The 55,436-nt window shown below is 69.7% G+C and carries 58 protein-coding genes, 3 tRNA genes, 1 rRNA gene, 1 other RNA gene and 1 pseudogene (1 of these 64 running past the window's edge); 21 read left to right on the top strand and 43 right to left on the bottom strand.

Annotated elements, in window-relative coordinates; genetic code table 11:
* Positions 1-128 carry the 3' portion of a hypothetical protein gene (locus L6E10_RS40425; RefSeq protein WP_275676894.1) on the top strand. 7 nt of this gene lie to the left of the window's left edge, so the window shows 128 of its 135 coding nt (coding positions 8-135); its start codon lies off the left edge, out of view; the stop codon is at positions 126-128.
* On the opposite strand, the gene L6E10_RS22875 is transcribed toward L6E10_RS40425, so the two are convergent.
* Positions 110-682 (bottom strand): dihydrofolate reductase family protein, encoded by a 573-nt coding sequence (locus L6E10_RS22875; protein ID WP_236221742.1) that lies wholly within the window; start codon positions 680-682, stop codon positions 110-112. The genes L6E10_RS40425 and L6E10_RS22875 overlap by 19 nt on opposite strands.
* Before the next feature lie 199 nt (positions 683-881).
* Here L6E10_RS22875 and L6E10_RS22870 point away from each other — a divergent pair, with 199 nt between their 5' ends.
* Complete coding sequence (locus tag L6E10_RS22870; RefSeq protein WP_236221577.1) at positions 882-1,094, top strand: hypothetical protein; 213 nt, start codon at positions 882-884, stop codon at positions 1,092-1,094.
* On the opposite strand, the gene L6E10_RS22865 is transcribed toward L6E10_RS22870, so the two are convergent.
* The 3 genes from L6E10_RS22865 to L6E10_RS22855 all read right to left on the bottom strand — a co-directional run bounded on the left by L6E10_RS22865 (position 1,091) and on the right by L6E10_RS22855 (position 3,395).
* The gene (locus tag L6E10_RS22865) at positions 1,091-1,831 is read right to left on the bottom strand and encodes a hypothetical protein (RefSeq protein WP_236221576.1); all 741 of its coding nucleotides are present in this window, start codon (positions 1,829-1,831) and stop codon (positions 1,091-1,093) included. The genes L6E10_RS22870 and L6E10_RS22865 overlap by 4 nt on opposite strands.
* 412 nt (positions 1,832-2,243) lie before the next feature.
* The gene (locus L6E10_RS22860) at positions 2,244-3,086 is read right to left on the bottom strand and encodes an NYN domain-containing protein (protein ID WP_236221575.1); all 843 of its coding nucleotides are present in this window, start codon (positions 3,084-3,086) and stop codon (positions 2,244-2,246) included.
* Positions 3,087-3,098: 12 nt separating this feature from the next.
* The gene (locus L6E10_RS22855; protein ID WP_236221574.1) at positions 3,099-3,395 is read right to left on the bottom strand and encodes a hypothetical protein; all 297 of its coding nucleotides are present in this window, start codon (positions 3,393-3,395) and stop codon (positions 3,099-3,101) included.
* 166 nt (positions 3,396-3,561) lie between these two features.
* Here L6E10_RS22855 and L6E10_RS22850 point away from each other — a divergent pair, with 166 nt between their 5' ends.
* The gene (locus L6E10_RS22850; RefSeq protein WP_236221573.1) at positions 3,562-4,788 is read left to right on the top strand and encodes a CdaR family transcriptional regulator; all 1,227 of its coding nucleotides are present in this window, start codon (positions 3,562-3,564) and stop codon (positions 4,786-4,788) included.
* A 53-nt stretch (positions 4,789-4,841) separates the two neighbouring features.
* Here L6E10_RS22850 and L6E10_RS22845 read toward each other — a convergent pair whose 3' ends face one another.
* Both L6E10_RS22845 and L6E10_RS22840 read right to left on the bottom strand, forming a co-directional pair.
* Positions 4,842-5,705, bottom strand: coding sequence for a peptidase inhibitor family I36 protein (locus L6E10_RS22845; protein WP_236221572.1), 864 nt, complete (start codon positions 5,703-5,705; stop codon positions 4,842-4,844).
* A 316-nt stretch (positions 5,706-6,021) separates the two neighbouring features.
* A complete protein-coding gene (locus L6E10_RS22840) occupies positions 6,022-6,543 on the bottom strand; it encodes a DoxX family membrane protein (protein ID WP_236221571.1) in 522 nt (173 codons plus the stop codon).
* Positions 6,544-7,094: 551 nt separating this feature from the next.
* Between L6E10_RS22840 and L6E10_RS40910 the strand changes: the two genes are divergently transcribed.
* Positions 7,095-8,177 (top strand): lytic polysaccharide monooxygenase, encoded by a 1,083-nt coding sequence (locus L6E10_RS40910; protein ID WP_308102853.1) that lies wholly within the window; start codon positions 7,095-7,097, stop codon positions 8,175-8,177.
* Between the two features lie 121 nt (positions 8,178-8,298).
* On the opposite strand, the gene L6E10_RS22825 is transcribed toward L6E10_RS40910, so the two are convergent.
* The 5 genes from L6E10_RS22825 to L6E10_RS22805 form a co-directional block, all read right to left on the bottom strand.
* Entirely contained in the window at positions 8,299-8,562 is a 264-nt protein-coding gene (locus L6E10_RS22825) for a hypothetical protein (RefSeq protein ID WP_236221570.1), read from the bottom strand.
* 71 nt (positions 8,563-8,633) lie between these two features.
* Positions 8,634-8,706, bottom strand: a tRNA-Ala gene (locus L6E10_RS22820).
* 341 nt (positions 8,707-9,047) lie between these two features.
* A complete protein-coding gene (locus tag L6E10_RS22815; protein WP_236221569.1) occupies positions 9,048-9,836 on the bottom strand; it encodes a thioredoxin domain-containing protein in 789 nt (262 codons plus the stop codon).
* A gap of 46 nt (positions 9,837-9,882) precedes the next feature.
* Positions 9,883-11,169 (bottom strand): MFS transporter, encoded by a 1,287-nt coding sequence (locus L6E10_RS22810; protein WP_236221568.1) that lies wholly within the window; start codon positions 11,167-11,169, stop codon positions 9,883-9,885.
* Positions 11,170-11,219: 50 nt separating this feature from the next.
* Positions 11,220-12,053, bottom strand: a complete 834-nt coding sequence (locus tag L6E10_RS22805) for a GNAT family N-acetyltransferase (RefSeq protein ID WP_236221567.1) — start codon at positions 12,051-12,053, stop codon at positions 11,220-11,222.
* A gap of 177 nt (positions 12,054-12,230) precedes the next feature.
* On the opposite strand from L6E10_RS22805, the gene hrpB reads away from it, so the two are divergent.
* Genes hrpB through L6E10_RS22795 form a run of 3 tightly spaced genes read left to right on the top strand, consistent with a single transcriptional unit; the run spans position 12,231 to position 15,272 of the window.
* Entirely contained in the window at positions 12,231-14,513 is a 2,283-nt protein-coding gene (hrpB, locus tag L6E10_RS22800) for an ATP-dependent helicase HrpB (protein WP_236221566.1), read from the top strand.
* A gap of 31 nt (positions 14,514-14,544) precedes the next feature.
* Positions 14,545-14,673 (top strand): hypothetical protein, encoded by a 129-nt coding sequence (locus L6E10_RS40420; protein ID WP_275676893.1) that lies wholly within the window; start codon positions 14,545-14,547, stop codon positions 14,671-14,673.
* Complete coding sequence (locus tag L6E10_RS22795; protein ID WP_236221565.1) at positions 14,670-15,272, top strand: hypothetical protein; 603 nt, start codon at positions 14,670-14,672, stop codon at positions 15,270-15,272. Before L6E10_RS40420 ends, L6E10_RS22795 begins: the two co-directional genes overlap by 4 nt.
* Here the strand turns inward: L6E10_RS22795 and L6E10_RS22790 are convergent.
* Both L6E10_RS22790 and L6E10_RS22785 read right to left on the bottom strand, forming a co-directional pair.
* Positions 15,257-16,669 (bottom strand): amino acid permease, encoded by a 1,413-nt coding sequence (locus tag L6E10_RS22790; protein WP_236221564.1) that lies wholly within the window; start codon positions 16,667-16,669, stop codon positions 15,257-15,259. The genes L6E10_RS22795 and L6E10_RS22790 overlap by 16 nt on opposite strands.
* Before the next feature lie 28 nt (positions 16,670-16,697).
* Positions 16,698-17,624: a GlxA family transcriptional regulator gene (locus tag L6E10_RS22785; RefSeq protein ID WP_236221563.1), complete on the bottom strand. Its 927-nt coding sequence runs from the start codon at positions 17,622-17,624 to the stop codon at positions 16,698-16,700.
* 71 nt (positions 17,625-17,695) lie between these two features.
* On the opposite strand from L6E10_RS22785, the gene L6E10_RS22780 reads away from it, so the two are divergent.
* Positions 17,696-18,640: a saccharopine dehydrogenase NADP-binding domain-containing protein gene (locus tag L6E10_RS22780; protein WP_236221562.1), complete on the top strand. Its 945-nt coding sequence runs from the start codon at positions 17,696-17,698 to the stop codon at positions 18,638-18,640.
* Between the two features lie 177 nt (positions 18,641-18,817).
* Here L6E10_RS22780 and ssrA read toward each other — a convergent pair.
* Positions 18,818-19,195, bottom strand: a transfer-messenger RNA (tmRNA) gene (gene ssrA / locus L6E10_RS22775).
* 121 nt (positions 19,196-19,316) lie between these two features.
* On the opposite strand from ssrA, the gene L6E10_RS22770 reads away from it, so the two are divergent.
* Together L6E10_RS22770 and L6E10_RS22765 are read left to right on the top strand one after the other, a co-directional pair.
* Entirely contained in the window at positions 19,317-20,555 is a 1,239-nt protein-coding gene (locus L6E10_RS22770) for a sensor histidine kinase (protein ID WP_374237298.1), read from the top strand.
* Entirely contained in the window at positions 20,543-21,184 is a 642-nt protein-coding gene (locus tag L6E10_RS22765; protein ID WP_236221560.1) for a response regulator transcription factor, read from the top strand. Before L6E10_RS22770 ends, L6E10_RS22765 begins: the two co-directional genes overlap by 13 nt.
* On the opposite strand, the pseudogene L6E10_RS22760 reads toward L6E10_RS22765, so the two are convergent.
* From L6E10_RS22760 to L6E10_RS22735, 6 genes and pseudogenes are all read right to left on the bottom strand, one after another.
* Positions 21,169-21,995: pseudogene (locus L6E10_RS22760) on the bottom strand (amidohydrolase family protein). The gene L6E10_RS22765 and the pseudogene L6E10_RS22760 overlap by 16 nt on opposite strands.
* Positions 21,995-22,471, bottom strand: a complete 477-nt coding sequence (gene smpB / locus L6E10_RS22755; protein WP_236221559.1) for an SsrA-binding protein SmpB — start codon at positions 22,469-22,471, stop codon at positions 21,995-21,997. Before smpB ends, L6E10_RS22760 begins: the two are co-directional and overlap by 1 nt.
* 30 nt (positions 22,472-22,501) lie before the next feature.
* The gene (gene ftsX / locus L6E10_RS22750; protein ID WP_236221558.1) at positions 22,502-23,404 is read right to left on the bottom strand and encodes a permease-like cell division protein FtsX; all 903 of its coding nucleotides are present in this window, start codon (positions 23,402-23,404) and stop codon (positions 22,502-22,504) included.
* A 40-nt stretch (positions 23,405-23,444) separates the two neighbouring features.
* Positions 23,445-24,134 (bottom strand): cell division ATP-binding protein FtsE, encoded by a 690-nt coding sequence (gene ftsE / locus L6E10_RS22745; protein ID WP_030470385.1) that lies wholly within the window; start codon positions 24,132-24,134, stop codon positions 23,445-23,447.
* 177 nt (positions 24,135-24,311) lie between these two features.
* Complete coding sequence (prfB, locus tag L6E10_RS22740) at positions 24,312-25,415, bottom strand: peptide chain release factor 2 (protein ID WP_236221557.1); 1,104 nt, start codon at positions 25,413-25,415, stop codon at positions 24,312-24,314.
* Between the two features lie 59 nt (positions 25,416-25,474).
* Complete coding sequence (locus tag L6E10_RS22735) at positions 25,475-25,975, bottom strand: PadR family transcriptional regulator (protein ID WP_089921819.1); 501 nt, start codon at positions 25,973-25,975, stop codon at positions 25,475-25,477.
* 387 nt (positions 25,976-26,362) lie between these two features.
* Here L6E10_RS22735 and L6E10_RS22730 point away from each other — a divergent pair, with 387 nt between their 5' ends.
* Complete coding sequence (locus tag L6E10_RS22730) at positions 26,363-26,572, top strand: hypothetical protein (protein WP_236221556.1); 210 nt, start codon at positions 26,363-26,365, stop codon at positions 26,570-26,572.
* Between the two features lie 117 nt (positions 26,573-26,689).
* On the opposite strand, the gene L6E10_RS22725 is transcribed toward L6E10_RS22730, so the two are convergent.
* The 3 genes from L6E10_RS22725 to L6E10_RS22715 all read right to left on the bottom strand — a co-directional run bounded on the left by L6E10_RS22725 (position 26,690) and on the right by L6E10_RS22715 (position 30,115).
* A tRNA-Met gene (locus L6E10_RS22725) sits at positions 26,690-26,763 on the bottom strand.
* Between the two features lie 221 nt (positions 26,764-26,984).
* A tRNA-Met gene (locus tag L6E10_RS22720) sits at positions 26,985-27,058 on the bottom strand.
* A gap of 51 nt (positions 27,059-27,109) precedes the next feature.
* Positions 27,110-30,115 (bottom strand): UPF0182 family protein, encoded by a 3,006-nt coding sequence (locus tag L6E10_RS22715; protein ID WP_236221555.1) that lies wholly within the window; start codon positions 30,113-30,115, stop codon positions 27,110-27,112.
* A gap of 94 nt (positions 30,116-30,209) precedes the next feature.
* Between L6E10_RS22715 and L6E10_RS22710 the strand changes: the two genes are divergently transcribed.
* On the top strand, positions 30,210-30,749 hold the full coding sequence (locus L6E10_RS22710; RefSeq protein ID WP_236221554.1) for a PPA1309 family protein: 540 nt from the start codon (positions 30,210-30,212) through the stop codon (positions 30,747-30,749).
* A 779-nt stretch (positions 30,750-31,528) separates the two neighbouring features.
* Here L6E10_RS22710 and L6E10_RS22705 read toward each other — a convergent pair.
* Positions 31,529-32,608: a PDZ domain-containing protein gene (locus tag L6E10_RS22705; protein ID WP_236221553.1), complete on the bottom strand. Its 1,080-nt coding sequence runs from the start codon at positions 32,606-32,608 to the stop codon at positions 31,529-31,531.
* Positions 32,609-32,652: 44 nt separating this feature from the next.
* Here L6E10_RS22705 and L6E10_RS22700 point away from each other — a divergent pair, with 44 nt between their 5' ends.
* The gene (locus tag L6E10_RS22700) at positions 32,653-33,993 is read left to right on the top strand and encodes a zinc-dependent metalloprotease (RefSeq protein WP_236221552.1); all 1,341 of its coding nucleotides are present in this window, start codon (positions 32,653-32,655) and stop codon (positions 33,991-33,993) included.
* Positions 33,994-34,064: 71 nt separating this feature from the next.
* On the opposite strand, the gene L6E10_RS22695 is transcribed toward L6E10_RS22700, so the two are convergent.
* Positions 34,065-34,592 (bottom strand): M48 family metallopeptidase, encoded by a 528-nt coding sequence (locus L6E10_RS22695; RefSeq protein WP_236221551.1) that lies wholly within the window; start codon positions 34,590-34,592, stop codon positions 34,065-34,067.
* Between the two features lie 195 nt (positions 34,593-34,787).
* Between L6E10_RS22695 and L6E10_RS22690 the strand changes: the two genes are divergently transcribed.
* From L6E10_RS22690 to L6E10_RS22675, 4 genes are all read left to right on the top strand, one after another.
* Positions 34,788-34,943 (top strand): DUF5679 domain-containing protein, encoded by a 156-nt coding sequence (locus tag L6E10_RS22690; RefSeq protein WP_236221550.1) that lies wholly within the window; start codon positions 34,788-34,790, stop codon positions 34,941-34,943.
* A 138-nt stretch (positions 34,944-35,081) separates the two neighbouring features.
* Positions 35,082-35,789 (top strand): hypothetical protein, encoded by a 708-nt coding sequence (locus tag L6E10_RS22685; RefSeq protein WP_236221549.1) that lies wholly within the window; start codon positions 35,082-35,084, stop codon positions 35,787-35,789.
* Positions 35,786-37,096 (top strand): AarF/ABC1/UbiB kinase family protein, encoded by a 1,311-nt coding sequence (locus L6E10_RS22680; protein ID WP_236221548.1) that lies wholly within the window; start codon positions 35,786-35,788, stop codon positions 37,094-37,096. Before L6E10_RS22685 ends, L6E10_RS22680 begins: the two co-directional genes overlap by 4 nt.
* A gap of 85 nt (positions 37,097-37,181) precedes the next feature.
* A complete protein-coding gene (locus tag L6E10_RS22675) occupies positions 37,182-37,724 on the top strand; it encodes a hypothetical protein (RefSeq protein ID WP_236221547.1) in 543 nt (180 codons plus the stop codon).
* 332 nt (positions 37,725-38,056) lie between these two features.
* Here L6E10_RS22675 and L6E10_RS22670 read toward each other — a convergent pair whose 3' ends face one another.
* The 5 genes from L6E10_RS22670 to L6E10_RS22650 form a co-directional block, all read right to left on the bottom strand.
* Positions 38,057-38,200: a hypothetical protein gene (locus L6E10_RS22670; RefSeq protein ID WP_236221546.1), complete on the bottom strand. Its 144-nt coding sequence runs from the start codon at positions 38,198-38,200 to the stop codon at positions 38,057-38,059.
* A 35-nt stretch (positions 38,201-38,235) separates the two neighbouring features.
* Positions 38,236-39,108 (bottom strand): trans-aconitate 2-methyltransferase, encoded by an 873-nt coding sequence (locus tag L6E10_RS22665; RefSeq protein ID WP_236221545.1) that lies wholly within the window; start codon positions 39,106-39,108, stop codon positions 38,236-38,238.
* Positions 39,109-39,394: 286 nt separating this feature from the next.
* Positions 39,395-39,715, bottom strand: coding sequence for a WhiB family transcriptional regulator (locus tag L6E10_RS22660; RefSeq protein ID WP_236221544.1), 321 nt, complete (start codon positions 39,713-39,715; stop codon positions 39,395-39,397).
* A 98-nt stretch (positions 39,716-39,813) separates the two neighbouring features.
* Positions 39,814-40,089 carry a hypothetical protein gene (locus L6E10_RS22655; protein ID WP_236221543.1) on the bottom strand — a complete coding sequence of 92 codons (276 nt, stop codon included), beginning with the start codon at positions 40,087-40,089 and terminating at the stop codon, positions 39,814-39,816.
* A gap of 152 nt (positions 40,090-40,241) precedes the next feature.
* The gene (locus L6E10_RS22650) at positions 40,242-42,311 is read right to left on the bottom strand and encodes an ATP-dependent DNA helicase UvrD2 (protein WP_236221542.1); all 2,070 of its coding nucleotides are present in this window, start codon (positions 42,309-42,311) and stop codon (positions 40,242-40,244) included.
* Between the two features lie 81 nt (positions 42,312-42,392).
* Between L6E10_RS22650 and L6E10_RS22645 the strand changes: the two genes are divergently transcribed.
* The gene (locus L6E10_RS22645) at positions 42,393-43,121 is read left to right on the top strand and encodes a DUF4191 domain-containing protein (protein ID WP_236221541.1); all 729 of its coding nucleotides are present in this window, start codon (positions 42,393-42,395) and stop codon (positions 43,119-43,121) included.
* 100 nt (positions 43,122-43,221) lie between these two features.
* Here the strand turns inward: L6E10_RS22645 and L6E10_RS22640 are convergent, their stop codons facing one another.
* Positions 43,222-43,695: an RDD family protein gene (locus L6E10_RS22640; protein WP_090098628.1), complete on the bottom strand. Its 474-nt coding sequence runs from the start codon at positions 43,693-43,695 to the stop codon at positions 43,222-43,224.
* Positions 43,696-43,864: 169 nt separating this feature from the next.
* On the opposite strand from L6E10_RS22640, the gene glnA reads away from it, so the two are divergent.
* Positions 43,865-45,289 carry a type I glutamate--ammonia ligase gene (gene glnA, locus L6E10_RS22635; RefSeq protein ID WP_090098630.1) on the top strand — a complete coding sequence of 475 codons (1,425 nt, stop codon included), beginning with the start codon at positions 43,865-43,867 and terminating at the stop codon, positions 45,287-45,289.
* A gap of 61 nt (positions 45,290-45,350) precedes the next feature.
* Here glnA and L6E10_RS22630 read toward each other — a convergent pair whose 3' ends face one another.
* The 4 genes from L6E10_RS22630 to L6E10_RS22615 form a co-directional block, all read right to left on the bottom strand.
* A complete protein-coding gene (locus tag L6E10_RS22630) occupies positions 45,351-45,611 on the bottom strand; it encodes a hypothetical protein (RefSeq protein WP_236221540.1) in 261 nt (86 codons plus the stop codon).
* Positions 45,612-45,692: 81 nt separating this feature from the next.
* Positions 45,693-46,190 (bottom strand): NADAR family protein, encoded by a 498-nt coding sequence (locus tag L6E10_RS22625; protein WP_236221539.1) that lies wholly within the window; start codon positions 46,188-46,190, stop codon positions 45,693-45,695.
* An 18-nt stretch (positions 46,191-46,208) separates the two neighbouring features.
* The gene (locus L6E10_RS22620; protein ID WP_236221538.1) at positions 46,209-46,370 is read right to left on the bottom strand and encodes a hypothetical protein; all 162 of its coding nucleotides are present in this window, start codon (positions 46,368-46,370) and stop codon (positions 46,209-46,211) included.
* Positions 46,371-46,403: 33 nt separating this feature from the next.
* Complete coding sequence (locus L6E10_RS22615) at positions 46,404-46,979, bottom strand: hypothetical protein (protein WP_236221537.1); 576 nt, start codon at positions 46,977-46,979, stop codon at positions 46,404-46,406.
* A gap of 102 nt (positions 46,980-47,081) precedes the next feature.
* Here L6E10_RS22615 and L6E10_RS22610 point away from each other — a divergent pair, with 102 nt between their 5' ends.
* A complete protein-coding gene (locus L6E10_RS22610; protein WP_236221536.1) occupies positions 47,082-47,315 on the top strand; it encodes a hypothetical protein in 234 nt (77 codons plus the stop codon).
* 63 nt (positions 47,316-47,378) lie between these two features.
* On the opposite strand, the gene L6E10_RS22605 is transcribed toward L6E10_RS22610, so the two are convergent.
* The 6 genes from L6E10_RS22605 to L6E10_RS22580 all read right to left on the bottom strand — a co-directional run bounded on the left by L6E10_RS22605 (position 47,379) and on the right by L6E10_RS22580 (position 53,852).
* Entirely contained in the window at positions 47,379-48,311 is a 933-nt protein-coding gene (locus tag L6E10_RS22605; RefSeq protein WP_236221535.1) for an NADP-dependent oxidoreductase, read from the bottom strand.
* On the bottom strand, positions 48,308-51,208 hold the full coding sequence (locus L6E10_RS22600; RefSeq protein WP_236221534.1) for a bifunctional [glutamine synthetase] adenylyltransferase/[glutamine synthetase]-adenylyl-L-tyrosine phosphorylase: 2,901 nt from the start codon (positions 51,206-51,208) through the stop codon (positions 48,308-48,310). Before L6E10_RS22600 ends, L6E10_RS22605 begins: the two co-directional genes overlap by 4 nt.
* 29 nt (positions 51,209-51,237) lie before the next feature.
* A complete protein-coding gene (locus L6E10_RS22595; RefSeq protein WP_236221533.1) occupies positions 51,238-51,423 on the bottom strand; it encodes a hypothetical protein in 186 nt (61 codons plus the stop codon).
* Complete coding sequence (locus L6E10_RS22590; protein ID WP_236221532.1) at positions 51,420-52,553, bottom strand: inorganic phosphate transporter; 1,134 nt, start codon at positions 52,551-52,553, stop codon at positions 51,420-51,422. Before L6E10_RS22590 ends, L6E10_RS22595 begins: the two co-directional genes overlap by 4 nt.
* 86 nt (positions 52,554-52,639) lie before the next feature.
* On the bottom strand, positions 52,640-53,395 hold the full coding sequence (locus L6E10_RS22585) for a gamma-glutamyl-gamma-aminobutyrate hydrolase family protein (protein WP_236221531.1): 756 nt from the start codon (positions 53,393-53,395) through the stop codon (positions 52,640-52,642).
* A gap of 25 nt (positions 53,396-53,420) precedes the next feature.
* Complete coding sequence (locus L6E10_RS22580) at positions 53,421-53,852, bottom strand: rhodanese-like domain-containing protein (protein ID WP_236221530.1); 432 nt, start codon at positions 53,850-53,852, stop codon at positions 53,421-53,423.
* An 80-nt stretch (positions 53,853-53,932) separates the two neighbouring features.
* Between L6E10_RS22580 and L6E10_RS22575 the strand changes: the two genes are divergently transcribed.
* Positions 53,933-54,382 carry an Lrp/AsnC family transcriptional regulator gene (locus tag L6E10_RS22575; protein ID WP_236221529.1) on the top strand — a complete coding sequence of 150 codons (450 nt, stop codon included), beginning with the start codon at positions 53,933-53,935 and terminating at the stop codon, positions 54,380-54,382.
* A gap of 16 nt (positions 54,383-54,398) precedes the next feature.
* On the opposite strand, the gene L6E10_RS22570 is transcribed toward L6E10_RS22575, so the two are convergent.
* Entirely contained in the window at positions 54,399-55,241 is an 843-nt protein-coding gene (locus L6E10_RS22570) for a GNAT family N-acetyltransferase (RefSeq protein WP_236221528.1), read from the bottom strand.
* Between the two features lie 107 nt (positions 55,242-55,348).
* Positions 55,349-55,436: ribosomal RNA gene (gene rrf, locus L6E10_RS22565) — 5S ribosomal RNA — on the bottom strand; the annotation flags it as partial.

The raw sequence follows: 55,436 nt of genomic DNA, 5'->3' as shown, positions 1-55,436 counted from the left end.
AACATCCCCTGGTGTGCAGCGAGGAAGTGGCCGAGGCGATCACGGCCGGCCTGGAGTGCTTCTCCCCGGCCGGGATCGCCGCCCACGCGGAGGAAACCGCTGCGCGACTTCAGCGCACGACGTCGTAGACGAGCTTCTGGATGCCGTTGGAGTAGGTCTCGCTCTCGACGACCTTCAACATCTGCTTGTCCTTGTCGGTCTGGCTGAACAGCCGCTTGCCCGCGCCGAGCAGCACGGGGAACACCAGCAGGTGGTAACGGTCGATCAGGCCCGCGTCGGACAGGTTGCGGTTCAGCGTCGCGCTGCCGTGGACGGAGATCGGGCCGCCCTCGGTCTCCTTCAGCGCGGCCACGTCGTCGAGCGACCGCAGGATCGTGATGTCGCCCCAGTTGTCGACCAGCTGGTCCTCCTCCAAGGTGCTGGACACGACGAACTTCGGCATGGCGTTGTACCGCGGGAAGTAGTCGAGCGTCGGCCACACCGGGGCGAACGCCTCGTAGCTGACCCGGCCCATCATCATCGCCGCGGCTTCCTCCTGCTCACGGCCCTTGATCTCGTAGGCGGCCTCGTCGAACTCGATGTCCTTGAAGGTCCAGCCGGCGCTGCGGTGGCCGGGCTCGCCACCGGGCGCCTCGACGACGCCGTCGAGGGAGACGAAAGCGGTGGCGATGAGGGTGCGCATCTGGATCTCCTTGATGTTCGCGCTTGCTGTCATCAGTGCGTCGAACGGTAGATGACCGGAATCGACAACTCGCGCGGAGGAACTTCCGGGCACCTCGCTCCCGGTACCCCCACGACCGGTCAGGAATCGAGAAGCACCGCCACCCCGTCCGCTCCTAGCGTTGCCGGCATCGGGTTCGACGACAGGGAGGACGAGGAAGATGGCAGGCAAGGGGATCCGCCGGTTCCACCGCGTGGTCAGCATGGTGTTCATGGCCACCGTCGTGTTCACGGCGGTCGCGCTGACGGTCGACAGCTCGATGGCGTGGGTGTCGTACGTGCCGCTGTTGCCGCTGTTCGTGCTCATGGGTACCGGCGTCTACATGTGGTTCCTGCCGCAGATGGCGCGGCGCCGCGCGGTCCGCGGCGTCTAGCCGTCGAGGCGTTGTTCGAGGTGCGTCAGGGTGGCGTCGAGCGCCACCCCGTACACCGCGATCCGGCACGCCAGCCGCCACAGCGTCCCGTCGGACGGCGCCACGGCGAGGCTGATCACCAGTTCGCGCACCAGCCGCCGGGTCTGCGCGACCAGCACCCCGACGCTCTCGGTGATCTCTCCGAACGCCGCCGACACCGCGCTCAGGCCCCGGATCGCCTCGATGTTGTGGCCCATCAGCCGCAGGTGCTCCTCGCACCCGGTCCACCCCGGCACGTCGTGCGCCAGGAACGCCTCCAGCTCGGCGGCCATGTCCCGCTGGGCGAGCGCGATGTTGTACCAGGTCGCCGCGTGCGCGGCGATGACCTCCGGAAGACCGGTGAGATCGTCCAGCACGTCCTTGAGCGGCCCGATCTGCTCCATCGCGGACCCGGCCGCGGGTTCGACCGGCGCGACCAGCGAGGGCACGGCGGCCTCGCGCACGGGGTCCGCGGCCGGTTGCCGCACGCCGTAGAGGTCGTAGAGGCCCGCCACGATGAGCCGCAGGTTCTCCTCGACGTACGAGACCAGCTCGTCCTGCCGTGCGTGCTTCTCCAGCACCGCGTCGATCACCCACCGGCACAGCCGCCCGTACACGGTCTCGTCGCCGACGACGACGGCGCTGGCCTTGGTGACGGCGGCGAACCGCACGCGCACGGACTCGATCTGGCCGGCGTGGCGCACGATCTGGCCGGACACCCGTCCCCCTCGGCTCAACGAACCCTCGCGGCTCCACGTTAGTGGGCAGGAGGGGGTGCGCATGACCGAACCACACCGCGGGATCGCCGGGTGTCGATCGCCGTCGCCGTCCTGGTGCTGCTGTTCCAGGCGGAAACGACGATCCTCGCTGCCAGGATCGTGCCGGGCCTGGGCACACCGGGCACCTGCGTGATCGAGGAGCAGCCGTCGTGCAGCTCCCTCCGCCCGGGCCGGTGCAGCATCCGTGGGGGCACGTTCACCAGCTATGACGGCCAGGTGAGCAGGACCGGCACCGCCCTGGGCGGCCTCGTGCGGGCCGGGTTCGACCGCGACCAGCACGTTGCCGTTCGCACCGATCTGGATCAACGAGATGGTGAGCCGCAAGTCCTGGCGGACCGTTCCGCGAGGCCGCCTACTCGGGTCGGACCGCCTGAGCGCGCGGGTACTTGCGGCCGGGCAGCGGCGCGGACGACCCGGTGAACGACACCGGCGTGCCCGCGAGCAGCAACGTCAGCCCGGCCGGCAGTTCGTCGCGCGAGACGAACCACGAGCCGCCGCGCGTGTCGGTGATGAACCCGTGCGCCTGCCCGGTCTTCCAGCTCGCCACGATGCCCTTCCTGCGCCCGCGCGGTGCTCCGACCGGGGACGCCACGGCCTGTGACGACCGCACGAACGCACGCCGCAGCGGGTAGTCGGCCTGGTCACCGGGGGCGAACAGCGCGTCGAAACCGGGGGTGAACGGTGTCGCGGCCCGCAGCGGCGCGGCGGTGCGCGGCGTCCAGGCGGGCGGTGCCTGCACGGTCCTGATGTCCACGACCGGCACGACCACGTGCACGCCCCGGGCCGTCAGCCTCGCGGCGAGCGGGGAGAAGTCCGAGTCGCCGGTCAGCAGCACGACCCACTGCAACGGCACCGTCGTCGCCCGGTCCCACGCCTCCAGGGCGAGCTGGACGTCGACGCCCTTCTCCTTGCCGTTGTGCAGCGGCAGGTCGTGGCGCGTGATGCCGGCGGCCGCCAGTGCCCGGTCGAACGACTCGGCGGGTGTCTCGATGCGACCGCGGACGTAGTGGGCCTCGGCGACCACGCACTCGTCGAGCGGGCGACCCGTCTCGGTGTGGACGAACCAGCGCAGCGCGTCGTGCAGGCCGTCGAGCGCGATCCGCGCGCCTCTCGGGTGTGCCGTGGCGTAGAAATCGCTGAGGTAGGCGAACCACGTGCCGTCGTAGAACACTCCGATCCGGACGGTCTCACCCACCGGATGAGGTTACTACTTCCCCTCGAACGCCGAATGGCCCGGCGCCGCGGGTAACTCCAGCAGCCGGCCCGCGACGTCCAGGAACTCGCCACCGCACTGCCACAGGGCCCGGTCGGGATCGACGAGGAACGGGTCGGAGAGGTCCGAATCGCTCTCGCGGACGCGGTAGGCCAGAGCCTCGGTCTCCGACAACGCGAGCACCGTCTCGTTGGTGCCGCGCCACACCCGCCGGAACATCACAGCGTCGACGCACGTGAAGCGGTCCTGCACGACACTCCTCCGGAACCCGCGCCGCAGCAACAACTTCATGCATTCCTCGACGCTGTCCACAACGCCCGATTCTGGCCGGGCGCAGTGGCCGTCCTCACCGTCCATCACTCGATAGGGTCAAACGTTTCAGGCACGTGCACAACACGGGACTCCCCCTTTCGTGCACACAACCACACCGGAACGGGCTATCGCCCCGGGCCGCCGCATGCGGAAGCCTCTGGCGGTGGTCGACATCCCCGCCCCGAACCCCGCAGCCCCGTTGTACGACCGTGCCGCGACGCAGATCCCGCGAATCGCCGAGAAGGTCCTCGACGCGTTCTTCGCCAGATCCGCCACCTACCGGCAGCTGCCGCACCAGCTGGTGGACCGCGAGATCACCGAGGCGGTGACCCGGCACCTGCACGTCTTCCTGCGGGCGTTGCGCGAACAGCGCCCGCCCGCGCCGGAAGAGCTGGACATGCAGATCGCCACGGCGGTGCGCCGCGCCCAGCAGGGCGTTCCGCTCGACGTCGTGCTGAGCACGTACCACGTCGCCGCGACCGTCGGCTGGGAGGCGATGGCCGCCGTCGCCGAACCGGACGAGATCCCGGACCTGCTCGCGACCGTGCCCGCGCTGCTGCGGTACCTGAGCTTCGCCGTGCCGTCGGTGGCCGGCTCCTACCTGGCCGAACAGCAGGCGTTGCACGCGGAACGGCGCGAGGCGGGACGTGCGCTGGTCGCCGCGCTGCTGACCGGCAGGGAGGCCGAGCCGCTCGCGGAACGGATCGGCCTGGAGCTGTCCGGTCACCACGTCGTGGTCGCCGTGCGCGTCGAAGCACCGCCGTTGGCCGAGGGTGCCGACGCGAGGCTCGCCGTCCATGGGCTCGTACGACGCTTACGCGCCGAGTTGCCGAAGCACGCCCTCTCGGCGTTGGACCACGACGGCGGAACGGTCCTGCTGCCCACCACCCCCGACGCCATTGACGCGGACGTGGAGGAGGCCCTGGCCCTCGTCCGCACCCTGCACACCGCCGCCGGCACCGGCCTGACCGGCGGGGTCGCCGTAGCGGAACGCCGCGAGGACGTCCCCGCGGCCGCCCGGCAGGCCGCCGACATCGCCGAACTGGCCGAACGCCTCGGACGCCCGCCCGGCGCGTACGTCCTCGACGACGTGCTGCTCGAGTACCAGCTCTGCCGTCCCGGCCCCGGCCGCAAACGCTTGGCACGGGTGATGGACAGGCTGGCGGAACACCCCGACCTGCTGCACACGCTCCGGACGTTCATCAACAGCGACCACAACCGCCACCGCACGGCCGAGGAGCTGCACCTGCACCGCAACACGCTCAACTACCGCCTGCGCCGCGTCGCCGAGCTCACCGGCTACAACCCCGCCGACCCCACCGACGTCCGGCTGCTCTCGGCGTCGTTGATCGTCCACGACCTGGGTTCCTGAACGCCGGGGAGGCGAGCGCCCGGCAGCGCTCGCCTCCGGCGTTCACGTCCGGGTCAGTCGCCGTGCGGGTTCTGCACCGAGACGTGGACGTGGTCGTAGTGACCGGCGGTGACACCGGTGCCCGCGGTGTAGTTGCGCCAGCCCTCGGACGCGCGGGCGACGCTCCAGATCTTGCCCTGCCAGATCACGTACCGGACGTCGAGCTTGCCCGCGTGCTTCTGCAGCCAGTAGGCGAGCTTCCAGCCCTGCGCCTTCTGCGCGGCCGTCGGGTAGGTGCCGATCGCGTTCGAAATGGTGCAGTCGAGCGCGTTGCCCGTGTTGTGGTTGCTCGTCGACGACTCGTAGCTGCGGTAGTCGCCCACCCAGCACTGCTTCTCGCCGGTCTTCGAGGCGATCTGGTCGTCGATGAACTGCGTGCGCTTGGTCGCCTGCGGCGCCCGCGCCGTCGCCTCCGGGTGCGGGTTCGTCTCCGGAGCGGGGTAGGTGCCCGGAGCCGGGTCCGGGTCGCCACCGGCGTCACCGAAGCGGTGCGAGGCGTTCTCGTTCTTGAGCTCCGCCTTCAGGTTCCCCTTGGCGCCCGCCGCGAACGTCTGCTTCGCGCCACCGTAGTTGCTGTTGTAGAAGACGGTGACGGCCTTGTTGGTCTTGTTCCAGACCGACGCGGCGTTGTTCTTGACGCAGACGCCCTTGCCGTTGCCCGCGCCCTTGAACTCGTAGCAGCTGGGCTGCGAGTCCCCGTAGTCGGCGACCGAACCGGTGAAGTCGGACACCGAGCCGGCCTGGTCGCTGTTGTAGTACAGGCAGAACTCGCCCGAGTCGCAGGACCCGTCGCGGTCCGCCGCGTTGGCGACACCCGCCCCGAAGGACGTGCTGACCAGCGCCCCCATCAACGTCACGAACGTGAGTTTCTTCAGCACTGTTGACCTGTTTCCGGTTCACGGTCCCGGCGCGACGGGCGCTGGTCCGCGCCCGGCCGCCCCCGATCGACATCGCCGGGACCCCGTCTGTGCAGGGGAAGCTTCGTTGCGGTCGAAGAGTCCCGAGCAGCGCTGACATTCCACTGACACGCGCGGCCACCGATCTGTCAGTGCGCCGAGGTCATTCGCAGGCCATGCCGTCGCCGTCCAACCGTCCACAGCAGACCGAAAGCGGCCTCCGCGCTGTCCTCGGTCAGCAGCGCTCCTGACTCGGTGGTGGTGCCGCGGGACCGGTCGGGCCCCGCGGCACCCGGATTCACCGCTGGTTGGCGTCGGCCGGCGACACCCGCTGTCGCACGGGTACCTCGGCTGACATGACCACCAGGGCTGCGGTGATCAGGACCAGGTTCTTGACCACGAACTCACCGGTCATGGTCAACAGCAGTGGATTCCCCGTCTGGAACGCGACGGCCGGTTGCACGAGCAGCGTCAAGAACGTGCCGAGCAGGTGAAGTGCCACCAGCAGCGCCACCCAGCGCAACCGACGACCCACCACCAGGGCTGTCCCCAGCACCACCTCGACTGCCCCCAGGCCGAGCACGACCACACCTCCGTCGAGCCAGGGGACGGTCCGGGCGACCAACTCGGCCACCGGCGTCGTGCCGGTCACCTTGAGGGCGCCGAACCACATGAACACCAAGCCGAGCGACCCTCTGAGGAGGGCAATGCTCAACGGCCGCAACGCATTCGCACGCGCATCCAGACGGGACGAAATCTCGGTCATCCACATCACATCCTTCGCGAGCGGGTCCTCGCTGACCCACGTCGGGAGTTCCATCCCCTCGCGGTCCACATCGACCGAAGGAGACTGGGAGCGCTCCCAGAAACTTTAACGTTAAGGACACGCGGTGTGAAGAGTCCATTCCGCTCTGCTACACCAGCAGCCGTTCGAGGCAGCCGATCGCGAGCACACCGGGTGAACAGCGCAAACGCACGCTCCTGGAGCGGGCGTTGCCCACGCCGGTCGACAGGAATCCTCGGCGCGACCGGGACTATCACGCAGTATCCGCAGGTTGAGCGGCACCTCGTTCCACAACTTCGGTGTCATCGCGATCGCAGCGCGACCAGTTCAGCACGGGCCGTCGTCGGACGTAGAGCACGAGAACACCGGCCTCGCGAGGCCCGAAGGGCCTCACCCGCAGCACCCGATCCGCTTCACGCCCCCGGTCCACATGGCCGCTTTACCGCCACTTTCCCGCCACGTGACCCGAATGGCGGATGCAGACCGGGTAGCCCGACCCGACACTGACTTCGCTCTGGGAGCGCTCCCAGAATTGGGCGGAGGCCCCGCGAGAGTTCACGTCGATCAACGAAGATTTGGCGGTACACATGCTTCGCTTCTTTGAAGACGTCCCCGACCGGCACCGCCGGGCACCAGGAACCGCGGCGAAGGCCGGCCCGGCCCGCAGCAAGGTCGCCGCCTGGCGGGCGTTCGCCGTCCTCGGCGCCTGCCTGACCCTGCTGACGACGATGCTCGTCACCTTCGGCGCGGGCGATGCCTCCGCGCACGGCGCGGTCAGCGACCCACCATCGCGCCACTACGGCTGCTACAACCGCTGGCCCAACGGCCCATCACAGCAGATGGCCACCGAAGACCCCATGTGCTACCAGGCGTGGCAGGCCGACCCGTCCGCGATGTACAACTGGAACGGCCTGTTCCGCGAAGGCGTCGCCGGCAACCACCAGGGAGCCATCCCCGACGGGCAGCTGTGCAGCGGCGGACTGACCTTCAACGGCCGCTACGCCGCGATGGACAAGCCCGGCGCGTGGGTCGCCCCGAACCGGCCCAGCCGGTTCACCCTCAACCTCAACGACACCTCCTCGCATGGCGCCGACTACATCCGCGTCTACGCCACCAAGCAGGGCTTCAACCCCAAGACCCAGGCCCTCAAGTGGAGCGACCTGGAGCTCGTCGGCCAGACCGGCAGGATCCCCACCGGCACCCGGACGCCCGTCGAGATCAACGCGCCCGGCCGCACCGGCCACCACGTCCTGTACACGGTGTGGCAGGCCAGCCACCTCGACCAGAGCTACTACGCGTGCAGCGACGTCAACTTCACCGACGGTGGCACCACGACCAGCACGACCACGACCACCACCACGACCGGCAACCCCTCCGCGGGCTGCTCGGCCACCTTCCAGGTGATCTCGCAGTGGTCCGGCGGCTTCCAGGCCGAGGCACGCGTGACCGCCGGCGCGACGGCGATCTCCGGCTGGCAGGTGGACTGGACGTTCGCCAACGGCGAGCGCATCAACTCCTCGTGGAACGCGGCCTTGACCACGAGCGGGTCCACGGTCACCGCCCGCAACGCCGCTCACAACGGCATCGTGGGCGCGGGCGCCTCCACCACCTTCGGTTTCGTCGCCTCCGGAACCGCGGGTACCCCGACCCCCACCTGCACCGCGTCCTGACTCAGTGCCGGTCCGCCCGCTGCCTCGGCGGCGGGCGGACCGGCACGCCTCAGCCAGCCTCGCGGCTGGAGTGCCGAGACTTTTGACCATCCCGTCTGCGCCGGCAGCTCAGTCCGCACGATCACTCTGCCATCGACCTCATCACCATCCTGCGCAGCATCTTGTGCAGGAGGACAACGAGTTCGTGTTCACCGCCGAAAGCGGAACCTGGTTGTGGCGCACCACCTTCGTCCGCCGAACACTCGGACCCGCGGTCGAACTCCGACTCCTCAACGACTTCCATGGCCGCTGGCACGAAGCCGGCCTGAACGTCCGAGCGCACCGCCGCACCAGAGCCCACGTCTCCGGACCGCTTGTGGCGCAACCAAACCCGCTGCTCGATCATGAGCCACCCTGAACAGCAAGAAACCCGCCTGACCAGCGAATTCGCCAGATCAGACGGGTTCTACCCACAAGTGGAGCTGAGGGGACTCGAACCCCTGACCCTCACACTGCCAGTGTGATGCGCTACCAGCTGCGCCACAGCCCCTTGAAGGTCCACGTTCCCGCCGGGTTTCCCCGTCGTTCTCGTGTGGCAATACCGTACATCACCCGCGCCACAGGATAAAAATCGGGGGTCCCCCAACCGCATACGGCCTGGTAGGACCGGGTGCCACCCACCACGGCCCCGCCGCCCCCAAGATCAGCCCAAGACCGCCAAACGCACCGAGAGCTGCGCGAACAGGCCACGCAGCCGCCACCCGAGCCCGAACGAACCGGGAACACCCGATCCAGGAAAAACGGAGTGACGCGCAGCACAACGACCAAGTCCACAGAGGACGAAAGACCGGCCCGAGGCGAACCTCGGGCCGGTCGTTGCGACAGCTGGACTCACTTGGTCAGGTCGGCGAGCCAGTTCTTGTTGTCCAGGTCGACGAGCTTGCCGCCGGAAGCCACGCTCGGCGTGCCGCGGAACCTGCCGGTCTCGGCGTCGCGCAGGGCGGGGTCGTTGCTGGTCTTGGACATCAGCTCGTCGAGCTGCGCCTTGTAGGTCTGGTTCTGCACGCAGGACTCGAAGGAGGGGGAGGTGACGCCGACCTCTTTGCCCAGCTTGATGAGCTGGTCCTTGGTGTAGCCGGCCTCGCCCTCCTCGGGCTGGGTGTGGAACAGCGCCGCGTGGAAGGCGTTGAACTTGCCGTCGTCGGCCACGCACAGGGCGGCGTTGGCGGAGTCGGTCGAGTAGCCCTCGGGGGACGAGAGGCGGTTCAGCATCGGCAGGACGTGGTAGCGGATCTTGACCTTGCCGTCCTCGACTGCCTTCTTGATGTCGGTGCCGTAGGTCTTCTCGAACGTGCCGCAGATCGGGCACAGGAAGTCCTCGTACACGTCGACCGTCACGGTGGCCGTGTCCTTGCCCACGAGCACGGTGCCGCCCTCGCGGACCGCCGGGGCCGAGATCGTGTGGTCCGCCGGGGCGAGGGGGACGGCGTCGGTGGCCGACTTGGACGGCCTCGACTGCTGGAACACGACGTAGCCGATGACCGCGAGGGCCAGGACCGCCACGACGGCGACGCCGGCGATCACCTTCGTCCGGTCGGAACCGCCGCTCTTGCCTCGCGCCTGGGCGACCGCGAGCGCGGCCTGCTTCTTCTTCCGCGCACTGCGCTCTGCTCCACCCACGGCGACGAGGGTAGCGACACAAACTAAAAGAAAGCTGAGCGGACGCTCACGCTTCCGGGTGACGTGGTTTGCCGCCGACCCGTTCTCCCGTGGGGATCTCGGCGCTTTCGTCGAGGCAGCCGCATTCGGGTGCGACGGCGGTGGCCGTGTGCTCTTCCTCGTGCGTGGGCAGGGTCTCGGGGGCCACGAGCCAGAAGACGACGGACAGCAGCAGTGCGGCGCCGGTGATGGCGAACGACGCCCCGAAGCCGAACGAGTCGGCTAGCAGGCCCGCGCACATCGGGCCGATGATCGCGCCCAGGTCGGTCACCATCTGGAAGCCCGCGAGGACGGGGCCTCCCTTGCCTCGCGGGCCGATGACGTCGGCCACGACGGCGTTCTGCGGCGGGTTCAGCAGGCCGGCGCCCATGCCCGCGACGAGCGAGGCGGCCATGAACGTCCACAGGTCGCCGGTGAAGCCCATCCAGACCGTGGCGGCACCGCTGACCAGCAGGCCGATGACGGCGACGGGCTTGCGGCCGCGGGTGTCGGCGATCCGGCCGGACAGGAACAGCATCGCCGCGTTGCCGCCGGCGAACACCGACATGGAGATGCCGGCGACGGCCGGGCTGTGCTTCAGGGCCTCGATGACGAACACCGGCACCAGCGAGATGCGGACGCCGAACACCGCCCAGCCGTTCGCGAACCCGGACGCCAGGGCGGCGCGGTAGGCGCCGTGCCGGACGGCCTCGCGCACGGTCATGGGGATGTCGGTGTTGGTCCTGTCGATCTCCACCAGCGTCGAGCGGCGGAGGAAGAACCACACCACGAACGCCGCGAGGCACAGCAACAGGCCGTACGACACGAACGGCACCCACAGGCCGAACGGCACCAGTCCGGCGCCGACGATCGGGCCCGCGACGTTGCCGACCAGGAAGCCCGCCGCCCACATGCCGGAGGCCCGGCCACGCATCGGCGCCGGGGTGATCCGGATCAGCAGGCCCAGCGCGGCCACGGTGAACATGGTCGACCCGACCCCGGCCAGCGCGCGCCACGACAGCATCTCGGCGTAGCTCGACGAGAACCCGCACATCGCGGTGCCCAGAGCCACGATCAGGATGCCGGCGATGTAGATCTTCGGTTCGCCGAACCGGTTGACCAGCTTGCCGCTCATCGGCGCGAACGCCAGCCGGACGAACGCAAAAGCACTGATCAGGGCCGCCACCGCCGTGTGACCCACACCGAACGATGACGCATACACCGGCAGAACGGGTGCCACGATCCCGAACCCCACGGCGATGATGAAACTCGCCGCGACCAGAACCCACACCTCGACCGGCAACCGCTCGCGCACACAGCCTCCCTTAGCCCTGCTAAGGATATGTCACGCGGCAACTAACAAATTCAATCGAGCAGCTCATCCACCCTGCGTACATAAGCAGTCACGGGATACGCCGCAACGAACCCGCACGCCTCGGCGAACTTCTCCCCCGGCCCCTCGTCCACCTGCGACGCGACGAGCGCCGCCCCGGCCGAGCGCAGGGTCGCGACGGCGGACACCACGAGCGAGCGCCCCACACCCCGGCGACGCCGCGCCGGGCGCACCACGCACTGCTCGACCAGGCCCACACCGCGTTCGGCGAACCCCCACACGAACCCGCCGATCCGGTCGCCGTCGTCCACGACCAGCACCGGGCACCGCGGGTCGTCCAGCCGGTGCCCGAGCCACCGCGACAGGCGGTCGCGGTGGCCGACGAGCTCGTCGGACAGCAGCTCGACGATGCCGGGCACGTCGGCGTCGACGGCCCTCCTGACCTCGGCGGACACCGAGGCGGACCCGCGGTGGACCACGGTCTGCAGCTCCTCGACGGCGTACCAGCCGGAGTCGTCCGCGATCCCCTCGATCTCGTCGACGGTCGTCGGCGACGCGTAGACCACGGCCTCGGCGCGGCCCACGTCGGCGAAGGTCTGCTCCAGCTGCAGCAGGGTGGACGCGACCTCGACCGACGACCCGTCGAGGGCGCAGCCGAAGTTGCCGGACGGCAGCGGGTTCTCGCGGTTGATCACCACGGCCGCGCAGCCGACCCGTCCGACCTTGCCGTAGCGGACGGCTCCGGACGCGAGCCGCGCCCCTTCGACCAGGATCGCGAGCGACCGCGACTGGTACGGGTCGAGCAGCTCCGGGTCGTCCGGATCGCGCAACGGGTCAACCAACTCGACGGCCCTTCCGTGAGGCATCCGGACGCACCGCGCGGTCCGAGGGGAACACCCCAATCGTCGCCCACGGCAGCGGAGCTGGCACACCGGAGCCCCGCCTCCTGTGAGATCGGGCGCGCACGTCACGCCCGCCGGCACCGACGACAGGACCCCGGACACCGGTCATCCCCATGAGCCCACCCTGACACACTCGACGACGTGCACCTGCCCGATCTCCCGGTGAAGTCCGTCCTGCCCGACCTGCTCCAGGCCCTCTCCGACCACGGCGCCGCGGTGCTCGTCGCACCCCCGGGCACCGGCAAGACGACGCTCATCCCGCTGGCCCTCGGGGGAAGGGTCGTCGTCGCCGAACCGCGCCGGATCGCCGCTCGCGCCGCCGCCGCGCGCATGGCGAGCCTGCTCGGCGAACAGGTCGGCCAGACCGTCGGCTACTCGGTCAGGGGCGACCGCAAGGTCGGGAAGAACACCCGCATCGAGGTCGTGACCAGCGGTCTTCTCGTCCGCAGGCTCCAGCACGACCAGGAACTCGCGGGCGTCGGCACGGTGCTGCTCGACGAGTGCCACGAGCGCCACCTCGACGCCGACCTGCTGCTCACGCTCCTGCTGGACGCCAAGGCGGCCCTGCGTCCCGACCTGAGGATTCTCGCGACGAGTGCGACCGTTGCGGCGCAGCGGCTCTCAGACCTGCTCGGCGGTCCCGTGCTGCACAGCGAGTCGCGCATGTACCCGACGGAGATCACGTACGTCCCGCCGGCGCGGGGCGAGCACATCGAGAACACCGTCGCGAGGGCGATCGGCAAAGCTCTGTCCGAAGTGGACGGAGATGTGCTCGCGTTCCTGCCCGGTGTCCGGGAGATCAACCGGACCAGGAGCCTCCTGAGCGCCGAGACGGTCGTCCTGCACGGCCAGCTCAACGCCCAGACGCAGGACGCCGCCCTGCGGCCAGGCGGGCACCAGCGGGTCGTGCTCGCCACGAGCATCGCCGAGTCGAGCCTCACCGTCCCCGGTGTCCGCGCGGTCGTGGACGCGGGCCTGGCCAGGGTCCCGCGCGTGGACCACCGCAGGGGCCTGGCGGGCCTCAGCACGATCCGCGTCTCCCAGGCCGTCGCCGAGCAGCGCGCCGGCCGTGCGGGACGGGAGGCTCCCGGCCGGGTCTACCGCTGCTGGCCGGAGCACGAGCACTCCACGCTCCCGCGCTACCCCGAGCCCGAGATCCGCACCGCGGACCTGACGCGGCTCGCCCTCGAGCTCGCGGTGTGGGGCTCCCCGGACGGCACCGGCCTGAACTGGTGGGACGCCCCGCCGGAGGGTGCGCTCAAGGCCGCGCAGGAGACCCTCGACGCCATCGGAGCGCTCGACCCGGGCCGCCGCGACCGCATCGCGGGCGTCGGCCTGCACCCCCGCCTCGGCCGGGCCCTGATCGACGGCAGCGCGCTCGTGGGCAACCGGACCGCCGCCGAGGTCGTGGCACTGCTCGACGACAGCACGCACCCCAGCACGACCGACCTCGCGACCGCGCTGAAGTCGCCCGGCAGGTGGCGCCAGGAGGCGAAGAAGCTGGAGAAGCTCGGCACCAACCCCGCGGGCAACGGCGACGCCGCGCTCGTCGTGGCCCTCGCCTACCCGGAACGGCTGGCGAAGCGCAGGTCGAAGAACAGCAACGTCTACCTGATGGCCAACGGCACGGCCGTGGAGCACAGCGACTCGCACAACAAGTGGCTGGCGATCGCGATCGCCGACCGCGAGCCGGGCAGCAAGCACGGCCGCGTGCGCCTCGCCGCCCCGGCCGACGAGGAGCTCGCCGTCACCGCCGCCCAGGCCCTCGTGCACACGGTCGACGACATCCGGTGGACCGGTGACGTCGTCGCGAACGAGGTGCGCAAGCTCGGCGCGATCACCCTCGACGAACGCCCGTTGAACGACCTCGCCAAGTCCCAGCAGGCGCTGCGCCTCGGCCTCGAGACCGAGGGCCTGGGTTTGCTCAAGTGGACCGACGCGGCCCACCGCCTGCGCGAGCGCATGGCGTTCCTGCACCGCACGCGCGACTGGCCGAGCGTCGACGACGAGCACCTGATCCGCGCGATCGACCTCGGCAAGGCCAGGAAGCGGTCGGACCTGGCCAAGATCGACCCGGTCGCGCTGCTGCGGAGCCTGCTGCCGTGGCCGGAGGCGGCGGAGTTCGACAAGCTCGCCCCGGAGCGCATCGGCCAGGGCAAGGTCGACTACACGCAGGACCAGCCCGTCCTCTCCGTCCGCATCCAGGACGCCATGAAGTGGGCGGACACGCCGCTCATCGCCGGGGTCCCCGTCGTGGTGCACCTGCTGTCCCCCGCGGGCCGCCCCACGGCCGTGACCAGCGACCTCCGGTCGTTCTGGCGCAACGGCTACCTGCGGGTGCGCAGCGAGCTCAAGGGCCGCTACCCCAAGCACCACTGGCCGGAGAAGCCCTACGACCGGAGCAAACGAACCGATTCCTCCTGATGGGCGTCAACCGCCTGTGGCGCGCATCGCGATGTCCCTGGTAGAGCTGTCCCCTGGTTCCGCGATCGCCGCGCGGGCGGAGAACGTGCGGCGGATGATTCACCGGGCGGGCGGCAGCAGGTCCGCAGCGGACGTCGTCGAGGAGGAGCTGGCGCGGTGAGAAGGATTTGGGACGACGCGGTCCGCACGCTCGGCGGTGCGCCGGACGCGGGCGATCTGATGGAGCGCTACGCCGAACCGCACCGGACCTACCACAACACCTTCCACGTGGTGTCGGTCGTCCGCGACTCGTCGGCGCTGGCCGACGCGTTCGCGTTCTCGGTGGAGGAACGCGCGGTCCTCGCCCTGGCCGCGTGCGCCCACGACGTGATCTACGACGGCGAACCGGGTGAGGACGAGCGCGCGTCGGCCGCCTGGGCCCGCGAACGCCTGGCAGACCTGGAAGAGGCGCACGTGCGGCGCGTGGAGTCGTTGGTGCTGGCGACGATCACGCACTCGTCGGACGACCCGCTGGCGCACGTGCTGCTCGACGCCGACCTGGCGATCCTGGGCTCGGAGCCGGAGCACTACGAGCGCTACAGCCTCGCCGTGCGCCAGGAGTACTCGCGCTACGACGACGAGACGTGGCGCGCGGGCCGGTCGAAGGTCCTCAGGACCCTGCTCGACCGCGAGCACCTCTTCGTGACCGAGCCCGCGCGGCAGCTGTGGGGCGCCGCCGCGCGGACCAACCTGGCGCGGGAGCTTCAGTCCCTGGCCTGAACCTCCAGGCGCGCCTTGCGCACGCTGTAGCCGAAGTAGATGACGAACCCGAGGACCATCCAGCCGAGGAACGCGACCCACGTGTCCAGCCCGAGGCTGAGCATCATGTAGACGCAGAACCCGAGACCCAGCAACGGGGTCACGGGCGAGAGCGGCACCCGGAAGCTGCGCTCGCGGTGCGGCTCGGTGCGGCGCAAGATGATCACCGCGATGTTGACCAGCGCGAACGCGAACAGCGTGCCGATGCTCGTCGCGTCGGCCAGTGCTCCCAGGGGCACCAGGGCGGCGAGCACCGCGATGAACAGGCCGACGACGACGGTGTTCGCGAACGGCACGCCGGTGCGGGGGCTGAGCTTCGAGAAGAGCGACGGCACCAGGCCGTCGCGAGACATCGCGTAGAGGATGCGCGTCTGTCCGTAGAGGACGGTCAGCACCACCGAGGTGATCGCGATGACCGCTCCGACCGACAGCAGGACCGGGAAGATCGTGCTGCCGGTGTTGTCCGTCAGCACCCGGCTCAGCGCGGCCTCGGTGCCCTCGAAGCTCTGCCAGGGCATCGCGCCGACCGCGGCCAGCGCGACGGCGCAGTACAACGCCGTGACCACGACCAGGGAGATGATGATCGCGCGCGGCAGGTCGCGCTGCGGGTTCGTCGCCTCCTCACCCGCGGTGGAGGCGGCGTCGAAACCGATGTAGGAGAAGAACAACGTGGCCGCTCCGGCGCTCATGCCCGCGAGCCCCAGCGGGAACAGCGGCGCGAAGTTGCCCGCCTTGAACGCGGTGAACGCGACCGCGCAGAACATGAGCAGCGCGCCGACCTTCACCCACACCAGGATCGTGTTCGTGCGCGCACTCCCCCTGGCACCACCGAGGAGCACGAGCATCGAGATGACCACGACCAGCACGGCGGGGATGTTGACGACGCCGCCCGCACCCGGCGGCTGGCTCAGCACGTCGGGGATCCGCAGCCCCGTCAGCAGGTGCAGCAGCTCGTTGACGTACTGCCCCCACCCGACCGCGACCGCCGCGACCGAGACGCCGTACTCGAGCACGAGGCACCAGCCGCAGACCCACGCGACGATCTCGCCGAGAGTCGCGTAGGTGTAGGAGTACGACGAGCCGGACGCCGGGATCATGCCCGCCAGCTCGGCGTACGACAGCGCGGAGAACAACGCCGTGATGCCCGCCAGCACGAACGACACGACGATGGCGGGACCGGCCAGCGGCACCGCCTCCCCCAGCACGACGAAGATGCCGGTGCCGAGCGTGGCACCGATGCTGATCATGGTGAGGTGCCCGACCCCCATGGTGCGCTTGAGTTCGCCGCCGGGATGGGTCAACTGGTCGATCGGCTTGCGCCGCAACACCCGCGCCCCGATGCGCTGTCCGTTGCTCATCCGGTCAACATAACGTCCGTTCCGCGGCCTACCGGCCACCGATGGGCCGGAACGTGCGGCGGTACGTGTCCGGCGGCACACCGACGGACCGGTGGAAGTGCCGGCGCAGCGTCGTGGCCGTGCCCATCCCGGACGCCTCGGCGATCTGGTCCACGCTGTCGTCGGTCATCTCCAGCAGCTCCTGCGCGCGCCGGATCCGCTGGGTGTGCAGCCACTGCAACGGGGTGGTGCCCGTCACCGCGCGGAAGAGCCGCGCGAGGTGCCGCGAGCTCATGTTCGCCTGCCGGGCCATGTCCTCGACGGTGATCATCCGGTCGAACCGCGCCGAGACCCAGTCGAACAGCTCCGTGAGCGGGTGCCCCTCGCCGGACGGCACGGGCGCCAGGACGAACTGCGCCTGGCCGCCGTCGCGGTGCGGGGGCACCACGAGCCTGCGCGCCGCCGTGTTCGCCGTCGCGGTGCCGTGGTCGTTGCGGATCACGTGCAGGCTCAGGTCGATGGCCGCCGCCTTGCCCGCGCTCGTCAGCACCCGGCCGTTGTCGACGTAGAGCACGTCCGGGTCGACCTCCACCCGCGGGTACCGCCTGGCGAGTTCGTCGGTGTGGCCCCAATGCGTCGTCGCCCTCAGCCCGTCGAGCAGCCCCGCCTCCGCCAGCACGAACGCGCCCGTGCACAGCGAGACGATCCGCGCGCCCTCGTCGTGGGCCGCTCGGACGGCTCGGACGAGCTCGGGGTCGAGGGGCTCGTCGACGTCCTCGACGGCGGGGACGACGACGGTGTGCGCCCCGCGGAGGCTGTCGAGCGGCAGGTCCGGTTCCAGCGAGAACCTGCCGAGCCGAACCGGCTGGTCACCGCAGATCCTGACGTCGTAGTCGAGCTGCGGCGCGGTGAAGATCTCGTACGTGGCGGTCAGCTCGAAGTGCAGCATCCCGCTGGTGACGGCGAACGCGAGCATGTCCGAAAGTGTACGCATCGTGTCGTTCCAGACACTCGCCCGATGCCGTCCGCCGGGCTTGACTGGTCCACATGGGACACAAGATCGCGGTCTACGGCGCTTCGGGAACCACGGGACGGTTCGTGGTGGCGGAACTGGAGAAGCGCGGCCACGGCGCTCTGCCGTTCGGCCGCGCGCAAGCCACCGCCGACGACCCCGCGGCACTCGACCGCGCGCTGGCGGGCGCCGACGCGGTGATCAACACGGCCGGCCCGTTCGCCGTCACCGCCGCCCCGCTCATCGCCGCCGCCGAACGCGCCGGCATCCCGTACGTGGACGTGGCGGCCGAGATCGAGGCGAACGCGGACACCCTCGCCCGCGGCGCCGCGGTCCCGGTGGTGCCCGCGATGGCGTTCTTCGGCGGCCTCGCGGACCTGCTGGTCACCGCCGCGATGGGCGACTGGACGCAGGCCGACGAGGCGCATGTCGCGTACGGCCTGAGCGGCTGGCAGCCGACGCCGGGCACGCTCACCGCCGGCGCGGTGTCCCGCGAGCGCCGCGGCGGCCAGCGAGTCCGGTTCCGCGACGGTGCGCTGCAGTACCACTCCGACGCCCCTCCGACGCTGCGCTGGGAGTTCCCCGGCGGGCCGCGCGAGGTCGTCGGCGAGTTCTCGATGGCGGACGTCGTGACGGTCCCCAGCCACCTGGCGATCCCGTCGGTGACCTCGTACATGTCGGCCACCGCCGCCCAGGGGCTGAGCGAGGGCGCCGACCGCCGCGAGCCCGAGACGTTCGAGGTCGACGTCGTCGTGCGCCGGGCCGGTGAGGAACGCCGGATGACCGCCACCGGCAAGGACATCTACGCCGTGAGCGCCCCTCTGGCCGTGGAGGCGACCGAACGCCTGCTGACAGGCCGTTCCCACATCACCGGAGCAGCGTCAGCGGGAGCGATGTTCGACGCCGCCGACTTCCTGTCCGCACTGGCGGACGTCATCCAGACCACCGCACCAGACGACAAACCGCAGTCAGTCGAGTAGTCGATGTCGCAACGCGACGAGCCGCCGCGTCAGGTGGGGCCCCGATGTCGCGAAGCGACGAGGCGGCCCGGGGGTCCGGGGGCGGAGCCCGCCGGCTGGGGGTCTGGGGGCTCGGCCCCCAGAAGACACCCGGAACGAGAACGGGTGAGTGCTGTCCACGAACAGCACTCACCCATCGAGTGGAGGTGCCGGGAATCGAACCCGGGTCCTGTGGCGGTTCATCAGGGCTTCTCCGTGCGCAGTCCGCTCTGCCTCTACTCGGCCCCACCTGTCACGCGAACGAGCAGGTGTGACGGGCCCAGCCGCTGTGAGTGTCCCGAACAGCCCCCGCGACCGGGACTGCTGGTAAGCCCTCTAGCTGATGCCGGACACTAGGCCGAAGGCACTCCTAGGCCGACAACCGCTAGCTCCGCTGTCAGGCAGCGAGAGCGTACGCGGTGCGCTTGTCGTTAGACGTGGCGCTTATTGGTTTGCGATGACGCTTAACGGTGGTCTCTCGCCTGCACCGGCACGCTTCCCCTGAATCAACGTCCACAGTCGAAACCGTTCACCCCCTTGTAGTGGTACGCATAGCATAACGAGTCGGGCCACCGAGTTCTTCCCGAGGCGGGTAGGGCTGTCCCCACCACCGACCGGATAGCCAGCCGGATGGTCTCTGACCAGCGGTAACGACAGCATGGACGTCATGAGGAAACCGAACGCGCTCGCAGCCGGGTTCTACCTGCTGACCAACCTGGTAACCGGCATCTTCTGGTTCACCCTCGCCGTCGTGCTGACCGCCGTCGGGTTCGCGACCTCGGTCCTGTGGGTCGGTCTGCCGATCCTGTGGCTCGCGATGAACGCCGTGCGGGTCGGCGCGACGGTGGAGCGGGCGTGGGTCGGGGCGGCGTTGCGCACGGAGATCCCCGCGCCGTACCGGGCGAAGCCGGAGGGCTCGCTGTGGGTGCGCTGGAAGGCCCAGTTCACCGATCCGGCGACGTGGCGCGACTACGGCTACCTGCTGCTGCTCCTGCCGGTGGGCGTTCTCGAGTTCGCGGCGGTCCTCGCGATGTGGACGGTGGCGGCGGCGTTCATCGCCGTGCCGTTCTGGATCGGCCACGCGCCGTTCGCGGTGGTCGTCGGTGAGTTCTGGACCATCGACTCGTTCGTGTCGGCGCTGCCCGTCACGCTGATCGGGCTGGCGCTGATCCCGTTCGCGGTCATCGGCACCCGGTCGCTGGGGGTGCTGCACAGCAGGTTCGCCCGCGCCATGCTCGGGCCGACGCGGGCCGACGAGCTCGCGGTCGAGGCGGAACGGCTGCAGTCCAGCCGGGCGCGCGGGGTCGAGGCGGCCGAGGCGGAGCGCCGGCGCATCGAACGCGACCTGCACGACGGCGCGCAGCAGCGGCTGGTGGCCGTGGCGATGGGCCTGGGCCGGGCCAAGTCCAAGATGGACTCCGACCCCGAGGGCGCGGCCGTGCTGGTCGCCGAGGCGCACGCGGACGCCAAGGAGGCCATCCGGGAGCTGCGCGACCTCGCGCGGGGCATCTACCCGTCCGTGCTCGGCGACCGGGGGCTCGACGCCGCGCTGTCCGCGCTCGCCGCTCGCGTGCCGATCGAGGTCGACCTGCAGGTCAACGTGGACCCGCGACCGCCGACGGCGGTGGAGAGCGCCGCGTACTTCACCGTCGGCGAGGCGCTCACGAACATCACCAAGCACTCCAACGGCACCAAGGCGACCGTTCGGGTCAACAGGGTGGACACCGGGGTGCTGGTCGAGGTCACCGACAACGGTCAGGGCGGCGCGGAGCTCAAGCCGGGCGGCGGGCTCGCCGGGCTCGCGGACCGGGCTGCCACGATCGACGGTGTGGTTGTCGTCGTCAGCCCCGTGGGTGGGCCGACCGTGATTCGAGCGGAGTTGCCGTGCGTGTGGTGATCGCCGAGGACTCGGTGCTGCTGAGGGAGGGCGTGCAGAGGTTGCTCGCCGACGAGGGCATCGAGACGGTCGCGGCGGTGGAGAACGGCGACGACCTGCTCGACGCCGTGACCGAGCACCGGCCCGACCTGTGCGTGGTGGACGTGCGGATGCCTCCGTCGTTCACCGACGAGGGCCTGCGGGCGTCCATCGAGGCTCGCCGCCGCTTCCCCGGGCTGCCGGTGCTCGTGCTGTCGCAGTACGTCGAGGAGCGCTACGCCGTGGAACTGCTCGCGGGCGGTGCCAGCGGCGTCGGCTACCTGCTCAAGGAGCGGGTCGCGGACGTGAAGGAGTTCGTCGACGCGGTGCGCCGGGTCGCGGACGGCGGCACGAGCATCGACCACGAGGTGATCACGCAGCTCATGGTGCGCAGCAAGAAGAGCCCTGTCGACTCGTTGACGCCCCGCGAACGCGAGGTGCTCGGGCTGATGGCGCAGGGCTTGTCCAACACGGCGATCGCCGGCTCGCTCGTCGTGTCCGACGGCGCCGTCGAGAAGCACGTCGGCAACATCTTCGCCAAGCTCGGCCTGGAGCCGTCGAACTCCGAGCACCGCCGCGTGCGCGCCGTTCTGGCCTACCTCGACAGCTGAAGCAGACGGGCGCCGTTGTCGTGCAGGACCGACTGCTCGGCGGCGGCGTCCAGGCCCCACGACCTGATGGCGTCGATCTGCACCTCGTAGGGGTACGGGATGTTCGGGAAGTCGCTGCCCAGCACCACCCTGTCGGCCAGGCCCGCGATCCGCGAACGCCAGTCGGCCGGCAACGGCGTCATCTGCTCCGTGAACGGGACGCCGACCATCGTCGTGTCGACGTGCACGTTCCGATAGCGCTCCACGAGGTCCAACGCACCTGAGTAGTCCGGCATCCCGGCGTGCGCGAGGACGGCCGTCAGCCGCGGGTGCTTCTTCAGCACCTCTTCGAAGACGCCGAGCCCGGTGAACTCCCCCGGTACCGGCCCGTCACCGCAGTGCACGACCACCGGGACGCCCGCCTCGGCGAGCTGGCCCCAGACCCGTCGAGCAGCGCGTCACGCGGGTCGTAGCCACCGACCTGGACGTGCGACTTGAAGCACCGCGCACCGGTCTCCAGCGCCTTGCGCACGTACGCCCCGGCGTCCGGCTCCGCGTAGAACGTGCCCGTCGGCACGGCCTCGGGGACCCGTGCGGCGAAGTCGGCGGCCCAGTCGTTCAGCCACCTCGCCATGTCCGGCCGGTGCGGGTAGACCAGGGGTGCGAACGCGGAAACGCCCAGCTCCCGCAGTGCGGTGAGCCGGGCGTTCTCGTCAGTGCGGTACCGGATGGTCCAGTCGACACCGGCTTCGCGCACGCGGTCGAAGTACGCCCAGACCTTGTCCAGGACGTTCTGCGGCATGAAGTGGACGTGGACGTCCACCAATGCCATCAGTAGCGACCCTTCAAGGCCCGTCCGTGCGCCCTGGCGATCTCGCGGTTCGCGTCGCGCTTCGCGAGGTCCTGGCGCTTGTCGTAGGCCTTCTTGCCCTTCGCGAGGGCGATCTCCACCTTGACGTAGCCGTCCTTGAAGTACATCTGCAGCGGGATCAGCGACAGACCGGACTCCTTGGTCTTGCCGATCAGCCGCTCGATCTCGCTCTTGTGCAGCAGCAGCTTGCGCTTGCGCCGGACGTCGTGGTTCGTCCAGGTGCCCGCGACGTACTCCGGGATGTGCAGCGCGTGCAGCCAGATCTCGCCGTCGTCGACCTGGGCGAAGGCGTCCACCAGGGACGCCCGTCCCATGCGCAGGCTCTTCACCTCGGTGCCGACGAGCTGAATGCCCGCCTCGTAGGTGTCCAGAATGGACCAGTCGTGCCGAGCCTTGCGGTTCGACGCGATGACCTTCTGCCCGCGTTCCTTGACCATGGCGACAACTTTACGTGGTCGGCAAAGCGCTTAAAGCCGCACGTAGAGGCGGAGTGTCACGTAGCCGGTGGTCGCCGAGATGACTATCGCGACGAGGAACAGCCACGGCGACACGATCAGGATGTCCAGGTACCCGATCGGCGGGATGATCCCCGACTCGGTGAGGTTCCTGGTGATCCGGTCGAGGAAGAACGCCTTGAACAGCACCAGGCCGGCGACCGCGGTGACCGAGCCGATGATGCCCGCGACGACCGCCTCGATGAGGAACGGCAGCTGCGTGTACCACCGGGTCGCGCCGACCAGGCGCATGATGCCGACCTCGACGCGGCGGGTGAACGCCGACACCTGGATGGTGTTCGAGATCAGCAGCAGCGCGGCGAACGCCTGGACGAGCGCGAGGATCAGGGCGACGTCGCGCAGGCCGTTGAGGCCCTCGAAGAACCGCTCGAGGAACTTGCCCTGGTCGTCGACGCCCTTCACACCGGGCTTGCCCTCGAAGGCCTGCTTGATGACGTCGGTGCGCTCCGGGTCCTCGAGCTTGACGCGGAACGTCGCCGGGATGGCCTCCGGCCGTGCGAGCTTGAGCAGTTCGGGCTGGGCCTCGAAGATGCGCTTGAAGCGCTCGAAGCCCTCGTCGCGGTTCTGGAACACCACGGTCTCGACGCCGGAGGTCTGCTCCAGCTGCGAGCGCAGACCCGCGCACGGCTGCTGCGTGCAGTCCTTGTCGTTCGCGCTGACGTCGTTGGTCAGCAGCACGGAGACCTCGAGCTTGCCCGCGTAGTTGGCCTGCATCTTGTCGACCATGCGGACGACGAGCAGGCCACCGCCGAGCAGCCCGAGCGAGATGGCGGTCGTGAGGATCATCGCGATCGTCATCGTGACGTTCCGGCGAAGTCCGGTGACGACCTCGCTGAACACGAAGCTGGTACGCATCGGGGGCGGGGTTCCTTGGGGGTCGGGGATCTAGGAGCGCTTAGCGGCCGACGCCGTAAACGCCGCGCGCGTCATCACGGACGACCTTGCCGTACGACAGCTCCACGACGCGGCGGCGCATCGAGTCGACGATGCCGTGGTCGTGGGTGGCCATGATGACGGTCGTGCCGGTGCGGTTGATCCGCTCCAGCAGCAACATGATGTCCTGGCTCGTGTCGGGGTCCAGGTTTCCGGTCGGCTCGTCGGCGATCAGCACCAGCGGCCGGTTCACGAACGCACGGGCGATCGCGACGCGCTGCTGCTCACCGCCGGACAGCTCGGTCGGGAACCGGTCCTCCTTGCCGTCGAGGCCCACCAGCTGCAGCACCTCCGGCACCACCTTGACGATGGTGTTGCGGGGCTTGCCGATGACCTCCAGCGCGAAGGCGACGTTCTCGGCGACCGTCTTCGTCGGCAGCAGGCGGAAGTCCTGGAACACGCAGCCGATGGACTGGCGCAGGCGGGGGACCCTGCGCCGCGACATCTTGGCGACGTCGAAGTTGGAGACGTAGACGCGTCCCCTGGTCGGCACCTCTTCGCGCAGCAGCAGGCGCAGGAACGTCGACTTGCCCGACCCCGAGGGGCCGATGAGGAAGACGAACTCGCCCTTTTCCATCTCGACGGACACGTCGTCGAGCGCGGGACGCGTGGAGGTCTTGTAGACCTTGGAAACGTGTTCGAGACGAATCACGAGGCGCGAGTCTACTCATGGCCGGGGTAAAGCCCCCGTTCCGGTTAACTTCGAGTACCGAAAGGGCGCTTCGAGGATCGACGCGGCGTGTCCGACCAGGCACGACCCGTCCACGAAAAGAGCACGTTCCGCCCCCGTCCGGGCTGAACGTGCTCTTCGACTCGGATCAGGCGCGCGCTACGCCTGCTGGGACTGCTTGCGCCACCGGATGCCGGCCTCGAGGAAGTCGTCGATCTCGCCGTCGAGCACCGCGGACGGGTTGCCGACCTCGTGCTCGGTCCGCAGGTCCTTGACCATCTGGTACGGGTGCAGCACGTAGGAGCGCATCTGGTTGCCCCAGCTCGAACCGGAGTCCTTGAGCGCGTCCATCTTCGCCTGCTCCTCCTGCCGGCGCCGCTCGAGCAGCTTCGCCTGCAGGACGTTCATGGCCGTGGCCTTGTTCTGCAGCTGCGAGCGCTCGTTCTGGCAGGAGACCACGATGCCGGTCGGGATGTGCGTGAGGCGCACCGCCGAGTCGGTCGTGTTGACGCCCTGGCCGCCGGGGCCGGAGGAGCGGTAGACGTCGACGCGCAGGTCCTTCTCGTCGATCTCGACGTGGTCGGTCTGCTCGACGACGGGCACGACCTCGACGCCGGCGAACGACGTCTGGCGGCGGCCCTGGTTGTCGAACGGCGAGATGCGCACGAGGCGGTGGGTGCCCTGCTCGACGCTCAGCGTGCCGTAGGCGTACGGGGCGCTGACGCGGAAGGTGGCGGACTTGATGCCGGCCTCTTCGGCGTAGGACGTGTCGAACACGTCGACGCCGTAGTTGTGGCGCTCGGCCCAGCGCGAGTACATGCGCAGCAGCATCTCGGCGAAGTCCGCGGCGTCGACGCCACCGGCCTCGGCGCGGATGGTGACCAGGGCGTTGCGCTCGTCGTACTCGCCGGACAGGAGCGTGCGCACCTCGAGGCTCGCGATCTCGTCGCGCAGCTTGACGCGGTCGTTGTCCGCGTCGGCCAGGGCGTCCGCGTCCTCGGCCTCCTCCGCGAGCTCGTAGAGCAGGGGGAGGTCGTCGAGGCGCTGGCGCAGGCCGGTGACGCGGCGCAGCTCGCCCTGCTTGTGGGAGAGCTGGCTGGTGACCTTCTGCGCCTTCTCCTGGTCGTCCCAGAGGTCCGGGCGGGTCGCCTGCGCCTCCAGGTCCGCGACAGCGGCACGCAGCGCATCGAGGTCCAGCACCGCCTCGATGCTCGAAAGGGTGGCGGAGAGGTCCTTGATGTCTGCTTCGACGTCCGGGTTCACGCAAAAAGATTACGCCAGCACCGGCCGTCGTACGCGACCGGTGCTTCGCTGGCGCCCCTTTACGCGGTGGGGATGGCGTCGAGCAGCTTGAGGACGGCCTTCGCGTGGGCGAGACCGAACTCGGCCACCGCCTTGGCGTAGGGGTCCTCCGCCGTCTTGGCCGCGCTCTTCGCGCTCTCCTGCTCCTGACCGTACGTCGTGCGCGCGGTCGTGATCAGGGACTCGCGCTGCTTCGCGGTCAGCGAGCCGGCGTGCACGAGGCGCAGGATGAGCGGGCTGCGCAGGTGGTCCGGGCCGGGCTCGGACAGCAGCCAGTTCTTGAAGGCCTTCTTGCCCGCCGCCGTCAGCACGTACTGCTGGCTCGACCGCGGTCCCTGCTTGCCGAGGCGCAGCAGGCCCTGGTCAGCCAACGCGGGCAGCTCGCGGTACACCTGGCTGCGGGTCACGCTGAAGAACGCGCCGAAGCGGTCTCCTGCCTCCGCCACCAACTGGCCACCGGTCTTGGGTCCGTCGTGCAGCAGCCCGAGCAGGGCGGCTGCGGTCGCATTGAGGTCTGACACGTCAACAACGTTCCCACGTCCGGGGGAAGCTGTCCACAATGGTCAGCCGTTCTGTCCACAGTGGCTGATCACCGGGCTAGTCTGATGGGCCATGCGGAGCAACGAAAAGTCTCGCTGAGTAAGCGGCAGTTTTCGAGCCTCACGCGTTTGGCCGCTTGACCGTCCGTGTCCATCCCGGATGGAAAAAGCCTTTCGCAGAACCGAAACCCATCCCGGCTCACTCGATCGGCGGTACGACTCTCACCGGCCGGAGCCACCCGAATGGACGGTCGTGGCACCTCGTCGCACGACCTGGTGATGTCCGCGCGCACCTCTTTCCCACGCCTGCGAAGCCGGGAAAATGATCACTGCCAGACAGGCGGAGCGGACGACGGAGGTCGGGGACCGGTGAAGAACCTGAGCTTGAAGTGGCTGGACCACAAGAAGGTGGCGGCGCACACCAGGGCGTGGATGACGGGCGGCATCCCGGAGCAGGCCGGCAAGGACGAGTGCATGGTGTGCGGCAAGCAGATCCGCAAGCACCGCACGGTCAACGGCGAGGGCCGCATCTGCTCCAGCATGCTGTGCGCGCAGTACTGGGCGGAGAACATGACCTGAAAGGCCCCGCCGGAGCGCCCGCGGCCGGGAGCCTCGCCCCCGGAGTGGGATCGGGGCTCGATCCTCAACGCGACAAAGCAGAAGGCCGGAGTCTGATGACTCCGGCCTTCTGATCAGTAGCGGGGACAGGATTTGAACCTGCGACCTCTGGGTTATGAGCCCAGCGAGCTACCGAGCTGCTCCACCCCGCGCCGCTTCTTGCTTGTCTTGCTGTTGTGAGTAGAACTCTACACCCCTCGAAAACCGCTTTTCCACCACCCCCCACTAACGCCTGTTTTCGCTGGTCAGCGGCCGCGCTGGCGTCACATCGAGCGACAACCGCGGCAACGAAAGCCACGTGCCGCCGAGACGGTGGATTCAGTTGTCGAAAAGCAAGAAGCCCGGAACCTGATGGCTCCGGGCTTCTGCCTTGTAGCGGGGACAGGATTTGAACCTGCGACCTCTGGGTTATGAGCCCAGCGAGCTACCGAGCTGCTCCACCCCGCGTCGGTAATTGGAACTCTACGCGGGGTGGAGCGACTAATGCAAATCGTCAGGTCAGCCCGACGGTGTGGGGCTCGGCACAACCGAGGACTGGCCCGTCGCCGGCGCCGCGGGAGCACCGGTGTTGTACTGCTTGAACCTCTTCGTCGCGTCGTCCAGCTTGGCGTAGGCCTGGCCGAGCTCGGTGAAGTTGCTGTTCTGCTGGGCCCTCTTGATGTCGGCCAGCGCGGCGTCGATGTCGTTGACCGCCCTCTGCAGCTCGGGGCTGAGCGCCCCGTTGGACGGCGGCGTGGCCGACGGCGGCGTGGAGGTCTGGCCGTTGCCGTTGTTGTTGTCGCTCGGCGGCGGCACGACGGCACCGGCACCGCTGAGCACCTGGTCCAGCGCCTCGTTCAACGTCGACGCGTAGCCGACCCGGTCGCCGTACCAGACGAGCACCTTGGACAGCTGCGGGTACGACGTGTTGTTCGACGCGCGCTCGATGTAGACGGGTTCGACGTAGAGCAGCGCTCCGCCCACGGGCAGCGTGAGCAGGTTGCCGTAGACGACGGTCGTCTTCTGCTGCGTCAGCAGGTTGAGCTCGCGGCTGACGTTGTCCGAGGTGAGGAACTGCGTCTGGATCTGCTGCGGGCCCTTCGCGTCCTGGCTGAGCTGCAGGACGCTGATCTTCCCGTAGTTGTCCGGGTCGGACCCGACCGAGACGTGGGCCGCCATGAACTCGCGGTTCTCGCGCACCAAGGGGCTGGTCAGCTGGAAGCGGACCTTGCTCGGGTCGTTCGGGTCGCCGGCGAGGACGTAGAACGGCGGCTGGGCGTCACGGCGCTTGCTCGCCGCGTCCCGCTGGGCGTCGGCCGTCGTCACGTTGTCGATCGTCGGGTCCTGCGGCGGCGCCCAGTAGGCGACACCGGAGTAGAAGTCCGACGGCGACGAGACGTGGTACTTCGACAGGATCTGCCGCTGCACCTTGAACAGGTCCTCGGGGTAGCGGAAGTGCTGGCGCAGCTCGTTCGAGATCTCGCTGCCCGGCTTCACCGTGCCCGGGAAGACGCCCATCCACGCCTTGAGGACCGGGTCCTTGTCGTCGATCTGGTACAGGCTCACGGTGCCGTCGTAGGCGTCCACAGTGGCCTTGACCGAGTTGCGGATGTAGTTGACGGGCTTGTTGACCTGCGAGATGACGACGCCGTCCGCGGTGAGCGAGTCGTTCGTCGCGTCACCGAGCTGCGTGCGCTGCGCGTACGGGTAGTTCTCGAGCGTGGTGTAGCCGTCGACGATCCACGTGATGCGGCCGTTCACGACGGCCGGGTACGGGTCGCTGTCCACCGTGAGCCACGGGGCGACGGCCTGCACGCGGTCGCGCGGGGTGCGCTTGAACAGGATCTTCGACTCGTCGGCGATCGACTGGTTGAACAGGATGTTCCGTTCGCCGTAGTACGCCGCGAACGCCAGCTTGTTGAACAGGCTCCCGATCGGGACGCCGCCGCTGCCGGTGTAGGTGTAGGACTTCGCGTCGGTGTCGTACTCCGCCGCGGAGCCGGCCGGGCGGCCGCCGACGATGGAGTAGTCGTTCACGCCGAACAGCTCGCCGTAGTACGTGCGCGGCTGGTCGACCTTGATGCCCTTCGGGTCGTTGCCGATCTCACCGTTGGACTTGACCTCACCGGTCTTGAAGTCCGGGTAGCCGCCGTTGGACTCGTCGGCGACCGCGTTCACCTTGTTCGCCTCGGCGTAGACGAAGCCGTTGCCGTGGGTGTAGATGAGGTGCTGGTTGATCCAGTCGCGCTGGCCCTGCGGCAGGCTGTCGAGCTTGAGCTCGCGCACCGCGACGATGTAGTCGCGGAGCTTGCCGTCCACTGTGTACCGGTCGACGTCGAGCTTGTTCGGGAACCCGTAGAACGGCCGCAGCTGCTGGAACTGCGTGAAGGTCCGCGAGAGCACGGCCGGGTCGAGCAGGCGGATGTTGCCGAGCGTGCCCGCGTCGTTGGTCTTGACCTGGTCGTTCGTGACGTTCTGCTTGCCGTCGTACGGCTTCGTCTCGACCTTGTCGTCGGTCAGCCCGAACGACTGCCGCGTCGCCGCGATGTTGCGGGTGATCGACTCGGCTTCCTTCTGGATGGCGTTCGGCTTGACCGAGAACTGCTCCAGCACGGCGGGCCACGCGGCACCGACGAGCACGCTCGACAGCACCAGCAGGACGGTCGCGATGGCGGGCAGCTGCACGTTGCGCATGAACGCGCCCGCGAAGAACGCCACGGCGCAGAACACCGCGATGCACAGCAGGATCAGCTTGGCGGGCAGCACCGCGTTGAGGTCGGTGTAGCTCGCGCCGACGAACTTCTCGTTCTCGTGCAGCAGCAGCGAGTACCGGTCGAAGAAGTACGCGACGGCCTTCAGCAGCACGAACGCGCCGGCGATGAGCGCCAGGTGCAGGCGCGCCGGCCCGGAGAGCTGACCGCCGCGACCGGCCAGCCGGATGCCGCCGAACAGGTAGTGGGCGATCACCGCGCCGATGAACGACACGGCCGTCGTGATGAACAGCCACGACAGCAGCCACTCGTAGAACGGCAGCTGGAACGCGTAGAAGCCGATGTCGAGCTTGAACTGCGGGTCCGTCACCCCGAACGGCTGGGAGTTCAGGAACAGCTGGATCTGCTGCCAGTCGGCCTGCGCCGACGCACCCGCGATCAGTCCCACGAACACCGGGATGCCGATCGAGAACAGCCGCATCCGCCGCATCACGACGGTGCGGTAGCGCGCCACCGGGTCGTCCGGCCCGGACACCGGCACGAACACCGGGCGCGACCGGTACGCGAGGTAGAGGTTCAGCCCGACGATGCCGCCGACCACGACGCCGACGGCCACGAACAGCCCCAGACGGGTGAGCAGCACGGTGCTGTAGACGTCGCGGAATTTCACCTCACCGAACCACAGCCAGTTCACGTAGGTGTCCAGCAGCCGCGATCCCGTGATGAGACCGAACAGGAGCACAACACCCACGATGAGCAGTATTCGGCTGCGTCGGGACAGTTTCGGCAGTCCGACCGGAGGCCGTGTGGCCACGAGGCACGCTCCTGGATCGCGGTAAATCGATACGTACGTTTAGTCCAACTCTACGGACGACGCCCTGGGTTCCCGTGAAGCCCGCAGTCTTACGATGACACGCGTGTCAGCGAGTGAAACGCCAGCGGTCATCCTCCCGACGGTCGCCCGCGAGGTCGAGGAGTTCGTAGCGGCAGGCGGCTGGGAGCAGCCACCGCAACTCTTCGCCCTCGTGGCCACCTCAGACCTGCTCGAGCAGCAGCCCGAGCTGCGCGACCAGCTCGACCCGCAGTCGAGCCCGCTGACCCCGATCGCCCAGGACTCCCTGGAAGGCGACCTGGGCGACGCGCTCGCGGGCATCGAGTGGCCCCCGGCCGTCACCGGCTGCGCCCTGGCCCAGGAGATCGTGGTGCTGCCCCCGGAGGCGGAGACGGAGCTGAGCCACGGCGACCTGGACGACGAGGCGGCCCGCAGGTTCGCCGCGGAGCACCCGTCACGCCGCGAGGCACGCCTGGTGGCGGCCGTGCTGCGCGACGGTTCGGTCTCCTGCGTGCTGAGGCTGCGCGGCACGGTCGAGGTGCCGGAGGAGGTCGTCGAGCACCCCGAGCTGGCGCCCAACCTCACCGACGCGCTGCTCGCCACGCTGCGGCCCTAGTCGTCACACCCCCAGGCTGGCACAACCCCGGCGCACGACCGCGCCGGGGTTGTCAACTCGTTGTGCGCTGTTCGCGGCAAGCGGACAGGCCGCGCACCCGCGCGGACGCCCAGGGCACCATCCCGATCTTGTCGGACCCCCTGAGTATGTTGAGATGCAGGGGTTCCCAGCTCGGGGGTACCCCTGCGAAAGCGCGCCGCGTCGCGCAACGGCGCTTCGCGCACGGCTGGTTTAGCGTCGTTTCACCGCGGGCCGTTCGCCGTATACGGCCGGTCTCGCGTCATCGCACCATGGGCGGTTCGCTGCACGGCAGGTCGGGCAACATCGCACCGCCGGCCGGTCGCCGCACACGCCCAGTCGAGCACCATCACACCGCGGGCCGTTTGCCGCATACAGCCGGTCTCGTGCCATCACACCGTGGGCCGTTCGCCACACACGGCTGGTCGAGCGCCATCTCGCCGTGAGCCGGTTCGCTGCACGGGCGGACTCGCGTCATCGCACCGCGGCGTTCGCCGTACGGCAGGTCGAGCAACCATCGCACCGCGGGCCGTTCACCGCACACGGCCGGTCGAGCGCCATCTCGCCGTGGACCGGTTCGCCCCCGCCGACCCACCCCTGGCTCCACCTCGTCACCCCGACCGGTGACAGCGCCGTCGCCTCCCCCGTCGAGCCCACCCGACCCGCACCGGGCGAGCCGACAAGGCGGCCCGCGGCACGACGCCGGCCCGCGGTGCGAGCGGTACCCGCGCCAGTGCGCCGGCGGTCGGAAGCCGAGCGGGTCAGCAGCTCGGCGTGTCCTTGCCGGAGCTGAGCGCCTCCAGCGACGACACGGCGTCCTTCAGGTTCTCGACCTTGATCAGCTTGAGGTCCGCGGGCGCCTGCTGCTTCGCGTCCTGGCAGTTCGCCGAGGGCACGAGGAACGCCGTCGCGCCCGCTTCCTTGGCGGCCACCATCTTGAAGGCGATGCCGCCGATGGGCTTGACGGTGCCGTCGGCCGCGATCTCACCGGTGCCCGCGATGGACTTGCCGCCGTTGAGCTCGCCCGGCGTCAGCTTGTCGACGATCGCCAGGGCGAAGATCAGGCCGGCCGAGGGGCCACCGACGTCGGACAGGCTGATCTTGATCTTGAACGGCACGTCGGCGCGGTCGACCGGCGAGATGCCGATGAAACCGGCGGGGCGGCCGTCGTCGCGGGTGCCGAGGGTGAGCTGGGTCGACTGGGAGTTGCCGTCCTTCTCGAACGCCACCTCGATGCGGTCGCCCGGCTTGGTGTTCTCCAGCGAGGCGCTCACGTCGGCGGAGCTCTGCACCTGCTTGCCGTTCACCGAGATGATGCGGGCGCCGAGCGGGATGACGTTGTCGGCGGGGCTGCCCTTGGTGACCTGGTTCGCGATGACCTTGCCCGGATAGCCGAGGTAGTCGAGCGCGGCGACCTCGGCGGAGGTCTGCGACTCGCTGAACGCGCGCTCGTTGTTCTCCTGGACCTGCTGCTCGGACTCGCCGGGCTTGAAGAACTCCTCGCGCGGCGCGAGGGCGTAGCGGCCGGACAGCCACAGGCCCAGAGCGCCGAACAACGACACGTCGTCGGTGAGCGAGACCGTCGTCATGCGCAGCGTTCCGTTGGTGGGGAACGTGTTCTGGCCGTCGACCACGACCACGTCGGTGTCCTTGACCTTGCCGAGGACGTCGTAGGTCGGCCCGGGGCCCAGCGCGACGTACGGGACCCTGGCGAAACCGCCGAGCAGTCCGAGTGCCGCCACCACGAGGAAGCTGACGATCAGCGTCCACGTCCGGCGGGTCAGTCCGCGCTCCCTCGGCGGGGGCGCGGGCGGGGGTGCGGTCGTGACGGTTTCACTCACGGCTGAACAGCGTACGACCATGTCGATCCGCGTACGGTAGAGGCATGAGTGACGTGCCGTTCGGGTTCAGCCCGCACAACCCCGACGACAAGGGCGGGAAGCCGGGAGACAACCCGTTCGACTTCAGTCAGCTGGGCAACATGCTGAGCCAGCTGGGCGCCATGCTGAGCAGCGCCGGGACGTCGAGCGGGCCGGTCAACTACGACCTAGCCAAGCAGATCGCGTTCCAGCAGCTGTCGTCCACCGCGACGACGATCGGCTTCGCCGCCGACCAGTCGAGCGCGGTCACCGACGCCGTGCACCTCGCCGAGATGTGGCTCGACCCCGTGACGTCGCTGCCCGCCGGCACGCGCACGACGCAGGCGTGGACCGCCCGCGACTGGATCGAGCGCACGATCCCGACCTGGCAGCGCCTGTGCGACCCGGTCGCGCAGCGCATGTCCGGCGCCTGGGTCGAGGCCATGCCCGCCGAGGCGAAGCAGGCGGCCGGTCCCCTGCTGTCGATGCTCGGGCAGATGGGCGGCATGGCGTTCGGCTCGCAGCTGGGCAACGCGCTGGCGCAGCTCGGCTCCGAGGTCCTCACCTCGACCGACGTCGGCCTGCCGCTCGGTCCCGAGGGCACGGCGGCGCTGCTGCCCGCGAACATCGAGAAGTTCACCGAGGGCCTGGAGCGGCCCGCGTCCGAGGTCATGGTGTTCCTCGCCGCCCGCGAGGCCGCCCACCAGCGCCTGTTCACGCACGTGCCGTGGCTGCGGCAGCGCCTGCTCGACACCGTCGAGGAGTTCGCCAAGGGCATCAAGGTCGACACCTCCGCCCTGGAGCAGCTCGCGGGCCAGATCGACCCGTCCAACCCCGCCTCCATCGAGGAGGCCATGGGCTCGGGCCTGCTCGAACCGCAGACCACCCCGGAGCAGAAGGCGGCGCTGAACCGCCTCGAGACGCTCCTCGCGCTGGTCGAGGGCTGGGTGGACGTCGTGGTCGACGCGGCCGTCGCCGACCGCCTGCCCGGAGCACCGGCCCTGCGCGAGACGCTGCGCCGCCGCCGCGCCTCCGGTGGGCCCGCCGAGCAGACGTTCGCCACGCTCGTCGGCCTGGAGCTGCGGCCGCGCAAGCTGCGGGCGGCCTCGGCCCTGTGGAAGCTCATCGGCGACCAGCACGGCGTCGAGGTGCGCGACAGCGTGTGGGAGCACGCCGAGCTCGTCCCGACCGCCGAGGACCTCGACGACCCGCTGGAGTTCGCCGAGCGCCTCACGAACACCCGCAACGCCCTCGAGGACCCGATCGCCGAGCTCGAGCGCACGATGCGCGAGAGCGGCGAGAAGCCCGCCGAGGGTGGCAAGCCCGAGGGCGAGCCCGAAGACGGCGGCAAGCCCGACGCGGGCTGACACCTCCTTTCGGAGAACATGCGAAGCGCCCGGCGAGCACACCCTCGCCGGGCGCTTCGCATAGCAGCTCGTCAGTCCTCGGAGATGCCCCAGCCTGCGGCGGCCGAGAGACCCTCGAGGAAACCCATGGCGCGCTCGGTCTTCGGGTAGCGGTGCACCCACTCCCAGAAGTCCTTGCCGTGCCCTGGGACCAGCAGGTGCGCCAGCTCGTGCACCAGCACGTAATCCAGCACCCACGGCGGCACGTCGCGCAGCCTCTCGGACACGCGGATCGTGCCCTCGGTCGGCGTGCACGACGCCCAGCGCGTGCGCATGGGCGGCACCCAGCGCACGCTCACCGGCTCGGCGAGCGAGTCCAGGTAGCGCTCGGACAGCTCGGTGCACCGGGCCATGAGCGCCTCGTCCGACGTCCGCGCAGGGGACTTCCTGCGCGTCTCGCTGCGCTGGAGGCGGCTCAACATCTCCGCCACCCAGTGCTTCTCTTCCCCCTTGGTCATCCGTGCCGGCAGAAGGACGACGACGGTGTCGCCCTCCCGGTACGCGCTGACCATGCGGCGGCGTCGGGAGCTCCGCCGCACCTCCACCCGCGGTTCGGCCATGCAGTCACCGTAAACGGCGTCACCGACAATTTTCCGCCCCCAACCGGCGGCAGGCGCGCACCCGGCGGGTGAAGTTCCACCGAACGGCGGCTGGACACGCGCGGGTACGACATGCGCGGGATCGCACGCCTGCGGAGGTACCGTCGCGCCAAGGTCCCCGAGTGTGTCCGCACTCACAACTGCAAGGGAGGGGCTGTGGCCGAGACCTACAACGGCTACTGCGTCAAGTGCCGCGAGAAGCGCGACTTCGACGGCAAGGTCGAGGAGACCAACGGTCGCCGCATGGCCAAGGGCACCTGCCCTGTGTGTGGAACGAAGATGACGCGGATCCTCGGCAAGTCCAAGGTCTGACGTTTCCGCTGGCAGGGGGCGTCGTCCCCTGCCAGTCTCTCCTCTGTGGACCCGAGACCCCGAGTACGTGCAGGACTGGCCGTGGTGCGCAGGGCGCCCGGCGTGGTCCAGGTCGGCACCGACCCCAAGCACGCCGTGGTGATCGACTCGCTGCCCGAGGCGCTGGTCGACGAACTGCTCACGCTTGACGGCCGCCACACCGTCGCTGAACTGGGTGAAAGGCTACGTGCGCGGGGCGAGGACCCCGCCCAGTTGGGTGAAGTTCTCGCATCGCTCGACGAGGCCGGTCTGCTCGACACCGGCTCCCCCGCCAAGGGCGCGACGGCCGCCGTCATCGGAGCCGGGCACCTCGCGCTTTCCATCACTTCGCTCCTGGCGGAATCGGGCGTCCGCCTGGCCCACCACGCCGATCTGACGGTCCTGGCGGCCACGCTCGTGCCGGATCCCGCGGTTGTGAGCGCGCTCATGGCGTCCCGCACCCCGCACTTGGCGGTGCGCGTTCGCGAGGGCATTGGCATCGTCGGGCCGCTGGTCCTGCCCGGTCGCACGTCCTGCCTGAACTGCGCGGACCTGCACCGCACCGACCAGGACCCCGCCTGGCCGGTGATCGCGGCGCAGCTCGTCGGCAAACCGGCGTCGTCCGACGTGCTGTTCGCGACGGGGACGGCGGCGCTGGCCGTGGCGCAGGTCCTGGAGTCGCTGACCTACGTCCGCGGTCGCGACCTGCCCCCGCCCGCAGTGCTCAACGCCACTGTCGAACTCGACCTGGTGGCGGGACTTGCTGAGAGAAGAAGCTGGTATCCGCACCCTGACTGTCAGTGCTCCGCACATAACATGGCTGAGTGACCGAGATTCCGCGCAAGGCCGTGCAACGCACCGCCAAGCTGGCGAGCCTCCCGCTCGGGGTGGCGGGCCGGGTGGTGGGCGGCTGGGGGAAGCGACTGACCGGACGCGCGGCCGACGAGGTCAACGCCGAGGTGACGGCCAAGACGGCGGAGCAGGTCTTCGCGGTGCTCGGCCAGCTCAAGGGCGGCGCCATGAAGTTCGGCCAGGCGCTCAGCGTGTTCGAGGCGGCGGTCCCGGACGAGCTCGCGGCCCCGTACCGCGAGGCGCTGACGAAGCTGCAGACCGCGGCACCGCCGATGCCGGCCCGCACCACCCACCGCGTCCTCGCCGAGCAGCTGGGCACGTCGTGGGCGAAGCGCTTCCAGTCGTTCGACGACGAGCCCGCCGCGTCGGCGTCCATCGGCCAGGTGCACCGCGCCGTGTGGCACGACGGCCGCGACGTGGCGGTGAAGGTCCAGTACCCCGGCGCCGACGAGGCCCTGCGCGCCGACCTGAAGCAGCTGCTGCGGTTCTCGCGGCTGCTGCAGGCGATCATGCCCGGCACCGACGTGCGCCCCCTGCTGGAGGAGCTGCGCGACAGGTACCTGGAGGAGCTCGACTACCGCGACGAGGCCGCGAACCAGCGGACGTTCGCCAAGGCCTTCGAGGACGACCCGCACGTCGTGGTCCCCCGCGTCGTCGCCTCGGCGCCCAAGGTCATGGTGACCGAGTGGACCTCGGGCGTCGGCCTGTCGAAGATCATCCGCGAAGGGTCGGTGGAAGAACGCGACCTGGCAGGACAGCTCCTGGCCGAGTTCCACTTCTCGGCCCCGTCGCGCTCGGGCCTGCTGCACGCCGACCCGCACCCCGGCAACTTCATGCTGGGCGAGGACGGCCGCCTGCGCGTGATCGACTTCGGCGCTGTCGCCCGGCTGCCCGACGGCCTGCCGAAGACGCTGGGCCTGATGACCCGCCTGGCCCTGGACGGCCGCCCCGACGACCTGGTCGAGCTGCTGCGGAACGAGAACTTCATCCGCGAGGGCATGGAACTGCACGGCGAGGACGTGCTCGGCTACCTGGCCCCGTTCGTGGAGCCACTGCGCACCGAGTCGTTCCACTTCACGCGCCGCTGGCTGCAGTCGCAGGCCGAACGGGTGGGTGATCTGCGCAGCCCGGATTCGCAGACCGGCCGCTCGTTGAACCTGCCGCCCCAGTACCTGCTGATCCACCGGGTGACAATGGGAGCGACGGGCATTCTCTGCCAGCTCGACGCCCATGTGACCGCACGGGAAATCGTCGCTCGCTGGCAGCCGGGATTCGACGACTGACTCGTCCGAGTGAACCTCCGCGAAGTTGTCCACAGGTTGGCGGCCAGCCCCCTTCCAGGGTGTCCCGGTGGGCCACGATGAGTGCATGTCACCCATCACCACCACCACTGACCTGCTCGGATCCGGCCTCTCCCCGCGAGAGATCCGGCGTCACTGCGCACCCGCCGGGCCGTGGCAGCAGTTGCTGCCCGGCGTGGTTCTGACCAGGCCTTCGCCCGCCACCCGGCTCGACCGGCTCCGGGCCGTGCTTTCTTTCGCCGGGCCTTCATCGGCGATCACGGGTGCGGACGCATTGACTCGCCGAGGCGCGGTGCTCCCCATTCCCCGGCACATTCACGTGCTCGCGGGAGAGAACTCGCGAAGAGCTCATCCAGGAATTCTGCTCGAACGCACGACCCGGCCACCGGGTGTGGTGGAGCGCGATGGGCTCCGGCTGGCCGAGGCAGCTCGGGCCGCTGTGGACATGGCTCGGCGGGAGACGAACCCGCGAGCCGTCGTGCGGATCCTCGATGCGGTGCTGATGGCTCGGTTGTGCTCGCCGGGTGAGCTGCGGGAGGAGTTGCGGGTGAGCAGCCGACGAGGGACGGCGCTGGTCAGGCAGGCCTTGCACCACCTCTACCCGACTTGATCCGGTGGTTGTGGTGGGGGCGCTGAACCGCCGCCCCGGCAACTGAGCGCCACCCGGATCGCTCAGTTGCCGGGGCGGCGCGGACGGACTTCCGGCTCAGCTTCCGGTCTGCCGCCCGAGGCGACGCCGTCGGCACGCCGGGTCAACGGCACCGCACGACCCGCGACCGCTCGCTGTGACCAGTGAACCGCCACTCATCACTTCACACCCGCAACGCCGTTGTCCTCACGAACCGTCGAACGCACCCGCCGCTCGCGCACCCGGCAACGGCCCACAACAACGGCAACCGCACGACCCCGACGGCGCGCAGCCGGCCCATCAGCGCCAAGCCGTCAGCGCCAGTACTCGTCCGGCAACTTCCCCTCGATGTCCCGCACGTGGGTCTTCGAGCAGACGTGGCACAACCAGCGGACCGCCCCACCGGTCCGCTCCGACGACCAGGCCAGGAACTCCAGGTCGGAAACGGAGGAACGCATCCGCCCACATCTGTGGCACACCGCGGCCGGGGCCGTCACCGGCGGCGTCCCACGTGGACGGTGTCGGTCTCCAGCAGGAACACGTCTTCGCGGGCGCCCACGTACTCCGAGTCCGCGGGGTTGAGCAGGCGGCGCAGCGCGTCGCGGTCGGCCGGGTGCAGCGACGGGCCGGTGATGTCGGCGAGCCAGGTCAGGCGGTCGACGGCCCAATCGCGGACGAGTTGTTTCGCCGGGGCCGGGTGGTCGACGACGAAGCTGAAGGCGCTGATCTCGCCGAGGCCCGCGTCGGCCAGGGCCACGTTCCAGCCGACCGGCAGGCGGACGGTGCCCGTCATGTTCTCGCGCATCGACACGAACCACGACGCGCGGGCCGCGGCCATGCGGTCCTGCAGGCCGGGTTCGCCGACGCCCAGGTCCCACGGGAGGAAGCGGGTCTCGAGGCCGCCTTCCGCCAGGGCCAGCCAGCCGCCGGGGGCCAGGGCGGAGACCAGGCGCTTCAGGCCGCGCAGCTGATCAGGGAGGTGGTGCACGACCCGGGAACCCCAGATGAGCTCGACCGGGCCGGTGAACGACAGCGGGTCCTCGGTGGCGAGGTCGGCGAGCACCGGCTTCACCGACACGGCGCCGTCGGCTTCGGCGCGGGCCGCGGCACAGGCCGCGTCGAGGAGTTCGGGGGTGGCGTCGACCAGGACCAGGACGCCGCCGCCGTGCTCGCGCAGCGCCGCTGCCAGCGGCACGCTCATGGAGCCGGCTCCGCAGCCGACGTCCATCACGACCGGGGAGTCGGGCAGCGGTGCGACCAGTCTGCGCGCGACCGAGGACAGCGCCTCCGACTGCAGCGAGCCGTAGCGCCTCATCGCGTGGAGGCGTGCGGACCAGTCGATTCCGTCGTGGGTGTGGTGCGGCACAAGGGGAACGGTACGGAGGAACGGCCGAGGCCGCCATCCACCTTCTCGTGGATGACGGCCTCAGCTCGAGACTGTCAGAGGTCGAAGCGAGCCGCTCTGCGTCCCGCCCATCGCGACAACCTGCGCCAACGTTGCGCTGACGCGAGGCGGTTCGCCAGGCGTTGCTCTTCCGCGAACCTCTGGGCTTCTTGTATTCGTATTCGCACGAGTTCTTCATTCAGAGACATGGGTGTGAGGCCCTCGTTCAGGTAGGCGGGCATTGCGCTGTGGTTGAGCTGCACGGTGTTCACGCTGCCGCCTCCGTCTTGCTGGCGGTGACGACGGACGCGTCCTTGCGCGGACGGCCACGCGGCCGCTTCCGAGCAATGACGACACCGCGCTCGAAGATCTCTCCACCCCAGACGCCCCACGGCTCGTGACGGGCGACCGCGCCGGCGAGGCACTCGGCCAGCACCGGGCAGGTCCTGCAGAAGGCCTTCGCCTTCTCGAGGTCGGCCGGCGCGTCAGCGAACCAGAGGTCGGGGTTGTGCGTGCGGCAGGGGATGTCGAGCCCCTCCGCGAGGTCCGGAAGTGTCTCGCCCGTGAGCGGGACAGTCGCGGTCAACATCAGGGTTTTCTCCTTGTGTGGGGTACTGCAAAAACACGAAGGCCGCGGACTCTGTGCGAGTCCGCGGCCTTCGTGAGCCTGGTGGTCCTTCGACCCTCTTATGGGGTCGGCAGGAGCCTTCTCACTTGATGCGCGGACAGCGCATTCGTGTAGTTGTGGACGGCATCGATCACCGGCAGCGCGACGATCGGCTGCTCGCTGCGCAGTTCGCCGCCGCGCAGGGCGGTGGCGCGCAGGACGGTCGCCCGCTCGCGGGTCGGCAATGCCACTGGCTTCAGGGCAGACTGCTGCCACATGGCCTGGGCGTTCGCAGACGCGCAGAAGCCCTCGGACACGGGGAGGCCGAGCGCGCGCGAAGTCATGAAGAGCTTCACAACGGCCACCTCCTCCATAGAGAGCTCTGCTGCAGAGAGCTAGAGCGTGTAGTAGTAGTTCTTCTTCCCCAGACGGGTCCTCCGGACCCGGCATGAGCAGGTTATGACCCCGTACCTGAGGCTCGCAACCTATTTAAGAAAACTTGTCCCGATCAGGTGGCGGAGTACCCGACACCGGCCCGGACCAGCCCCAACACGTCGTCGCCGAACTTGTCGAGCTTCGACGCGCCGATGCCGGAGATCGCCACCAGCCCGGCCGTGTCCGTGGGTCGCTGCTCCGCGATCGCCATCAGCGTGGCGTCCGTGAAGACGACGTACGCGGGCACCTTGAGCTCCCGCGCCCGCCCCGCACGCCAGCGGCGCAACGACTCGAGCAGCTCCTCGTCCACATCGGACGGGCAGGACCTGCACCGGCCGAGCTTGACGGCCTGCGCCTCGACCAGGGTCGACGCGCACACCCGGCAGGTCGGTTTTTCCTTCTTCATCAGAGGAGGGCGCTGGGCGCCGCCGGATACCCGCGCGGCCGGGTGGTTTTCGGGGACGAGGCTGTAGAGGAAGCGCGAGCGGCGGCGGTACTTGCGTCCACCGGCCGCGCGAGCGAGCGCCCACGACAGCCAGATGTGCTCACGCGCGCGCGTGACACCTACGTACAGAAGGCGGCGTTCTTCTTCGATTTTCGCCTCGTCGCCGTCGGCGTACTGGATCGGCATCGTGCCCTCGACCAGTCCGACGAGGAACACGGCGTCCCACTCGAGGCCCTTCGACGCGTGCAGCGACGCGAGCGTCACGCCTTCGACCGTCGGCGGGTGCTGCGCCTCGGCACGCATGTCCAGCTCGACGCAGAACCGCGGCAGGTCGGCCTCGGGAGAGGACACGGCGAACTCCTCGGCGAGCTCGACCAGTGCGAGCAGCGACTCCCAGCGTTCGCGCGCGGAACCACCCGTCGGCGGTTCGTCGGTCAGGCCGACGCGGCTCAGCACGGACCGGACGACCTCGGGCAGGCTGCCGGACACCTCGCCCGCCGAGCGGAGCGCGATCATCGCCTGGCGCACCTCGGCGCGCTCGAAGAAGCGCTCGCCGCCGCGCACCAGGTACGGGATGCCGAGCGAGGCGAGCGCCTGCTCGTACACCTCGGACTGCGCGTTGACGCGGTAGAGGATCGCGATCTCGGAGGCCGCGACGCCCTCGTCGAGCAACGTCTTGACGCGGGCCGCGACGGCGTCGGCCTCGGCCGGCTCGTCGTCGAACTCGTGGAACCGCGGCTTGGGACCGTCCGGCCGCTGCCCGACCAGCTGCAGCCGCGAGCCCGCGGGACGTCCGCGCGCCCACTTGATGACGTCGTTGGCCAGTTCGACGACCTGGGGCGTCGACCGGTAGTCGCGCTCCAGCCGCACGACGACCGCCTCGGGGAACCGCCGCCCGAAGTTGAGCAGCGGCTGCGGCGAGGCGCCCGCGAACGAGTAGATGGTCTGGTTCGCGTCGCCGACCACGGTCAGGTCGTCGCGGTTGCCGAGCCACGAGTCGAGCACGCGCTGCTGCAGCGGCGTCACGTCCTGGTACTCGTCGACGACGAAGCAGCGGTAGCGGTCGCGGAACTCCTGCGCGACCTCGGCGTTGTCCTCCAGCGCGCCCGCCGTGTAGAGCAGCAGGTCGTCGAAGTCGAGCAGCTGCGCCTCGTTCTTGAGCTGCTCGTAGGTCGCGTAGAGCTTCATGATCTGCTCGGCGGGCGCCGGGATGTCCCTGGCGGCCCGCTCGGCGGCGACCGGGTAGTCCTCGGGCGTCAGCAGCGACGCCTTCGCCCACTCGATCTCGCTGGTCAGGTCGCGCAGCGCGTCCGCCTCGGTCGGCAGGCCCAGCCGGGTCGCGGCACGGGCGACGACGCGGATCTTCTGGTCGACGAGCTCCCAGCGCGGGCCGCCGATGACGCGCGGCCAGAAGTAGCGCAGCTGGCGCGACGCGGCGGCGTGGAACGTCACGGCCTGTGCGCCGTGCACGTCGAGGGAACGCAGACGGGTGCGCATCTCCCCCGCCGCGCGCTTGGTGAACGTGACGGCGAGGACCTGCGAAGGGGCGACATGACCGCGTTGGCACAGGTAGGCGATGCGGTGCGTGATGGTGCGCGTCTTGCCCGTGCCGGCGCCCGCGAGCACGCAGACCGGGCCGCGGGGCGCCTCGACCGCTGCGCGCTGTTCCGGATCGAGACCCTCGAGCAACGCGTCCATGCCGGCAGTCTCGCAGATGGCCGGGCCGTGTTCTTGCGGGAGCCCGCTGTGTTCGTCCAACCCGGCCAGTATCCTGTAGGTATGGCTGGTAAGCAGGACAAGGCGGCTGCCAAGGAAGCGGCGAAAGTTCGTCGCGCGGCATCACGCGAGCGGCGCAAGCAGATCTTCGAGGCGTTCAAGATGCAGCGCCGCGAGGACAAGGCGCTCGTGCCGCTGATGCTGGGCGCCCTGCTCGGCGTCACCGCGATCGCCGTGGTCCTCGGCCTCGTCTTCAACGCGGTCTGGATGTTCGTGCCGCTGGGCGTCGCGATCGGCGCGCTGCTGGCCGTGATCATCTTCGGCCGCCGCGTCCAGAGCAACGTCTTCCGCAAGGCGGACGGCCAGCCGGGCGCGGGCGCGTGGGCGCTCGAGAACCTGCGCGGCCGCTGGCGCGTGACGCCCGCCGTCGCGGGCACCACCCAGCTCGACGCCGTGCACCGCGTGCTGGGCAGGCCGGGCGTCGTCCTGGTCGCCGAGGGCGCCCCGCAGCGCGTCAAGCCGCTCCTCGCGCAGGAGAAGAAGCGCATCGCGCGCGTCGTTGGCGAGACCCCGATCTACGACTTCATCATCGGCTCCGAAGAGGGCCAGGTCCCGCTGAAGAAGCTGCAGTCGACGCTGATGAAGCTGCCGCGCAACATCACGGCCGCCCAGGTCGACGCGCTCGAGACCCGTCTCGCCGCGCTGGCCAGCCGCGGCGCCGCCCTGCCGAAGGGCCCGATGCCGGCGGGCGCCAAGATGCGCAACGTCCAGCGCACCCTGCGTCGCCGCTGACCTCGAAGTTCTCACCGGAACGGCGCCCGTCCCCCGACCAGCGGGGACGGGCGCCGTTCCGCGTCAGGCCCCGACGACCCGCTTCCGGTTCCGGCGCGGGTCAGCGCACCTTGATGACGACGGTGCCGGCGGCCTTGTCGTGCAGGCAGCGCCCGTCCGAGTCCCAGACCAGCGCCGGGATCAGCGGGAAGATGAGCACGGTCCGCAGCAGCGCGCGGGGCAGGTGCACGAACGTCTTGCCGTCGATGCGCGCCACCCGCAGGCCGAGCAGCGCGTGCCCCGGCGTGAAGCCGAAGAACGCGACCGCGACCACGGTGATGACGAACCAGGCCAGCAAGCTCCAGTTCTTCGGCAGGTCGGGCTGCGTGAACACGGCCGCGACACCCGCGGAGAGGAGGAAGTCGACCAGGATGGCGAACGTGCGCCGCCCGATCGAGGCGATCGAGCCCGGCCCCTTCTCCGGGAAGCCGTGACGCTCGCCACGCCAGCGCTGCTGCGTGCCGTCGTTCGAGTCGTCACCCGGGGACAACACCGAGTTGGGTCCTGACAGCCACGAACCGGTCCACCTGCTCACTCCTCCAGAGTAAGCCCGTGAACGTGGGGTGAGGACCGGCAGGTCGTCTTGCCGCTTCGGACCGCCCCGTTAACACTGGCGAAACATCCGAGTGACGGACGGGCAACACCGCCGACATACGGTCGCTCGTGATGACAAGCCGTTGTCCATAGTCAAGGAGTCGACGAGGGTGTTCAAGAATTCCGACGAGGTGCTGAAGTTCATCACCGACGAGGGCGTCAAGTTCGTCGACGTGCGGTTCAGCGACCTGCCGGGCGTGATGCAGCACTTCACGCTGCCGGCGAAGGCGTTCGACGCAGACGCCATCGAAGAGGGTCTCGCCTTCGACGGCTCCTCCGTGCGCGGCTTCCAGTCCATCCACGAGTCGGACATGCTGCTGCTGCCCGACCTCTACACCGCGCGCCTCGACCCGTTCCGGATCGAGAAGACGCTCATCGTGAACTTCTTCGTGCACGACCCGTTCACGCGTGAGGCGTACAGCCGCGACCCGCGCAACATCGCGCGCAAGGCCGAGCAGTACATCACCGACTCCGGCATCGCCGACACCGCGTACTTCGGTGCCGAGGCCGAGTTCTACATCTTCGACTCGATCCAGTTCGACACCACCGGGAACTCGTCGTTCCACAAGATCGACGCGGTCTCCGGCTGGTGGAACACCGGCCGTGAGGAAGAGGGCGGCAACCTCGGCTACAAGGTCAAGTACAAGGGCGGCTACTTCCCGGTCACCCCGAACGACCACTACGCCGACCTGCGCGACCAGATGGTCCTCAACATGGAGGCCCAGGGCTTCACCGTCGAGCGCGCGCACCACGAGGTGGGCACCGGCGGCCAGGCCGAGATCAACTACAAGTTCAACACGCTGCTGCACGCCGCGGACGACCTGATGCTGTTCAAGTACATCATCAAGAACACCGCGTGGCAGGCCGGCAAGACCGTCACCTTCATGCCGAAGCCGCTGTTCGGCGACAACGGCTCGGGCATGCACACGCACCAGTCGCTGTGGAAGGACGGCGCGCCGCTGTTCCACGACGAGAGCGGCTACGCGGGCCTGTCCGACACCGCCCGCCACTACATCGGCGGCATCCTGCACCACGCGCCGTCGCTGCTGGCGTTCACCAACCCGACGGTGAACTCCTACCACCGCCTGGTCCCGGGCTACGAGGCCCCGGTCTCGCTGGTCTACTCCCAGCGCAACCGCTCGGCGTGCGTCCGCATCCCGATCACGGGCAACAACCCGAAGGCCAAGCGCATCGAGTTCCGCTGCCCCGACTCCTCGGGCAACCCGTACCTCGCCTTCTCGGCGATGGTCATGGCGGGCCTCGACGGCGTGAAGAACAAGATCGAGCCGCCGGCCCCGATCGACAAGGACCTCTACGAGCTCCCGCCCGAGGAGGCCCGCGACGTCAAGCAGGTCCCCGCGACCCTGGACGCCGTGCTCGACAACCTCGAGGCCGACCACGAGTTCCTGCTCGAGGGCGGCGTGTTCACGCCGGACGTGATCGACACCTGGATCTCGTACAAGCGCGAGCAGGAGATCGACCCGCTGCGCCTGCGCCCGAACCCCTACGAGTTCGCCCTCTACTACGACGTGTGATCGGCAGCTCTTCGCGAAGGCCCGGTGGGATCTCCCGCCGGGCCTTCCGGCTTCCACGGGCTCACGCACCGGCCAGCGTCACGGTGCACGACACACCTCGAACACCCTCGCTGACCCGCACGTTCGAGACCACCACGTCGGCCTCGCCGCCGGTCACCAGCTTGATCCGGGCCTCGCCCGCGGTGAGCTCCTCCGCGGCAGTGCCGGCGCCGGCGAGCCGCCAGAGGCCGTCGGTCTCGGTCTCGATCAGGTCGACGCGGTCCAACTCGGCCGCGTTGCCGTCGGCGTAGACGAGCCGTGCCGGTCCCGAGTAGCTGAACAACGTTCCTCCCCTGCTTCGCCAACACCCTCAGACACGCGTGGCGGGCGTAGGAGGTTCAGGTGCCGCAGTGGACGGTGTTCGTCATCCCGCCAGGCGGGAGCGGACCTGCATCAGGGCTTCGCCGAGGAGGTTGAGGCCCTGCCACGTGGCGGGGTCCTGGGCTCGCGGGTCGTCCGCCGCGAGGCCGATGCCCCAGACGCGGTCCAGCGGGCTCGCCTCGACCAGCACGCGGGAGCCGGTGGCGAGCAGGTAGGAGCGCAGGGCGGGGTCCTGGCCGAACTTGGCGAGGTTGCCCTCGACGACGATTTCCAGGCGCGCGGAGACCCAGGTGTCGTCGTCGAAGCCGGACACCACGCGGCCCAAGGCCTTCGCCTCGGCGGGGGTGCGTGCGGCGAGGACCTCGGAGGCCGCGGTGGTGTCGCCGAACAGCAACGCCTTGCGCCACATCATGTAGTGCTCGGCGGAGGCGAACTCCCGGCCGTCGGCGACGAACGTGCACGGCCACCACTGCGACAGGCAGCCCTTGCCGGCGCCGCCGTCACGTTCGGGCTGGTGGCCCCAGAAGAACAGGTACTTCACAAAGGACAGGCTAGCGAGCTAGCCGAGTGATTCCTCCGGCTTTTCGTCCGGCTCGGGCATCTCCGGCTCTCGCCACGCCTCGGCGCGCGTCGGGCCGTTGGCCCGCAGCTCGTTCTCGACCTCCTTCTTCAGTTGGTCGTCCTTCGCGAAGCCGTGGGTGTCACTTCCGCGTTGAGTCATGCAGCAGGCGTACCCGCGCCAACCCGCGCGGAATCACTTCGGCAGCGGGATACCGCTGATCGTGATCGCGGCGCCGGTCGGGGCGAACTGGCCGGAGATCGACGAGAACGTCAGCGTGAGCGACTTCACACCGGCGCCGAGCTTCTCGTCGAGGACGACGATGCCGGACTCGGTGGTGCCCTGCGTGACGAGACCGTCCCACTTGCTGCTCGACGCCGCGTAGGTGCGGTTCAGGTCGTCGAGGACGGCGATCCCCACGACGGGAAGGGTCATCCGGGCCTGGGAGGCGTTCGTGGCCGTCACGAAGAGCTTCACGCGGCCGTTCGCCTCTTCCACGCGGTTGACCTCTATGGTCAGCATTCCGCGCTGTTGCTTGAAGGAGCCTGTTTGGACCTTCACGTCCGCGGACGGCTCGGTCGTTTCCAGTGCGCCGTCAGGGGTTTCGACGACGTTCGACGTGGTCGTCGTGGCGGTGACGTTGGGCTGGGCGGCGGAGTTGTTGCCGCTCAGCGCGTACTCGATCACGCCGAGTAGTGCGAGCACTCCGACAGCCACGCCCGCGATGGCGATCACGGTCTTACCTCGGCGCGTGACCTTGCGATGCTGCATGACTTCCTCTGCTCGACCCCCGTGACGAACCCACAGCTCCCCCGATGAGCGCGCCCAGTCTCATCTCGAACGGGTGAAACGTCAATGCGCTAGTGTCCGCGCGTGTCCCAAGATGTCGCCGAATTCACGGCTCCGCAGCTGCTCACCACCCACATCGTCGACTCGGCGGCCGAGGCCCTCGAAGCGGTTCAGGCCGCTGACGTGCTCGATCTCGGTGTCCGTGTCCACAACCGGCTCGTTCCCGACTCCGACGACGCCGAGACGCTGGTCGAGGAGTGGGTGGTCGAGGTCTACACCAGCGCTCCCGCGGTGGACCCCGATTCCGACGAGGACTGAGCAACCAGGAAGTGGGGCACTTCGACGAGAAGTGCCCCGAACCTGAAGAAACACCTGAAGGTTTCAGACGGTCAGCACGATCTTTCCGCGCACGTGGCCACCTTCGATCAGCTTGTGCGCCTTGACCGCTTCCTCCAGGGGAAGAGTCTGCTGCACCTCGACGTGCAGCTTCCCGGCGGCGACGAGGTCGACGAGCCACTGCGTCTGCTCCGCGTTCGGCCTCGCCCACGTGTTGACGACACCGTTCTCCAGCGCCCGCGGCCCATCCACAATGGACGTCATCCGCTCCCGGTCGCGCACCAGCCGCAACGACTGGTCGAACGCGAGCCCGCCCACGTTGTCGACGACCACGTCGACCAGGCCGTCGCCACCGACGGTCTCCGCCACCGCGTCGACCAGCGCATCGCCGTAGGCGACCGGCTCGGCGCCCAGGGACCGGACGAACTCGTGGTTGCGCGAGGACGCCGTGCCGAGCACGCGTGAGGCGCCGAGCTCCCGCGCGATCTGCACCTGCAGATGACCGACACCGCCGGCCGCGGCGTGCACCAGCACGACGTCACCGGGACCGGCGCCGGTGACCTTCAACGCCTGCAGCGCCGTCAGGCCGGCCAGAGGCAGCGCGGCGGCGGTCACGAAGTCCACGGTGGACGGTTTGCGCGCGACCATGCGGTCCGGCAGCGAGACCAGCTCGGCGTAGGTGCCGAACTGCACGTGGTCCTTGCGCGCGTACGCGAGCACCTCGTCGCCGGGCTTCCAGTCCAGCACGCCGATGCCGACCGCCCGCACGACGCCCGAGACGTCCCATCCCGGGATCAAGGGTGTGTGGTGCGGCATCAGGCCCCGCAGGTGGCCCGCCCTGATCTTGTAGTCCACCGGGTTCACCCCGGCCGCACGCACCTCCACCAGCACCTGGTCGGGCCCGAGCAGCGGGTCGGGCAGCTCCTGCAACGACATGACCTCGGCGTCGCCGAACTCGGTCAGCGCGATGGCTCTCACGGTTCCTCACCGTAGAAGACACGCTCCGCCACCGCACGTGCACGACGGGTGGTCCGCCGGTACTCGTCGAGGAACTCCCCCGGATCGCCGTCGGGCGGGTGCCCCATCACCGACGCCACCGCGACGAGGTCGCGCCCGGACGTCGGCAGCTGGTCGGAAGCCTTGCCCCGCACCAGCGTCACGGCGTTGCGCGCCTGGGTCGCGAGGTTCCACGCGGCCGTGAGCGCCGCGGCGTCCTCCCCGGCCAGCAACCCGGCCTCGACCGCGGCCGCCATCGCGGCCATTGTGGACGGTGTGCGCAAACCGGGAACGGCACCGGAATGTTGCAGTTGCAACAACTGCACGGTCCACTCGACGTCCGCCAGCCCGCCGCGGCCGAGCTTGGTGTGCGTGCTCGGGTCGGCTCCGCGCGGCAGGCGTTCCGCGTCGACCCGCGCCTTGATCCGCCGGATCTCCCGCACCGACGCCGCGTCGAGCCCGCCGGCCGGGTACCGCAGCGGGGCGATCAAGTCCTCGAACTCAGCGCCGAGTGCGGCGTCGCCCGCGATGAACCGCGCCCGCAGCAGCGCCTGCTTCTCCCAGATCTCCGCCCACTGCCGGTAGTACGCGCGGTACGAGTCGAGCGTGCGCACCAGCGGCCCCTGCCGGCCCTCCGGCCTCAGGTCCGCGTCCACCTGCAGCGGCGGGTCCAGCGACGGCGCCCCGAGCAACCGCCGGATCTTCTCGACGACCCCGCTCGACCACTTCACCGCCTCGGCGTCGGAGAAGCCCTCGAGCGGCCGGCACACGAACATCACGTCCGCGTCCGAGCCGTACCCGAGCTCGTGGCCGCCGAGCCGGCCCATGCCGATCACGGCCAGCGCCGCGGTGGGTTCGCCGGACGCCCGCACCGCCGCTTCCAGCGCGCTCTGCAGCACCGCGCTCCACACCTCGGACAGCGACACGCACACCGTCTCCAGCGGCATGAACCCCAGCAGGTCCGCGGCGGCGATGCGCAGCAACTCGTGGCGCCGCAACGACCTCGCCGCCGCGATCGCCCGTGCCGCGTCGCCGTACCGCGACACCGCGCTGCGCAACGGGTTGCCGATCAGGTGCGGGTCGCCGCCGACGAGCGCCTCGGTGTCGGCGAGCAGCCGCAGCACCTCCGGCGCCCGCACCAGCAGGTCCGGCACGAGGCGGGAGGTGCCGAGCAGCACCGCGAGCCGTTCGACGACCGCGCCCTCGTCCCGCAGCAGCCGCAGGTACCAGGGCGTTTCCGCGAGCGCCTCGGACACCTTCCGGTACGCGAGCAGGCCGCCGTCCGCGTCGGGCGTGCCGGCGAAGAGGTCGAGCAGCACGGGCAGCAGGGCGCCCTGGATGCGCGCCCGCCGCGACATGCCGTGCGTCAGCGCCTGGATGTGCCGCAACGCGCCGTCCGGCGACGTGTAGCCCAACGCGGCCAGCCGGGCCACGGCCTCCTTGGTGGTGAGCCGCAGCGCCTCCGTCGGCACGCCCGCCACGGACTGCAGCAGCGGCCGGTAGAACAGCTTCTCGTGCAGGCGGCGGACCTGGTTGGCGTGCTTGCGGAACTCCGCGAGCAGCACCTGCCCCTCCGACCTGCGCCCGTCGGCCGCGAGCCCCACGGACCGCGCCAGCCAGCGCAACGCCGCGGCGTCGTCGTCCGCCGGGAAGAGGTGCGTGCGCAGCAACCGCTGCAGCTGCAGCCGGTGCTCCAGCGTGCGCAGGAACCGGTAGGAACGCCCGAAGTCGGCCGCGTCCTCACGCCCGACGTAGCCGCCCTGGCCGAGCGCGGCCAGCGCGGCCGTCGTCGCCTGGATCCGCAGGTCCTCGTCGGACCGGCCGTGCACGAGCTGCAGCAGCTGCACCGCGAACTCGACGTCGCGCAGGCCACCGCGGCCGAGCTTGAGCTCGCGGTCGGCGAGCGGTGTCGGCACGTGGTCCTCGACGCGGCGCCGCATGGCCTGCACGTCCTCGACGAAGTTCTCGCGCTCGGCCGCCGTCCACACGTACGGCCGCACGACGTCGAGGTACGCCTGCCCCAGCTCGGCGTCACCGGCGACCGGCCGCGCCTTGAGCAGCGCCTGGAACTCCCAGGTCCGCGCCCACTTCCGGTAGTACGACGCGTGCCCGTCCAGGGTGCGGACCAGAGCGCCGGCCTTGCCCTCCGGCCGCAGCGCCGCGTCGACCTCGAAGCACGACTGGCCGGCGATCTGCATCATCGTGCTGGCCAGCCGGGTGGCCACGCCCAGGTCGCCCTCGGCGACGAACACCACGTCGACGTCGCTCACGTAGTTGAGCTCGTTCGCGCCGCACTTGCCCATCGCGATCACCGCGAGCCGGCAGCGGTCGGCGCCGTTGACGCGTTCCTCCGCGAGCTCCAGCGACGCTCTGAGGGCCGACACGGCCAGGTCGGACAGCTGCGCGGCGACCGTGTCGTACGGGACGAACGGCAGTTCGGGTTCGACGACGTGCGCCAGGTCGTTGGCGGCCACGACCAGCAGCTTCGCCCGGTACTCGGTGCGCAGGACGTCGCCGTCCGCGAGCTCCAGCGCGACGTCGACGCCGTCGGTCAGCGAGCGCCACCGATCGGGGTTCGCCACGAGGAAGTCGGACAGCGCGGTGGAGGAGCCGAGCACGGCGAGCAGCCGCCCGCGCACGACGACGTCCTCGTGCAGCGCCGCCGACAGGGCGTCCCAGTCGGCGACGGGGTGCAGGCGTTCCAGTCCCCGCAGCGCGAGGTCCGGATCGGGGCAGCGGGACAGCGCGGACAGCACCGGCTCGGCGCCGTCGGCGGGCCGGCGGTCAGCCCACAGGCCGAGACCGCGCAGCACCTCTTCGCTGCGCGGCTCGGTGAGGCCGAAACGTGCTGGAGACGCGTGGCGGACTGGTTCGCTCATCAGGAGCCAACCCTAATGCCCTCACGGCGTCAGAAGACGATCAGTGAGAGTCCGTAGAGCACGACGGCGACGCAACCCGCGAAGCTCGCGTACGCGGGGACCTTCCTGTCGCCGGACAACGCGCGGATGCCGAGCACGAACAACGTCACGACGACGATCGTGGCGAGCAGCGTGGCGCCGAAGACCTGCAGCAGCGCGACCCAGTTGACGGTCATGCCGCCACCTTGTGCAGCTCGGCCTGGGCGGCGACCTCGTCGACGATGTGCTCGGGCTTGACCGGCTCGCGCCGCGACAGCAGCCAGATGCCGATCGACACGGCCGAACCGATGACGGCGACACCGATGACGCCGGTGGTGCCGCTGGACGCCCACTTGCCGGCCAGCGCGCCGACGATGCCGGCGGCGGGGAGCGTGAGCAGCCACCCGGCGGCCATCTTGCCCATCGTGCCCCACCTGACGCCATGCCGGTCGCGGCCGAGGCCGGAGCCCATGATGCCGCCGGACGCGACGTGCGTGGTGGACAGTGCGAAGCCGAGGTGCGAGGACGCGAGGATCGCCGTGGCGGTCGAGGTCTGCGCCGCGAAGCCCTGGGCGGGCTCGATGGTCGTGAGACCGCGGCCCATCGTGTGCGTGATGCGCCAGCCGCCGAGGTAGGTGCCGAGCGCGATCGCGAGACCGGCGCTGACGATCACCCAGGTGGGCGGGCCGGAGCCGGGCGCGAGCGAGCCGGACGTGATCAGCGCGAGCGTGATGATGCCCATCGTCTTCTGCGCGTCGTTCGTGCCGTGCGCGAGGGAGACGAGCGAGGCGGACGCGACCTGGCCGACCTTGAAGCCGGTGTGCGAGACGCGCGGGTCGGCGGCCTTCTTGAGCCGGTAGACGACGATCGTGGCGATGGCCGCGACCAGACCGGCGACGAGCGGCGCGACGATCGCGGGCACCAGGACCTTGTCGACGACCTTCGCGAAGTGGATGGCGTCCACACCGGACGCGACCCAGGCGGCACCGATCAGGCCGCCGAACAACGCGTGGGAGGAGCTGGACGGCAGGCCGACGTACCACGTGACGAGGTTCCACATGATCGCGCCGACCAGCCCGCCGAAGATGACGGCGGGTGTGATCTGGGCGTCGTCGACGATCCCGCCGGAGATGGTCTTGGCCACCTCGACGGACAGGAACGCGCCCACGAGGTTGAGCACCGCCGACAACGCGACCGCCGTGCGGGGCTTGAGCGCACCCGTGGCGATGGAGGTGGCCATGGCGTTGGCCGTGTCGTGGAACCCGTTCGTGAAGTCGAAGATGAGAGCAGTGATGACGACGATGATCACTACAAGAGCGGGATCCACAGTGATCCTCCGGCTGGATCGAACAAGCTGTCCAGGAGATTACGGTACCGCCAACGGAGGATGTCTTAAAACCTACGAAAGTAACGTCACACCAACGGAAGTTGTGTGCCCAAACGTCCCGCGGGCGACAGTTCTCCTCGCACCAGCTTCGCAAATCTCGCGACGAACGGCTGCCACACCTCTTCGAAGTCGCGGTGCGCTTCCTCCAGGAACTCCTGGTCGAAGTGGTGCGCACGGGCGCAGGCCGCCGAATCCGGGTCCTTCGCGGCCCAGTTCAAGACGATTTCCGGCGTCGTCTCGATGTGGAACTGCAGGCCGTAAGCGCTCTCGCCGACCCGGAACGCCTGGTTCGGGTATCTCGGGGACGCCGCGAGGTGTTCCGCGCCGGGCGGCAGCAGGTGCACCTCGTCGTTGTGGAACTGCAGCACGTCGGGCGTGAACGGCAGGTCGGCGAACAGCGGGTCGCCGGCCGCGGCGTCCCGCTTGGCCACGAGCAGCACGCCGACCTCCGGCCCCTGCGGTCCCTTGCGCACCTGACCACCCGTGGCGGCCGCGAGCAGCTGCGCACCGAGGCAGATCGCGAGCGTGGGCAGCCTCTTCGACACCGCGCCGGACAGCAGCCTGCGGGCGTCCGCGAGCCACGGGTGCTCGAGGTCGTCGAGCGCGCCCATCTCACCGCCGAGGCAGATGACGCCCTGGTAGCCGTCGAGGTCCGCCGGCGCGGGCTGCTCCTTCAACGGCACGAGGTCGAGCTCGACGCCCTCGGCCTCGAGCCATCCGCCGAGCTTGGCCAGCGGGTCGGACTCCGAGGGCTGCAGGACGAGCAGACGTGGTGCGTTCACGCACCCGAGCCTAGGTGGGCGCAGGTCAGCAGTGACACGCGACCTTCGAAACACCCGAACCGGTGACGTCGTCCGATTCGATCGGGTAGCCCGCGTCCCGCCACGCCGTGATGCCGCCGGAGAGCCGCTTCACGCGGTACCCCCTCTCCGAGAGCGCGAGGGCGCCCTTGGTGGCGGCGTTGCACTGGAAGCTCTCGCAGTAGCAGATGTAGACGAGGTCCGGGTCGAGGTCGAGCTCGTCGGGCAGGTCCCGGTAGGGCAGGTTGATCGCGCCGGGGATGCGTGCCTGCGCGAACGCCTCCGGAGCGCGCGTCTCCACCAGGACGTAGCCGGCGGTGGTGCCGTTGCGGAGGTCGCGGTGGACGTCGTCGGGGTCGGCCTCGAACGCGAGCTCGGCGGCGAAGTGGGCGGCGGCGGTCCGCGGGTCGGCGGCGGGGAAGCGCAGTGCGTTCGTCATGCCTCAGATCCTGCTGACCGCGGTCCTGTTCGGACATGCGGAAGTCCAGGCGTTCGACCCGTTCTCCCTATGATTTCCAGGTGGAACTGGACGGTGTGGACTGGAAGATCCTGTCGTTGTTGCAGCAGGACGGACGGATGTCGTTCACCGCGCTGGGGCGGGAGGTGTCGTTGTCCGCGCCGGCGGTGACCGAACGGGTGCGCCGCCTGGAGTCGCTCGGCGTCATCACCGGCTTCACCGCGGTCGTGTCGCCGTCCCGCTTGGGCCTGCCGATCGAGTCGATCGTGCGGGTGCGGGTCCGGTCGCTGGACACGCCGCGGTTCCGCTCGCAGGTGCTGGTGCTGCCGCAGGTCCTCGACGCCGACCACGTGACCGGCAACGACTGCTGGTTGCTGCGGGTCGTCTGCCGGTCGATGGTGGAGCTGGAGGAGCTCGTCGAGGTGATGCAGCGGTACGGCGACACCACCACCTCGCTCGTGTTCTCCTCCCACGTCCGCAACCGGCCGCTCTCGCCCGAGCTGTTCGGCTGAACCCACCACCCGGCGACTAGTTCGTCGTCCCGCTGTCGTGCTTCCACCAGAACTCCGCCCAGTCGTCGAGTGGCTCGTACCCGATGCGCCGGTAGATCGAGTTCGAGACAGGGTTGGTCAGGTCCGCGAACAGCAGCACGTCGGTCGCGCCCTGGTCGAGGGCCCAGCGGCTCGCCAGGGCGCTGGCAGCGGCACCGAAGCCGTGCCTGCGGTGTTCGGGCGGCGTGTAGACCGGACCGATCCTGCTCATGCCGACCTGCGGGAGGCTGGCCGCGGCCCAGGCGACCGGGGTTCCGCCGACCTCCCAGAGGGCGTGGCCGTTGCCGAGGCGCAGCGAGCTGCGCATGGCTTCGGTGGCCGAACCGCTCGGGTTGCGCGGCACGGCCTCGGCGAGGAACGACTCGCGCCAGGCCCCCAGGAGCTCGACGTCGTCCTCGGTGGCCAGGCGGCCGGCGCCTTCGACGGCGGGCGGGGCGAGGGTGCCCAGGCGGTAGAGCCTCGTCGCCAGGGACTCGGTGTACGGCCTGCCGGTCGCTGTGGCGAACGCCTCGGACCTGTCCCGCGGACCGGTCACCCCCGGAGCGTCCGGGTCGATCCTCGCGGCCACTTGGACGGCCAGTTCCACCGCGGTCAGCGGCAGGTCGGCCGTTTGGAACGGCCACGGCGGGGTGCGGACCAGGGAGCCGACGACCTCGTCGCCCTCGTGGAAGGTGACGAGGGTCGGGAAGTCCTCGGCCGGCAGGCTGCGGATCCGGTGCAGTGACGTCAAAGCCACGGTGTTGCGCACCGGATCGGCCGCGAGCCGATCGTGGGTGGCGGCGTCGAACGAGTCCAGGGTGGCGTGCACGACCGCGTCCATGGGTCCATCAGATCAGGACGGGCAAGCGAAATCAGCGTCCGAACGCGCAAAAGACCCCTGAGGGGAGCACCGGAGTGCTCGACCCTCAGGGGTCTTCTGGAAAGAATGTTCGGCGGCGACCTACTCTCCCACACCGTAACCAGTGCAGTACCATCGGCGCAGAAGGGCTTAACTACCGGGTTCGGAATGGGACCG

Source organism: Lentzea sp. CC55 (assembly GCF_021056325.1).
GTDB classification, from domain to species: domain Bacteria; phylum Actinomycetota; class Actinomycetes; order Mycobacteriales; family Pseudonocardiaceae; genus Lentzea; species Lentzea jiangxiensis.
This window is presented reverse-complemented; position numbering and strand designations above follow the sequence as displayed.

Bases quoted from the DNA above. Each gene is read 5' to 3' on its own strand.
- L6E10_RS22615 (WP_236221537.1), bottom strand. From the start codon at position 46,979: ATGCAGCATCGCAAGGTCACGCGCCGAGGTAAGACCGTGATCGCCATC.
- L6E10_RS22600 (WP_236221534.1), bottom strand. From the start codon at position 51,208: ATGAGCGAACCAGTCCGCCACGCGTCTCCAGCACGTTTCGGCCTCACC.
- L6E10_RS22870 (WP_236221577.1), top strand. From the start codon at position 882: ATGGCAGGCAAGGGGATCCGCCGGTTCCACCGCGTGGTCAGCATGGTG.
- L6E10_RS22675 (WP_236221547.1), top strand. From the start codon at position 37,182: ATGTCACCCATCACCACCACCACTGACCTGCTCGGATCCGGCCTCTCC.
- L6E10_RS22770 (WP_374237298.1), top strand. From the start codon at position 19,317: ATGGACGTCATGAGGAAACCGAACGCGCTCGCAGCCGGGTTCTACCTG.
- L6E10_RS40420 (WP_275676893.1), top strand. From the start codon at position 14,545: ATGTCCCTGGTAGAGCTGTCCCCTGGTTCCGCGATCGCCGCGCGGGCG.
- L6E10_RS22805 (WP_236221567.1), bottom strand. From the start codon at position 12,053: ATGCCTCACGGAAGGGCCGTCGAGTTGGTTGACCCGTTGCGCGATCCG.
- L6E10_RS22660 (WP_236221544.1), bottom strand. From the start codon at position 39,715: ATGTTGACCGCGACTGTCCCGCTCACGGGCGAGACACTTCCGGACCTC.
- L6E10_RS22670 (WP_236221546.1), bottom strand. From the start codon at position 38,200: ATGCGTTCCTCCGTTTCCGACCTGGAGTTCCTGGCCTGGTCGTCGGAG.
- ftsX (WP_236221558.1), bottom strand. From the start codon at position 23,404: ATGCGTACCAGCTTCGTGTTCAGCGAGGTCGTCACCGGACTTCGCCGG.
- L6E10_RS22825 (WP_236221570.1), bottom strand. From the start codon at position 8,562: ATGATCGAGCAGCGGGTTTGGTTGCGCCACAAGCGGTCCGGAGACGTG.
- L6E10_RS22785 (WP_236221563.1), bottom strand. From the start codon at position 17,624: ATGCTCGCGTTCGCCGTCACCAGCGGGATGCTGCACTTCGAGCTGACC.
- L6E10_RS22645 (WP_236221541.1), top strand. From the start codon at position 42,393: ATGGCTGGTAAGCAGGACAAGGCGGCTGCCAAGGAAGCGGCGAAAGTT.
- L6E10_RS22850 (WP_236221573.1), top strand. From the start codon at position 3,562: ATGCGGAAGCCTCTGGCGGTGGTCGACATCCCCGCCCCGAACCCCGCA.
- L6E10_RS22695 (WP_236221551.1), bottom strand. From the start codon at position 34,592: ATGGCCGAACCGCGGGTGGAGGTGCGGCGGAGCTCCCGACGCCGCCGC.
- L6E10_RS22570 (WP_236221528.1), bottom strand. From the start codon at position 55,241: ATGGACGCGGTCGTGCACGCCACCCTGGACTCGTTCGACGCCGCCACC.
- L6E10_RS22700 (WP_236221552.1), top strand. From the start codon at position 32,653: ATGAGTGACGTGCCGTTCGGGTTCAGCCCGCACAACCCCGACGACAAG.
- L6E10_RS22580 (WP_236221530.1), bottom strand. From the start codon at position 53,852: ATGACGAACGCACTGCGCTTCCCCGCCGCCGACCCGCGGACCGCCGCC.
- L6E10_RS22840 (WP_236221571.1), bottom strand. From the start codon at position 6,543: ATGGAACTCCCGACGTGGGTCAGCGAGGACCCGCTCGCGAAGGATGTG.
- L6E10_RS22595 (WP_236221533.1), bottom strand. From the start codon at position 51,423: ATGACCGTCAACTGGGTCGCGCTGCTGCAGGTCTTCGGCGCCACGCTG.
- L6E10_RS22710 (WP_236221554.1), top strand. From the start codon at position 30,210: ATGACACGCGTGTCAGCGAGTGAAACGCCAGCGGTCATCCTCCCGACG.
- L6E10_RS22620 (WP_236221538.1), bottom strand. From the start codon at position 46,370: ATGACTCAACGCGGAAGTGACACCCACGGCTTCGCGAAGGACGACCAA.
- L6E10_RS22650 (WP_236221542.1), bottom strand. From the start codon at position 42,311: ATGGACGCGTTGCTCGAGGGTCTCGATCCGGAACAGCGCGCAGCGGTC.
- smpB (WP_236221559.1), bottom strand. From the start codon at position 22,471: ATGGTCAAGGAACGCGGGCAGAAGGTCATCGCGTCGAACCGCAAGGCT.
- L6E10_RS22790 (WP_236221564.1), bottom strand. From the start codon at position 16,669: ATGAGCAACGGACAGCGCATCGGGGCGCGGGTGTTGCGGCGCAAGCCG.
- L6E10_RS40910 (WP_308102853.1), top strand. From the start codon at position 7,095: ATGCTTCGCTTCTTTGAAGACGTCCCCGACCGGCACCGCCGGGCACCA.
- L6E10_RS22780 (WP_236221562.1), top strand. From the start codon at position 17,696: ATGGGACACAAGATCGCGGTCTACGGCGCTTCGGGAACCACGGGACGG.
- L6E10_RS22855 (WP_236221574.1), bottom strand. From the start codon at position 3,395: ATGAAGTTGTTGCTGCGGCGCGGGTTCCGGAGGAGTGTCGTGCAGGAC.
- L6E10_RS22875 (WP_236221742.1), bottom strand. From the start codon at position 682: ATGCGCACCCTCATCGCCACCGCTTTCGTCTCCCTCGACGGCGTCGTC.